This window comes from Leeuwenhoekiella aestuarii (assembly GCF_004104055.1).
GTDB lineage: Bacteria > Bacteroidota > Bacteroidia > Flavobacteriales > Flavobacteriaceae > Leeuwenhoekiella > Leeuwenhoekiella aestuarii.
Genome location: NZ_QOVJ01000003.1, coordinates 519,044 through 576,714, shown reverse-complemented (window position 1 = coordinate 576,714; position 57,671 = coordinate 519,044). Strand labels below are relative to the sequence as shown.

Genomic DNA, 57,671 nt, shown 5'->3' with positions numbered 1-57,671 from the left:
AATCTTGCCCTCCAAGCTGGTTTTGAGTTGACACGTATTCTATTTTGTTATGCTATAGCAAATGCTGAAGAATTGCAATTGCTTCAATCTAAACTGGATAAAAATGTAGCGCAAATTGCGATTACAGAAGAAGTCTATAAAAAAATAGCGTACCGATCAGGAACAGAAGGAATTGTCGCTTCCGCGAAAGCGAAACAAAATCAACTAACTGATTTACTATTACCCAAAAATCCATTAATTCTTATTGCGGAAGCACCTGAGAAACCGGGGAATATAGGAGCACTGTTGCGAACTGCAGATGCGGCAGGAGTTGATGCTTTTATTCTTGCCAACCCGCGTACAGATCTTTATAATCCAAATATTATACGGTCTAGTGTAGGTGGTGTTTTTACTATGCAAATTGCCACTGGTGAAACCGAAGAAGTCTTGACCTTCTTAAAAGAAAAAAACATCAGTATTTATGCGGCTATCTTACAAGAAGCTATTTCTTATGAGAAGCAAGATTTTACCGGCTCCACAGCAATAGTCATGGGAACAGAAGCAGACGGACTCTCAGAAGAATGGCGCAAACAATCAACGCAAAATATCATCATTCCGATGCAAGGAAAAATTGACTCCATGAACGTTTCGGTTGCTGCATCAATATTGATTTTTGAAGCCCGTAGACAACGTGGTTTTAAAGAATAAAACACCATACTATGACCCCAACACTCGTTTTTTATATCATCATTGGCTTTATCGGCATCAGTTTTATAATAGATCAAATTCTAGACGCTTTAAATGCAAAACATTTTGATGATCCTATTCCTCAGGAATTGGCTGATGTTTATGATGAAGAAAGCTATCGCAAATCACAAGACTATAAGAAAGTAAATGCAAAATTCTCAACACTGACCTCGAGTTTTATGCTTGTAGTAACTTTAGCTTTTTTCTTAGCTGATGGCTTTGCATTTTTAGATAATTTAGCGCGATCCGTAAGTTCAAACGAGATCATGGTTGGTCTTATTTTTTTTGGGATCATCATGATTGGTTCTGATATTCTTACAACCCCCTTTAGCTATTACAAAACTTTTGTTATTGAAGAACGCTTCAGTTTTAACAAGTCAACTCCCACCCTCTTTTTTGTAGATAAGCTAAAAGGTTGGTTGATGACCATTATTGTCGGCGGTGGTTTACTCGCTTTGGTAATCTGGTTTTATCAGTATAGCGGGGATTTTTTCTGGCTATATGCCTGGATCGTTTTTGCTGTTTTTGCGGTAGTTGTGAACATGTTCTATGCAAAACTTATCGTGCCGCTTTTCAATAAGCAACAACCTCTCGAAGAAGGCTCCCTTCGCGAAAAAATTGAGAATTACGCTGCTGCTGTAGGTTTTAAACTGAATAATATTTTTGTGATTGACGGCTCTAAACGCAGCACAAAAGCAAATGCTTATTTTTCAGGGTTTGGTACAGAAAAAAGAATCACACTTTACGACACTTTAATTAACGATCTAGAGGAAGAAGAAATTGTTGCGGTATTGGCACATGAAGTAGGTCATTACCAAAAGAACCACATTATCATCAACTTAGTCACTTCAATTTTACTTACCGGTTTTACACTTTGGTTATTAGGTATTTTTATAAGTATGCCCATATTTTCTGAAGCATTAGGCGTAACCCAGCCTAGTTTCCACATCGGGTTGATTGCCTTTGGAATACTATACACACCAATCTCTGGAGTTACAGGATTTTTAATGAGCTTACTATCGCGTAAATTTGAATATCAAGCAGATAATTATGCTAAAGACACGTATGCAGGCGAACCTCTAATACGTTCACTTAAAAAACTTTCTCGCAATAGCCTTAGCAATTTAACTCCGCATACGCTCTACGTAAAATTGCATTATTCTCACCCAACCTTATTGCAGCGCTATCGTAATCTAAAAGGGCTTCGTTGAGAGTTAAGTTGATTTTAGATCTTTATTTTTTTTCAAAATCTATTTCTAAACAGAAGCTGCATTTACATTTGCTTTTTTAGGATATAGTTGTACTTTTAAATTATGACTACGGTTGATATAGAAAAAGAAAATAAAGAGCTTACAAGGCGCTATAAAGAATTGTTACGCATAAGTTACCGCACGCTTTCTGATGATGATAAAAAAATGATCAGAAAAGCTTTTGAGGTGGCTGTAGATGCGCATAAAGATCAGCGTCGTAAATCTGGTGAAGCCTATGTTTTTCACCCACTAGCTGTAGCACGTATTGTTGCCAGTGAGATTGGTATGGATGCGACTTCTATTGCCGCCGCCCTCTTGCACGATGTTGTAGAAGACACCTCGTATACGCTTGAAGATCTGGAAGAATTATTTGGACCAACCGTAGCGCGTATTGTTGACGGTCTTACTAAAATCTCTAATTTAAAGAAGCATCGGGATGTTTCTTTACAGGCAGAAAATTTTAGAAAAATGTTGCTTACCATAAACGATGACGTTAGGGTAATCATCATTAAGATTGCAGACCGTTTGCATAATATGCAAACGATGGATTCTATGCGGCCAGATAAGCAAGTAAAGATCGCTAGTGAAACGCTCTATATCTATGCGCCCCTTGCGCACCGTATAGGTCTTTATAACATTAAAACAGAGCTTGAAGATCTTGGTCTAAAGTACACCGAACCTGAAGTGTTTAAAGACATTTCGCGTAAGATGAAAGAGACTAAAGAGCAGCAAGATCAATATATTGAAGAGTTTACAAAAGCTGTTGAACAATCGCTGGACAAAGAGATTCTGGATTATGAAATAAAAGGCAGACCTAAATCTATTTACAGCATACGCCGAAAAATGCTCAAACAGAATATTCCGTTTGACGAGGTGTATGACAAATTTGCAATTAGGATTATTTACAAGGCTGCTCCTGAAAGCGAGAAATTTTTAGCCTGGAAAATTTACTCCATAGTTACAGACCATTTTAGACCCAACCCTACAAGACTGCGTGACTGGATTTCCTCTCCTAAATCTACAGGATACGAAGCCTTGCACATTACAGTTATGGGACTCAGAGGACGTTGGGTTGAAGTTCAAATTCGTTCTGACCGAATGAATGAGATTGCCGAGAAAGGTTATGCGGCGCATTATAAATACAAACAAGGTTCATCTAACGAGACAGAAGAAGATCAAACTTTAGATCAATGGCTGAACCGTTTACAAGAAGCTTTAGAAAATAATGAGACCAATGCGGTAGATTTTGTTGAGCAGTTTAAACTGAATCTTTACAATAAAGAGATTTTTGTCTTTACACCTCAAGGAGAATTAAAATCACTTCCTAAAGCTGCAACACCTTTAGATTTTGCATTCAGTATTCATACTGAAGTTGGTATGCACACTCGCGGAGCACGTGTTAACGGGAAACTAGTGCCTTTGAGTCATGAACTTAAAAGTGGTGATCAGGTAGAGATCATTACTTCAGAACACGCTAAACCCAATAATAACTGGTTAGATTATGCCACAACAGCGCGTGCGCGTTCTAAAATTAAATCTTCATTAAAAGACGAGAAGAAAACTATTGCAGAAGACGGGAAGATTATCCTTACACGAAAATTGCGCTCTCAAAAGATCAGTCTTGATGAGAATGTGATTAACGAAATGGTTATCTATTTTAAATTAAAAACCAGTCTGGATTTATTTTACCGCGTTGGGATAGGTACAATAGATAACAAGATGATAAAAGAATATGCCACTTCTCGTAGCAATGCTTTTGTTACCTTTTTTAAAAATAAAATACGCAAAGCTCCCGTAGCGGAGCATGTAAATAAAGATGAGATTACCGAAAAGTATGATCTTTTGGTTTTTGGCAAAGACGAGCAAAAATTAGATTATACTTTAGCACAATGCTGTAACCCTATTCCGGGTGATAAGGTTTTTGGGTTCACAACAGTTTCAGAAGGCATAAAAGTACATAAACAGAACTGCCCCAATTCAATCTCCTTACAAAGCAATTACGCTTACAGAATTATTCCTGCTAAATGGATAGATTCATCAGCACAGGAATTTAAAGCAGACTTAGAATTAACCGGCATCGATACCCTTGGGCTTGTTAATCATGTTACCCGCGAGATTTCAGAACATATGCACGTAAATATGCGCAATCTGAATTTCACAACAAACGATGGTGTTTTTAAAGGAAATATTACCGTCATTGTTCAAAACAAAGAGCATTTACGCAGGCTTATAGAAAACTTAAAAAAAATAAACGGTATCGACAAAGTCATACGCCTGTAAATACGTAACTTTGCACCCTCTATTATGGTACCTAAAGCAACAATAAATAAAGATCAAGAAGTCGTAAAGAACGTCTTCACTAAGTTTCTAGAAGAGAACGGTCATCGTAAAACTCCTGAGCGCTATGCGATTTTGCAGGAGATTTATAATTACAAAGACCACTTTGATATAGAGACTTTATACATCAGCATGAAGAATAAAAAATATCGGGTTAGTAGAGCTACGCTTTACAATACGATAGAACTTCTACTGGCGTGTGGCCTTGTACGCAAACACCAGTTTGGGCAAAATCAATCTCAATATGAGAAGTCTTATTTTGACAAACAGCACGATCACGTAATTTTAACTGATACCGGTGAGGTTATAGAATTTTGCGATCCACGAATTCAATCTATTAAAAAGACCATTGAAGAGGTTTTTAATATAGAGATCAACAAACACTCCCTTTATTTTTACGGTACCCGCAAAGAGAATTCAACAAAAAACACAACCGAAGACAATAACTCATAAATGGCAGTAGATTTACTTCTAGGTCTCCAGTGGGGAGACGAGGGTAAGGGCAAAATCGTAGATGTTCTTACTAAAGACTATGATATTATAGCCCGTTTTCAAGGTGGGCCTAACGCGGGTCACACGCTTGAATTTGATGGTATTAAACACGTATTACATACAATTCCTTCAGGTATTTTTCACGAAAACGCGATCAACTTAGTTGGTAACGGTGTTGTGATTGATCCGGTTATCTTTAAAAAGGAATTAGATAATCTTGCCCAGTTTAAGCTAAACATCAGAGAAAAATTACTTATTTCTCGTAAAGCACATTTAATTTTACCTACACACCGTCTTCTTGATGCAGCTTCTGAAGCTTCAAAAGGAAAGGCAAAAATCGGTTCTACCTTAAAAGGAATCGGTCCTACTTATATGGACAAAACCGGTCGTAACGGGATTCGTGTAGGAGACCTTGAACTTGCAGACTGGAAAGATCGCTATGCTTCTCTTAGAGATAAGCATATTGATATGATTGATTTCTACGATGCCAAAATCGAGTTTGATCTTAAAGAATTAGAATCTGAATTTTTTAAAGCTGTTGAAGTTTTAAAATCATTGACTTTTATTGATTCTGAAGAATATTTATATCAGGCACAACAAGCCGGAAAATCAATCTTAGCAGAAGGTGCACAAGGATCTCTTCTTGATATTGATTTTGGTACATATCCTTTTGTAACTTCTTCAAATACTACTGCTGCCGGTGCTTGTACTGGTCTGGGAGTTGCTCCTAATCAAATAGGAGATGTATTTGGTATTTTTAAAGCGTATACAACACGTGTGGGTTCTGGCCCATTCCCTACAGAGCTTTTTGATGAAATTGGTGAAACTATGGGACGCGTTGGTAACGAGTTTGGAGCCACTACAGGTAGGCCGCGGCGTTGCGGTTGGTTAGACCTTGTAGCTCTTAAATATGCAGTACGTGTAAACGGTGTCACTCAATTAATGATGATGAAAGGTGATGTTTTAAGCGGTTTTGACACTCTTAAGATCTGTACGCAATACAAATACAAGGGTGAAGTTATAGATCACTTACCATACAATATTGAGCCTGAAAACGTAGAGCCAATTTATTCAGAAATGAAAGGCTGGGAAGAAGATCTTACTAAAATGAAAGGTGATGACCAATTACCTAAAGAGCTCAACGCTTACATTGAATTTTTAGAAAAAGAATTGAATGTGCCTATTAAAATTGTTTCTGTTGGTCCAGACCGCACACAAACAATCCATAGATAGTCTGAAATTTTTATTGAAATATTTAAAACCCGAAGCAAAATGCTGCGGGTTTTTTTATGCTTTATTTCTGAATAAATTATCATTCCTTAAGCTCTTAACGCGTACATTTATAAAGCTTAACAACAATTAACTATGAAACTTTTTCAGTGCTCAAACTGCAACAATCCTGTCTATTTTGAAAACACTTCTTGTGAAAAATGTGGTAATGGATTAGGCTATCTTCATGAAGATGAAAAAATCATTTCGTTCCCAATAAATAGCCTTCCGGTTGCTAACCCCGTAAATAAAGGACAAGCTCTGCTGTATTGTGCTAATTATGAGCTAGACGCCTGCAATTGGTTGGTTATAGCAGAAGGTGAAAACACGTATTGTGAAGCTTGCAGCACCAATCATATGATTCCAGATTTGAGTTATCCTGAAAATAAACTCGACTGGCAAAAAATTGAAGCAGCAAAGCGCCGGTTATTTTATAGTTTACACAAGTTGAAACTTCCGATAAAATTCATCATAGACGATGCTCCTTTTAACCTCTCCTTCGATTTTTTAGCTTCAGACCCTAATGATCCTAACAGTGTTAAGACTGGTCATAATAACGGACTCATAACCTTAAACATTCAGGAAGCAAATGCTGCTCACAGAGAATACATTAAAGAACAACTTTCTGAACGCTATCGTACTTTGTTAGGCCATTTCAGACATGAAGTTGGTCACTTTTATTGGGATGTTTTGATAAAAAATAATCCGCAGAACTTGAAAGAATTCAGAGCGCTTTTCGGTGACGACCGAGAAGATTATGGTGAAGCGTTACAAAAACATTATAAAAACGGAGCCCCAGATAATTGGCGAGATAATTACATCAGCAGTTATGCCACCATGCACGCCTGGGAAGATTGGGCAGAAACCTGGGCACATTACTTACATTTAATGGACGTGCTTGAGACTTCGTTTAATTTCGGTCTTACACTAGACCCTGAAATTTCAAAAGTTCCCAACCTGAGGGTTGCTTGTGATTTTGATCCATATGATGGTGCAGATATGCGTAAGATCATTAAGCACTACTTACCACTCACCTACTCGATCAATTCGCTAAACAGAAGTATGGGCCACGCAGATGCTTATCCCTTTATTTTGTCAGAACCCGTGATCAAAAAGTTAAACTTCATTCATAAAGTTGTGCATTTATAAGTGTGAGGCTTCCTTGCAAAGCATTAATTTTAAGCTTAAAAGTGCTTAACTATGTATGAAGTAGAACTTACGGCTCGTCTTAAAAATTATGATCAAACCCGAGAGATAATTCAGAAATTGAATCCTATTTCTCAGTTTCAGTTGGACTACGATGATCGCTATTTTGATAAGAACAATAAGCTAACAGCAGAAGATCAGGAGTTTCGCTTGCGCACTAAAACCAATTTAGATTCCGGCGAATCTAAACATTATTTAACTTTTAAAGACAAACCTTTTGATAAGGTCACACGTTCTAAACCTGAATACGAAACCATCGTTTTAGATCATCACAATTCTGAGCAAATACTGTTTCACTTAGGATATACAAAAACCGCTCACTACACAAAGCACTGTGAAGTTTTCAACCTAAATTATGAGAGCGCTACTGTTGAAATTGCGCTTGTTCAATTTGATGAACTGCAAGATTCTTTTATAGAGATCGAAACTACAACTGCTAAACATTCGGAAACTGATGCACTTTTTGAAAAACTCTATCGCTTACTGGCAGACTTAGAACTCTCTGAAGATGACCTAACCGAAGATTTTTATATTGAAATGATAAAAGAAGCGCAATCGGTTTAAAAATAATAGCTTTCATTTTTGACTAAAGGGAATACTTTAACCGCTGCTTTTTCCGTTATATTTGCATCAAATTATATTATGCCTGATTTTTTAAAAAACAGCCTCTTTTTTTTAATGTTTTTTCTCACTGCAAGCTCTTTTGCACAGGAAGGGAAAGAATTAGATATCACCTCAGATATTTCGCAAATAGATGAAGTAAAATATCCGGGAGCTCTGGTGATGTATAAAAATACCAATCAGGTTTACATTCAGCATGAAGGTATAGAAATGTGGTGTGATCTGGCGTTTCATTATAAAAATGAAAATTTCGTCCGCGCCATTGGTAATGTCTGTATGAAACAAGGCGATACCATAAGTATGCGCAGTAACTATGGGGAGTACAACGGTAATACCCAATTTGCCTGGGCATCAGGAGGAGTGAATTTAAAAACACCAACCGCCACTTTAGATACAGATACGCTCTATTTTGACAGAATCAAACAACAAGCCTATTACCGCACCGGCGGAACCCTACGCGATACCGCAAGTGTAATCAACAGTAAAATAGGTAGATATTTTTTAGACCAAGACAAGTATTCGTTTATTCAGGATGTGGTGGTCACCAACCCGGAATATGTTATTGAAAGTGACCAACTCGATTTTTATTCAGAAAGTGGTGTGGCGTACCTCTATGGACCTTCAACCATTACCAGTGAAACTAGCACTGTTTATTGTGAACGGGGTTATTATGATACCCGCAATGATAATGGATATTTTGTGAAAAACTCCCGAATAGATTATGACAATCGTACTGTTTATGGAGACAGTTTGTATTTTGACCGGCCTACCAATTTTGCTTCAGCAACTAATAATATTAAGGTTCTAGATACTGCTAACAATAGTGTCATTAAAGGACATTATGCTGAAGTTTATAAGGATAAGGATTCGGTTTTTATAACCCAAAAAGCTGTTGCAATAACCGTTCAGGATAACGATTCAATTTACATTCACGGAGATCGCCTTGTTGTTACCGGAATTCCGGAAAAACGCATTGTTCGTGGTTACTACAATGTACGCCTTTTTAAAAGTGACCTAAGCGGAAAATCAGATTCTATACACATCAATCAGCAAACCGGATTGACACAAATGATTGGTAAACCTATTCTATGGAGCGGACTCAGCCAAATGACCGGTGATTCTATCCATTTAAAAAGCAATACCAAAACTGAGCAGCTCGATTCACTAAAAGTCTTTGAGAATGCGTTTATGGCACAGCAAGATACCATTCCGCTATTTGATCAGAAGGAAAAGACAGGATTCAATCAAGTAAAAGGAGATGTGCTTTACGGTACATTTCTGGACAATGCATTGCATCAAATAGATATTGTAAAAAACGCTGAGAGTATTAATTATATGCGTGGAGATGATGGTGTTTTACAAGGTATAGACAAAAGTAAATCGGCTTCAATTACCGCAATTTTAGAAGAAAATGAATTAGTTGAAATCACAAAATGGAAACAAGTTGACGGAGAGGTTTACCCGCTTTCAAAATTCCCTATCGAGTCCAGAGAGTTCCCGGGATTGAACTGGCGTGGTGATGAACGTTTGTTGACCAAAGAAGATATCTTTAAAGGAGAGGCTCCGTTTACACTCACTAAAATTGAAGGCATTCCACTACCGGAGATTGATGAAGATTTCTTTGACAATAGTATCCCTGATGAAAAACTCGATATTCCTGAAGCCTCAAAATTAAATCCTTCAGACTTTAAAAACCGGGAAGAAGATGCACCTTCGATAGGTGTCCCTGTTAATGACAAAGCAACGATTCAAGAAGGAACAGATTCCACAAAAACCAAAAAACCTCAATTAAAACAACTACCCAAGCCAAAAGTTAAAGATTCAACAACTACAAATAATGAAGGCTGATTTCCTAAAATATCAAGCACAGACGAGTCCGCATCCTTTAGCAGTTGAAGTATCTCATGCAAAAGGCTCGTATATCTATGACATTTCTGGTAAAAGGTATCTTGATTTTGTAGCAGGTGTTTCAGCTGCAAGTATAGGTCATTGCCATCCAGCAGTTGTTAATGCTATAAAAATGCAAAGCGAAAAGTATTTGCATGTGATGGTTTATGGAGAATATGCTCAAGATCCTGCTGTTCAATTAACTCGTTTATTAGCAGAAAATTTACCCGAACCCTTAGAGCAAACTTATTTAGTAAATAGCGGTACAGAAGCTATAGATGGCGCGATGAAACTGGCGAGAAGAGTTACTGGCAGAAGCGCAATTATCTCAGCCAATCAAGCTTATCACGGTAATACCTTTGGCGCATTAAGTTTAATGAACTATGAAGAGCGTGTGGCTCCTTTTAGACCCGTTGTAGGAGATATTTCGCATATAAACTTCAATAGTTTTGAAGATTTAAATAAAATTACAGAAAATACAGCCGGAGTTGTTTTAGAAACAATTCAAGGCGGAGCAGGATTTATTCAACCCGAACATGGGTGGCTTTCAGCAGTAAAAAAACGCTGTGAAGAAGTAGGTGCACTTTTAATTCTTGATGAAATTCAGCCCGGTTTTGGCCGTACAGGAACATTTTTTGGTTTTCAAAATTATCAGGTAGTTCCAGATATTGTTGTGATGGGTAAAGGTATGGGAGGCGGTATGCCTATTGGCGCTTTTACAGCTTCAAAAGCGCATATGCAACTCTTGTCAAACAACCCAAAAATGGGACACATTACAACCTTTGGAGGTCACCCTGTCATTGCGGCAGCTGCTTTAGCAACAGCAAAAACTATTATAGAAAGTGACCTCATAATGCAAGCATTAGAAAAAGAGAAATTATTTAGAAGCTTACTTAAACATAAGCTAATTACCGAAGTTCGCGGAAAAGGTCTGATGCTGGTTGCTATTACCCCTTCAGCAGAAATAACTACTGAAGCAATTTTAATGGCTCAAGAAGAAGGCTTAATTTTATTTTGGTTACTTTTTGAAACCCGCGCAATACGCATCACTCCCCCTCTAACAATCTCTGATAAAGAGATAAAAGAGGGCTGTGAGACCTTGCTTAAGGTTTTAGATAAAATTGCGACTAATATGGCATAATTGCATTTTTGGGCGTAATTGTTGATTACTTTGTTAACAACAATATAAAAAGCACAGCTGTCTGCCTGCTATCCTTTTTAAATTTATAAAGGCAGAAATTTTTTAAAAGCAACGTGTATGAAATTTAATCAAGAACACGAAGAAGATAATTTCCCGCTCACCCGTTTTGAATCTATGTTAAAGACTAATGATGTCCTTTTCTTCGATTCGGATGACTTTGAGAATATTGTTAATCATTATTTAGAGAACGGCAAGATTGCTTTAGCAAAAAAAGCCGTTAAACTGGGGCTAGACCAGCATCCTTCCTCTTCCAATTTGAAGCTTTTTAAGATTGAAATTTTAATCTTTGAGAACAAATTAGAAGAAGCAGATCGTCTTTTAGCCGAATTATATGAATTAGAGCCTCAAAACGAGGAAGTCTATATTCAAAAGGCAAACATCTACTCTAAACAAGATGACCACACTAAAGCCATTGAGCTGCTTGAAATCGCATTAGAACTTACCGATGCTGATGCAGATATCTATTCTTTGATAGGGATGGAATATTTGTTTATGGATGACTTTCAGAATGCGAAGTTCAATTTTATGAAATGTCTAGAGGTTGATGAAGATGATTATTCAGCACTATATAATGTGATTTATTGCTTCGACTTTTTAGAACAACACGAGGAAGCGATAGATTACCTCAATATGTTTTTAGATAAAAATCCGTATTGTGAAGTTGCTTGGCATCAGGTGGGTAAGCAATATTTTGATCTAAAAAAATATAAGAAAGCTTTAGCAGCTTATGATTTTGCAATCATAAGTGACGATACATTTATTGGTGCTTATTTTGAAAAAGGTAAGGTACTTGAAAAATTAGGTCGGTATAATGAAGCAATAGAAAATTACCAGATCACATTAGGTCTTGACGATCCTACCTCTTTTGCTTATTTAAGAATGGGTAAATGTTACCAGAAATTGCATTGTGATGATCTTGCCATCACCTACTTTTTAAAAACAGTAAAAGAAGATCCACTTTTAGACAAGGGCTGGATTGCGATTACTGATTATTATACTAAAAAGATGGACTATCAAAATGCGCTTTATTATATCAATAAAGCCATAAATATTGATGGAGATAATGTTTTATACTGGAAACGCTATGCTAAAATAAACAACCGCTTAAAGTTTTATGAAGAAGCAGAACGCGGGTACAGCAAAACCTTAGAGTTGGGTAATTATGAGCTAGAAACCTGGCTAACACGTTGTGACATTTTAATTAACCTTGGTGAGTTAGAATCAGCAATTACAAATTTATTTGAAGCGCTTGAATTCTACCCGGAATCTGTACAAATAGAATTTAGGTTAACTGGTTTATTCTTTACACAAGGTCAGGATGATAAAGGTCATTTTCATTTAGAAAATGCACTGCGATTAGAACCTGATTATGATATAATTTTAGAAGAGTTATTTCCTTTTGTTTACGCAAAACGCTCTGTAGTTCAAAAAATACAAAAGGCTAAAAAGAGCTAAATCAACTTCTATTTAAAATGAGTTTAAAAGAGACTGTAAAAGCAGTCTCTTTTTGTTTTCTTACGAGTTTGAACTCCCAAGATTATAGATTTGTTTCTTACATTTGAAACCTAACCAAAATCAGCCAATGTCTGAAAGAAGATCACTTGCAAATTACGCACTCGTTACTTTAAAAGGTTTAGCAATGGGAGCTGCTGATGTGGTTCCCGGAGTGTCTGGAGGAACCATCGCTTTTATCGCCGGTATTTATGAAGAACTTATTGCTACAATAGATAAATTAGACATTGCGCTATTTAAAGTCTGGAAGAAAGACGGATTCAGTACGATGATAGAATCGTACAATCTTAAGTTTCTGGGAGCTTTATTTTTAGGTATAGGTCTTAGTATTTTGTCTCTTGCAAAACTCATTACTTTTCTTTTAGACGAGCATCCGCTTTTACTTTGGGGATTTTTTTTCGGTCTTATAATCGCTAGTATCGTTTACGTAGGAGGTCAAATTAAAAGTTGGAATTTTGGCGTTATTCTCGCTGGAGTTATTGGTATTATCATTTCTTATTTTATCACAATCGCAGAACCTTTGAGTACAGGCGCAAGTTATTGGTTTATATTTTTGTCAGGTTTTGTTGCAATCATAGCTATGATACTTCCGGGAATATCAGGGTCTTTTATATTACTACTTTTAGGTTCTTACAGTATTGTTTTAGGTACCGTACGTAATTTTGTAGATGCCTTGCTAGCTTTTGATTTTTCAGCATTAAAAGATGCAGCTATTAAGTTGATGCTATTTATGTTAGGTTGTGTTTTAGGTCTTAAAGTATTCTCTAAGGTATTGACCTATCTTTTTAAGAATTACCAGAACCTAACGCTGGCACTACTTACTGGTTTTATGATAGGGGCACTCAATAAAGTTTGGCCCTGGAAAGAAGTCTTAAGCTTCCGAACCAATTCTGAAGGGCATCAGGTTCCGCTTTTAGAAAAGAGTATTTTGCCACAAAATTTTGATGGAGATCCAAAAATCATTTTAGTTATCGTTTTGGCAGTGATAGGCTTTTTGACTATTTTCCTACTTGAACGCTTCGCGAATTCTAAGCAAAAAAATGGAATCTAAACCCCGCTCCTTTTCAGATAAAATCTGGCTGGTGCTTAAAGGTCTCGCAATGGGCGCGGCCAATAAAGTACCAGGTGTGTCTGGTGGCGTGGTTGCTTATGTAGCAGGATTTTATGAAGAGTTTATATACTCACTACAAAAGGTTAATAAAAATGCATTTAAGCTGCTTATAAGTGGCAGGTTTAGAAGTTTTACCCGCTATGTGAATGGTAGGTTCTTATTCCTTTTAATTCTGGGAATGATAATTAGCTACTTTAGTGTTTCAAAACTCCTGGATATCGCTATTGTTCACTTTCCGCTTTATGTGTGGAGTGCTTTTTTTGGGATGATCATTGGCAGTATTTACTATATCGCAAAAGACTTTAGCGACTGGTCACAAAGAAATATCGTCATTCTTGCTTTAGGTATTATCAGCGGTATAGGAATAAGTCTGCTAGAACCCGCAACACAAAACGATAATCTTATTTTTGTTTTTTTCTGCGGAATAATTGGTGTTTCTGGGATGACACTTCCGGGACTATCGGGTTCGTTTATATTAATCCTCTTGGGTAATTATGTATTACTTCTTGTAGATTCGGTAAATGCGCTTTATGATACACTTTCAGATTTATTTCAGGCTGACTTCTCATTCATCAACGATCCTCATAGAATACGTTTACTTAAAGTCATGCTTGTTTTCACATTGGGATCGGTTACTGGTCTAGTAACCTTATCTAATTTTTTAGGCTATCTGCTTAAACGCTATAAAAACCAAACCAATGCTGCAATTATAGGTTTTATAACCGGTTCACTGGGTGTGGTCTGGCCATGGAAAACACCTGTATTTGAGCGTAATAGTTTAGGCGAAATTAACTACGACCGGGTAGGTGATCCTATACTCACCAATTACGACCGGTTCTGGCCAGAAAGTTTTTCCACAGAAAACAGTTTAGCCACTGTATTTATTGTTTTAGGGATTTTAAGCGTGGTTGCTTTAGGCAAATACGGGAAAAAAACCCGTGCATAATTGCTTTGTAAGTCGCACTTTTACTTCTTAATTAAATGTTTAACTGAACTAAACCACTTTTTCAACACTTCCCTAAATTATGATTAAGCTAGGACTGATAGGAAAAAATATAGAATACTCATTTTCTCGAAAATATTTTACCGAAAAGTTTAAGAACGAATCAATTGAAGGCTCTTATGTAAACTTTGACTGCGCGAACAAAAAAGATGTCGCAAAATTACTGAAAGAACAAAATGATTGTTTAGGTTTTAATGTCACCATCCCCTACAAACAAGATGTTATGCCGCTTTTAGATGAACTCAACAAACATGCGAGTTCTATAGGAGCAATTAATACGATAAAACGCTTACCTAGCGGCAAGTTGAAGGGTTTCAATACAGATTACATCGGTTTTAGAAAATCGTTAAAGCCTTTTTTAGCACGTCAAACACATACAAATGCACTTATTTTAGGTACAGGTGGAGCATCTAAAGCAATTGCTTATGCTTTAGAATTAGAAGATATTTCTTTCAAATTCGTTTCTCGCAATCCTAAAAAAGGTCAACTATCCTATGATGAGATTAATGGAGCTGTTTTAGCAAAACATACTTTAGTAATAAACACTACACCTTTAGGCACCTTCCCTAATGTAACTGACTGCCCTAAAATACCTTACCGCTTACTCACACGCGGTCACCTACTCTATGATCTGGTCTACAACCCCGAAGAAACTCAATTTTTAAAGAACGGAAAACTTCACGGAGCGACAATTTCTAACGGATATGAAATGCTAAAACTACAGGCCGAGGCCGCCTGGACTATCTGGAACTAAAACGCCTTATTTCTTACAGCTCTTGTTAATTGCTCAGTTAATAGTATCTTTAACTACTTAATAACGCACCATAACATTGAAAGAAATGTCCGAAGAAAATAAAGCATCTAAAATTGATAATAAACCAGAAGAAACTGTAGAAAACCCTCAACTAAAGGAAACCAAAAAAACTGCAGAAAGTACTCCGGTTAGTCAGGATCAGGAAGAAGTACAAGAAAATGAACTCACAACAGAATCTATTGACGTAATTCAAAATGCAAAGACAGATGATAGTGATGATGATGACTTTATTGAAGAAGATACAGATGAAGAAGATGATGCTGACCCAGCTGATCTAGATGCTGCTTTAAATGAAGATAGCGAAGATGAGAGCACTGCAGAGCGCCATAGCATTCCTAAGAAAGAATATGAAACGCTGAGCAAAGAAGATCTTATCAAAGAGCTCAAAAATCTTTTAAGCAATCATAAAGTACAGGCGATCAAAGAACATGTTACTGAAATACGTGCTGCATTTATCGCCAAGTTTGAAGAAGAACAGGAAGAAGCTAAAGAAAAATTCTTAGAAGATGGAGGTAATATTATCGACTTTAGATATTACAGTCCTTTAAAGAAAGAATTCAATTCGCTTTATTTTGAATACCGAGACAAACGCAACCATTACTACCAGAATCTCAGAAAAGATCTCAATGCAAATCTCGAAACTCGTAATGCACTTATTGAAGAATTAAAAGAACTTAAGAACGAGTTAGGTGGTGAAGAAAGCATCAATGCAACTTTTGACAAGTTTAAAGATATTCAAGATCGCTGGCGCAATTCAGGTAATATTCCACGAGATCGCTATAATTTAGTATGGAATAATTATCACCATCACATTGAGAATTTCTACGATTTCTTGCATCTGAACCGGGAATTTAGAGACAAAGATTTTAAAGAAAATCTTGATAAAAAACTGAAACTCATCGAGCAGGCAGAAGAGCTTGCTCAGGAATCTGATGTGAACAGAGCTTTTAAAGAGTTGCAAATGCTTCACAAGATCTGGAAAGAAGAAGTAGGTCCCGTATCACGAGAATATCGTGAAGAGATCTGGGAGAAGTTCAGCGCTGCAACACACAACATTCATGAATCACGTCAAGAATATTTCAAAAATATAGATAAGGTTTACGAGCAAAATCTTGAAGAAAAAGAAAAAGTGATTGCAGCTATAGAGAAAATTGCTGCAAACCCTGCTACTTCTCACAATGGCTGGCAAAAGCAAATGAAAGAAGTAAATGCATTACGCGAGAACTTCTTTAAAATAGGAAAAGTGCCACGCAAAGCAAACGAGCCTACATGGAAAAGCTTTAAGCAGGCTACTCGTGAATTCAATCACAATAAAAATGGTTTTTATAAAAACCAGAAAAAAGAACAATACGAGAATCTTCAGAAAAAGATGGAACTCGTACAGATCGCTGAAGACAATAAAGACAATGAAGACGTAAAAGTCACTATTGATCTTATGAAGCGTATTCAGTCTGATTGGAAGAAAATTGGTCACGTTCCTCGCAAAGACAGCGATAAGGTCTGGAAACGCTTTAAGAAAGCTTGTAATCATTTCTTTGACCGTCTTCACGCTGAGAAAAAAGAAGTTCTTGAAGAAGAAAAAGGTAATCTTGAAGAAAAGGTAGCGCTCCTAGATAAAGTAAAAACTATTGAGCTTACTGGTAAACACGAAGATGATTTAAAAACGATCAAGGAGCTTATAAAAGAATGGAAAGATACCGGTCGTGTTCCACATTCTAAAAAGAGTATTGAGCAAGATTTTAATAAGGTTTTAGACGGGTTGTTTAAAAAACTAGACCTTACCCGCAAAGAATCTGAATTGATCAAATACGACAATCGTGTGGCTGCAATGGCAGATGAAGATAACAATCAGGCTTTAAACAAAGAGCGTTACTTTATCACTAAGAAAATTGACGAGGTAAAAGCAGAAATCAATCAACTTGAAAATAACCTAGGCTTTTTTCAGCATGTACCAGATGATAACCCCATGGTTAAGGAAGTACATAAAAATATAGCCGAACACAAGAAAACTCTAGAGATCTGGAAGGCTAAATTGAAGAAATTAAAATCATTGTATTAATACTTAAACTATGCTGTGCCCACTTTGTAACAGTACGGCCGCTTATTTTAAAACATATAATGATAGATTATATAACAGATGCACCTCGTGTGCATCTGTTTTTTTAGATACACGTGACTTACCACATCCTCTCGACGAAAAGCACCGCTATGATCTTCACGAAAACACACTACAAAATATAGGGTACGTAGATTTCCTTTCTCCTTTGATTCAAGCTGTAATTGAGCAAGAAAGCATTTCTAAAATAGGTTTAGACTACGGAAGCGGTCCCAACCCGGTGCTCTCTAAAATTTTAGAAAGCAAAGGATACTCTGTATTTCAATACGACACTTTTTATTGTAAAAAGGAGGATAATTTAAATCAAAAATATGATTTCATTATCTGCTGTGAAGTCATAGAACACTTTCATAATCCTGCTGAAGAATTCAAACGTTTAAAATCACTTTTAAAAGTAAACGGAAGCATCTATTGTAAAACTGGTTTGCTTGATAAGACTATAAACTTTGAGAACTGGTCTTATAAAAACGACTTTACCCATAGCTTCTTCTACACTAAAAAAGCATTAAACTACATTAAAAACTTTTTAGACTTTTCAAATCTAATAATACACGAAGATTTATTTATTTTAAAAGCATAAAAAAAAGCGCAGCTTGCGCTGCGCTTTCTATCTAAAACTAATGTTTTATTAATTAGTCCTTATATAAGTATAAAGAAGATACACCAGATAGCACAGCACTTGAAGTTGGGGCTACATTACCTCCGTTTGAAGAAGATACATTTCCATAAACATTTATCTTACCACCACCATTAGCAAGTTCTGCAATGTATACAGCATCTGTTTCGGCGTCATAAACTACATTTACAGGGTTACCTAGTAACGTTGCGTCACCAGCAAAGCGGATTTGATCTTCAACTGCTAAAGTTCCGCCATTTTCAACAGCATCAAATTTAGAATCAAAGTTTGTGATCACGTGAAAGCCACCGTCTGTATCAAAATCTCCTCCAGAAGCTGCAGCAATATCAGTCATAATCATAGTATCACCATCGAAATCTAAACCATGTGTACGTACGATACCTTCTACAGTGATACGCTTAGTAGGTGCTACTGTTGCGTCTGTCATATTGCTAGACGTAAAATTTGTAAAGACCGCAAGATCACTGCTACTATCAACTACAGCATATAAATCATTACCTACAAATTCAATTCCCCATACTGCAAATTCAACTGTTACTGTGTTTCTTAGGGTAAATGAAGTTCCATCCTTTTCAAAAACGAAAAAGCGTCCATTATCATTTGCATTATCAGAAACTACATAAATATTACCATTAACGGTAAGATCACGAGGACTTTGCAAAGCTGCAGGACTTGAGAAATCTACAGTAAGATCAAGACTTGCATCTATCAGATCACTAATACTCAAATACGTCTGTAAAGAGGTTTGAGTTGCACCACGAGCAGCAATGGTAAAACTATCATCATCTGGAGAATAATAAATACCTTCTGCATCAGTTGCTTCTGTAGAATAAGTAGTTATTCCACCACGTAATAAATCATATTTAGTTACACTACCGTCTGTATGACTTGTAGCATAAAGATCTGCAGTGCCGTCAACAATTACAGTTGAGTCATCGTCATCATCACTACAAGATGTTAATGCAAAAAGGCCAATTGCCCCCAAATAAAGAAATTTTGAAATGTTCATAAATTGAAAATTTTAGTTTATTATTTTGTTCACTCAAATAAACGCAAATGTTCAACACATAATTTTAAACGTTTTCTTAATGAAAATCCTACAATTCTTTATTATTATGAAAATCAGATTGTTAAAATCATTTAATTCTTAATTTTAACTCAGGTTTAGTAGAAGATTAGCATATTTTAATATATTGAAAAAGCCTTTGATGTTTAATTATTTAAGAATTTTCTGGAATTTTACCTTCTACTCCTTTGAAAAAATCAATTAAAGAAGCTAAATCTGCTTCACTATTTCCTGTAGGGTAGAATAAATTACCTATACGATGCTCTTTTTTTCCGAAATCCATAGTAATGGGAAGAATAGGCACTCCTGCTTTTAGAGCTATATAATAGAACCCTGTTTTCCATTTTTCTACCTTTTTGCGTGTTCCTTCAGGAGAGAGTGCTAGACGGAATATATCATGTTCCTGAAACATTTCAGCAATTCGATCTACTTTATTCTGCTTGTTGAAACGATCTAGTGGTATGCCTCCCACTTTTCTAAAATACCAGCCAAATGGCCATTTAAAAAGTTCTTTCTTTCCTAAAAAATTAATTTGAACTCCAATAATGCTTCTAAAAAGTAAACCCATATAGAAGTCGTGCCAACTGGTATGTGGCACTGCAATTACCACCATTTTCTTTACCTCCTCAGGAAATCGGCCACGTATTGACCAGTCTAAGGATTTATAGATGATTTTTGCAATAGAACGCATCAAGACCGCCGTTGTTTTTTAATAATTAGACGAGCTTCCTCAAGATCTTGAGGAGTATCTATGCCAATTGCAGGTGAATCTGAATACACCATTTTAATACGCTTACCATATTCTAAATAGCGAATAGCTTCTATTTTTTCAGCAGCTTCAAGTCCGCGCATAGGTAATTTTGCAAAATCAAGTACTGCTTGTTTCCTAAATGCGTAAATACCTTTATGCTTATAATATGTTATATCAATATCTTGATCTCTAGGAAACGGTATTGGCGCTCTTGAAAAGTATAAGGCAAAATTTGCTTCATCAACAATCACCTTCACATTATTTGGGTTTTCAATCTCTGCTTTTACCATAATTGGAGTCATTAATGAAGCTAAATCAATAGCCTCTGCACCGTTCTCATAAAATACCTGAAGTACATTACGCATATCATCTTCGTTGGTAAATGGCTCATCCCCTTGTACATTTACAACAATATCTATGTCAAGATCTGCAACAGCTTCTGCAATGCGATCACTGCCGCAACTGTGCTCTTTTTGACTCATAATAACCTCACCACCTGCAGCTTTAACTGTATTGTAAATAAGGTCGCTATCTGTGACTACATAAACGTTATCAAATAACTGAGTTTTTAACGCAGCCTCATAAGTACGTATGATGACTGGTTTACCTTGTAAATCTTGCATTAATTTTCCGGGAAAACGAGAAGCCTCATATCGAGCCGGAATCATTGCTATAGTTTTTAACTTATGAGTCATTAGTGCTTTAATTTATGTTCTGTTTCAGTTTTCGTTTTTTGAACCATTTAATAATTCGGTAACCCAAATAGAAGACCAAAAACGCTGCAAGAATAGGAATAAAAATAGCAAGTATAGAAAGTATGGTAGAAACTATCGCTTCAAGAGTTGAAAAAATAGGATTTGCAAAACCTAGTGTTGTCGTTGATGATGCTGCTCTCACAGTTGCGGTAGATCCTGCTATAAGACCGGCAGTACCACCACCCCCTATTATTGCAAGAGACCATGACACCCAAGGCTCAAAATCACCTAAAGTGACCAAAAACAAAATCGTACCTGCAAAACTTGCTAGCGGTATAGAAATAGTATCTAATGCATTATCAAACCAAGGTATATAATATGCCAGAATTTCAAAAACTGAAGCAACCCCTAAGAGGATCAGAGTTTGCAAACTGCCTAACCACGCCCAACCTTCGGTGAGATCTAGAACTTCAAAATAGGCAGCTAAGCTCAATGCTAGTAGCGGTAAAAACACTCTAAAACCGGCTGCAGCAGCCAGACCAATTCCTAAGCAAATACTGAAAAAGATTTCCATTATTCTTAATTTTCGATAAACATATCGTCTTTAAAACCTATAAGATACAGCTTTTTACGAGCTCTTGTAATTGCAGTATATAGCCAGCGTAGATAATCTTTATCCATCCCATTAGGCAAATAGGGTTGCTCTACCATAATAGTTTCCCATTGCCCACCTTGTGATTTATGACAAGTTATGGCGTATGAGAATTTAACCTGTAGTGCATTAAAGAATTTATTGTTCTTAACCTTCATAAACTTTTTATACTTTGAAGTCTCATCTGCATAATCTTTCATTACTTCCTGATACAGCTGATTAGACTCCTCATAAGATAAAGAAGGTGTTTCAGAGGTAAGGGTATCTAATAATAAAACCGTTTCAAAAGGTGCCAGATTGGGATAGTCTGTCATTTGAATTTTCACTTCCGCAAAGCGGAAACCATACAATTCTTTAATACTGAAAATTTCAAGAATTTCTACAATATCACCATTAGCTATAAAGCCTGCCTCACTTTTTGTATCCAGCCAGAAATAATTATTTTTCACAACCATAAAATAGTCACCGGCACTCACTTCTTCTTCTTTAAAAAGAATTCTTGAGCGTATCTGCTGGTTGTAGAGATTGGCACGTTTGTTAGAGCGAACAATTATAGCAGTACCTTCATTCCCATATTCTTGATAAGAATCGCTAAGAGAATCCATAATCTCGTTACCATCTATTAACCGCACCACATCATCCTGATTACTCAGATCAAACTTGAAATCCTCATAAAGTTCATCATTCAAAAACTCTCGTATTCGGGTTGCATTTTTGAGAATACCACTGGTTTCAGCTTGTCGCATTACTTCATCCAACTCAATACTCTTAACGGTTTTATCAAACTGCAACTCCAAATTACGTTCGTCAAGGGCAGGACTAATGTCCATCTTAACAGGAGGCAACTGCGCCTGATCACCTATCAATAAAAGTTTACAATTGTTCCCGCTATATACATAAGACATTAAATCATCTAACAAAGAACCGTTTTCAAAAAGTTTAGACTCGGCTGCATTATCTGATATCATTGATGCTTCGTCAACAATAAAAATGGTATTGCGATGTTTGTTGCGCTGTAAAGTGAAAGAAACACCTCCTCCACTTTGCTTTTTAGGATAATATATTATTCTATGAATGGTATGCGCCGGTTTATCGCTGTAGTTTGAGATGACTTTTGCAGCCCTTCCTGTGGGTGCTAATTGTACGGAAGACATTTTAATTTTCCACAAGTTTTTAACAATTGTCCCTATAACAGTTGTTTTACCTGTACCTGCATAACCTTTTAAAAGGTAAATAGAATTATTTTTGGGCTCAAATAAAAAACCGCTAAGTTGCTGTAAAAGAATATCTTGTTTCTGAGTAGGGCTATGCGGAAAATCTTTAAGTAAAAGTTTATAAAATGCGTGCTGGTCCAGCTCCATAAATAATTGTTGAATGTGTAAAGATACTAATGAATTTAAGGGGATATCCTTTAACGATTAAAAAAAAATTGTAGATTTGCTTATAACCTTAATTAAAATCTAAAAACCACACATCGAATGAAAATAGTAATTCAGTTAGTACTTTGGGTTGTCATCGGAGTATTAGGATATTTGCTTTTTGACGCTGTTTACGGCGAAGTAAAATTTAATGATCTTAAAGTTGTACGTTACCAGAAAGCCGTTGATAAACTTATTGATATTCAAAAAGGTCAAATGGCATACAAGCAAATCAATGGAAAGTTTGCTAACAACTTTGACGAATTAGTTAAATTCATCGATACTGCTGAGTTTACGCTTACTGAGCGTCGCGATACCTTAGTTCTTGATGAAGAAGCTACACGTCGTTACCGAGTAGATACAAACAAAGAAATTACTATTATTGATACATTAGGATACACACCTGTACGTGATTCACTTTATCAAGGTACTGATCGTTATAAAACGATGATGAATGTTCCAGGTACAGATAAGCAATTTGAAATGGAAGCCGGTACTATTCTCAAAAGTGATATGCCTATCCCTGTATTTGAAGCAAAAGTTTCAAAAGATGTTTTATTATATGACCAGCCAAAAGACTATGTAAATAAAGAAAAGCAAGTTCTTTCTGTAGATGGTGTTAATGGTGCATATCTTTCTGTAGGTTCTATGGATAAAGTTAGTACAGCAGGAAACTGGCCACAGAGTTACGGGGACAATGACGAATAACAATCTGGTAAAACCAGAAAATCTTATAGTATCCATCCAAGTTAGCTTGGATGGATTTTCTTTTTATATAAAAGATTTTGTTTCAGATACTCTTGTAGATAGTCAAGAGCATTTTTTTGAAAACTCAAGTACTCCTCAAAAGTCTTTAGAAAGGATTCAAAATGTGTTTAGCGCTACTCCTTCGCTCAATAAAGTATTTAAAGAAGTCGTTGTGGTTTATGCAAATGAACTTTTTGCAATGGTTCCTAAAGTATTATTTAATGAGCAGAATCTCACAGATTACCTCAAATTCAATACAAAAATCTTAAAGACAGATTTTATAGTTTATGATGAGATTGAAGAATTGAACCTTATCAATGTTTATGTTCCCTATGCGAACATTAATAATTTCTTTTTTGATCATTTTGGTACGTTTACCTACTATCATAGTCAGTCAATTCTAATAAAAAATATACTTAACCAAACGCGTACTAAAGACAGTCCTGAAGTTTTTATTCAGGTTAGTCCACAGGCCATTGATTTAGTTTGTTATCAGGGTCAAAAACTTTTACTTAACAACCATTTTAAATATGAGACCCCAGAAGATTTTGTGTATTATATTCTCTTTTGTTTTGAGCAAATACAACTCAATACCGAAACAACAAAGCTTTGGTTAAATGGTACTATAACTGAAGAAGATGCCACTTACAAGCTCATTTACGAATATGTAAGAGATATCGAGTTTTATTCTTCTGAAAGTAACAGTATCCTTAAAAATTCATTTTTACAATACGATTTAAGTTTATGAGAATTATCAGCGGAAGCCTAAAAGGAAGGCGCATTACAGCACCAAAAAAATTACCGGTACGCCCTACTACAGATATGGCTAAAGAAGCGCTGTTTAATATTCTTAGAAACAGATATAGCCTAACCAGAATATACGTTCTAGACTTATTTTCTGGTACAGGTAATATAAGTTATGAGTTTGCTTCTCGTGGCGCTGAATCAGTAACTGCGGTAGATACGCACGCGGGATGTACAAAATTTATAGACCAAACTGCAACTGATTTAGAACTGAATATTACTACCATAAAATCTGATGTTTATAGCTATCTGTCTCGTGCCGGCGGTCAATATGACGTGATATTTGCTGACCCTCCTTATGATTTTGATACAGCTGAATTTCTAAAAATTGTAGATCTTGTTTTTGAAAATGATTTACTTCTTGCTGATGGATGCCTTGTAATCGAGCATAGTAAACATACAGATCTAAATGAACACGCCAACTTCACCGAAATAAGAAAATATGGCGGAAGCGCTTTTAGTTTTTTTAACGCATAATTAACTCTAATCACCTGACTTTTAGATACTTTTGCTACTCAAAACAAACCCAACTTGAATTCAATTAAAACACAAAAGCTTAGCTTTTGTATTTTGACCTTTTACCCAAATTTTGTTATTTCTGAAATAAATGAAGGCATTAGTCTGAATGCAAAACAAATCGCTGAAGCCCACGAGACTATTACAAATTTCTTCGGAGAAGGCACTTATTACGGATATATATCATTGAGGGTAAACGATTATAACGTTAACCCTACAGATTATTTAACCTGTAAATTTTATAAATACATAACCGGGATGGCCGTAGTAAGCGATCAATCATTAAAACGAGAAACCGCAAATTTTGAAAAGGCATTCTTTAAAAAACCACTTGAAGTATTTTTTACTTTAGAAGAAGCTATATATTGGATTAATAATTCGCTCAATAAAAAGTTAAATAAAAAAGCAGACCTGTAAGCCGGATTCTGTTCTTACTGCACGCAGTAATACCTTATCATTTATCTAGACAAATAATTACTTATTTGCTCAATCTGTCTACCCTCCGGCATCGCACGAGACGCACTTAATTGCCGGTATACATGACATTGCACCGCATAGAGTTTACCTGGTTTCACTACAGCATTATCTGTACATTCTTTCTGTTGCACTGGTCCTGACCGTAATATGCATTATGGCCGACGGCCGTTAGCCGCTATGCTTCCCTATAGTGTCCGGACTTTCCTCTTTTTTTAAAAACAAGTTTTAATAAAAGCGATAAGGCGGTCTGCTTGCCGCAAAAATACACTTTTATTAGTTAGTCCTGATTAAATACCATGCATTCTAAAAATGCAAAAATTGTTGATAACAAAATGGCAAAAATCAGTCGTATTAGACCTTAAATGGACTAGCTATTTTTATATTTGTTCACTCAGATAGCAAATGGTTTTCTGAAATTTTTTATTCAAAAAAACAGTGGAACAATTTATCGTATCAGCCCGTAAGTACAGACCCGCAACGTTTAAAGACGTAGTAGGTCAACAGGCTATTACCAATACGTTAGAGAATGCCATTGCAAACAATCATCTTGCGCAAGCTTTATTATTTACGGGACCTAGAGGCGTAGGCAAAACTACCTGTGCCCGTATTCTGGCTAAAAAAATAAACCAGGAAGCAGATGAGCAAGTTGATGAGAATGAAGATTATGCATTCAATATTTTTGAACTGGATGCTGCTTCAAACAATTCGGTAGACGATATACGTAACCTTATAGATCAGGTACGTATAGCTCCGCAGGTAGGTAATTATAAAGTATATATTATTGATGAAGTTCACATGCTTTCATCTGCAGCTTTTAACGCTTTTCTAAAAACTTTAGAAGAGCCACCAAAGCACGCAATCTTTATTCTTGCCACTACCGAAAAGCACAAGATTATCCCTACCATCTTATCAAGATGTCAGATTTTTGACTTTAAGCGTATTACGGTTAAAGATATTCGCGAGCATCTGGTTGATATTGCAAAACAAGAGGGTATAACTGCTGATGAAGAAGGTTTACACATCATTGCTCAGAAAGCTGACGGAGCCTTAAGAGATGCACTTTCTACCTTTGATCGTGTTGTTAGTTTTTCGGGTGACAACCTTACAAGAGCTGCAGTTACAGAAAATCTCAATGTTTTAGATTACGATACGTATTTTGAAACTACAGATCTAATTCTTGAGAATAATATTCCGCAACTTCTATTGAACTTTAATGAAATCTTATCTAGGGGTTTTGATGGTCATCATTTTATAGCCGGGTTAGCTTCACATTATAGGGATCTTATGGTTTGCAAAAATCCATCAACAATTCCATTGTTAGAAGTAGGAGATCAAACTAAAAAGAAATACCACGAGCAGGCTCAAAAAACCAGTTTCACCTTTTTAATGCAAGCGTTAGAGTCAGCGAACGAGTGTGATTTAAAATACAGAACCAGTCGCAACGCGCGATTGCTCGTAGAACTTTGTCTGATGCAAATGACCTCTATCACTTTTGATGGAGAAAAAAAAAAGGGCGTAATTTCATAATCCCTGCTTCTTATTTCAAAAAATCACAACCGGCGGATTCACAAAACAAAGTAACAACACCAGTTGCTAATGATGTTGATTCAACTAAAATAGAGACAAAACCTGAAGCTATTCAGCCTCAGAAAAAAGAAATTCAGCCTACATCTCCGGAAAAACCTACTGTTCCTCAGCCGAGAATAAAACCAGACTTATCTCAAAAAACAAATCAAGTTTCTGGACTTTCTCTAAAAGGTCTAAAGCGTAAAAAGGAAATCCTTGAAAAGAAGACTGAAAAGGAAATTGATGTAAGCCAATTGCCTCGGAAGCCATTTACAGAAATTGCTATGCAGGCAGTCTGGAAAGAATATGTCGCAAGACTTCAGAAAAAAGGGGAAAAGATTTTAGCTTCAAATTTAGAGACCGATACTCCTACCTTAAAAGGAACTGCAATTCAACTTGAGTTTCCTAATGATACGATGCGCGTAGAGCTCGAGCGTGCCCAACACAATCTTTTAGAATACCTTAAACGGAAACTTGAAAACTATGACATTACCATAGATGTTACTGTTAACGAGGCTGCAGAGAAAAAATATGCGTATACAACGCGTGAAAAATATGAGAAATTGAAGGATAAAAATCCTGATCTTGAATTATTGCGTAAAACTTTTGATCTTGATATCTAATGCTAGGACTTAAATTACCCACAGACCCGCGTTGGGTCAATATTGTAGAAATGAATATTGATGATATTCTTACTGATCATGCTTTTTGTGAGCAGAAAGCTACATCAACGGCGATTTCCTTAATTGTTTCGTTCCCAGAATATACAGAGTTAGTACAAGAAATGATTGCTTTGGTTAAAGAAGAAATCAGTCATTTTAAACTAGTTCACGATAAAATTATTGCACGCGGAAACACTTTAGGTTACGATCGCAAAGATGCTTATGTAAATCAATTATTAAAATTTTTTCCTAAAGGCGGAAGCAGAACCACTCAACTTGTTCACCGCTTGCTTTACGCAGCTCTTATCGAAGCTAGAAGCTGTGAACGATTCAGGTTATTATCACAAGAATTGAAAGACGAAGAACTGCGCCTCTTTTACCACAATCTAATGGTAAGTGAAGCCAATCACTATACAATGTTTTTAGGCTTTGCACGGAAATATGGTGATGAAAAAGAAGTCAATGAAAAATGGCAGGACCTTCTAGATTTTGAAGCTGAAATAATGAAGAACCTCAGCAAAGACCAGACGATACACGGTTAAACTGAAACGTTACTAATAGTATTTACTAAAAAAACCGACTTAAATAAGTCGGTTTTTTATTGGATATGGTTAAGCGATTAGAGCCTATAAGCAGCCATAATTGCAAAATATTGATTTTTACCTTCTAAATTATATCGATCTTCAATGATATTTCTAAAGCCCATTGAGTAACGTGCTTCAAGAAGAACACCGTCTAAGATTTGTACGCCAATTCCTGCAAGACCAGAATAATCAAAGTTCTTATAAATACCATTATTGTCTGAATTCCAAATTGCGACTCCAACTTGTGGGCCTAAATACACATTGAACTTTCCAAAGTTTTTCTTAAGCAAAAGTGGTAGTTGTAAATAGTCTAATTCTGCTCGCTCATCAAAAGGCCTGTTAGGCAAACCATCTGTACCAAAACCATAATTACCCTCCGGGCCAGTATTAGGCTTTATTCCCTGACCAGAATATAAAAGTTCAGGTTGAAAAATTAATGAATTTCCAAATGGGATTTCTGCAAAAACACCTGCTGCAAAGCCTAATCGACTACTCGAGTCCTCAAAATCATCACCGCTGAGCTTTGAGATATTAACTCCCATTTTTGCACCGTAGCGCACTCCCTGAGCAAATGTATTTAGTGTCGTTATAAGTAAAATACCTAGTAAAATTCTCTTCATAATTTGTTATAATTTCATTGAAGTTCAGTGTTGTAGCAGAAACAATATTACTACTATTTTTATTTTCAACCTAAACAGGTTGCTTTTTATCGTTGTAAAGCGATTTTACTATACCATCAGACAAACCAATCTTAGGCACATGTATATTTTTTGAACGGCTCCATTTCATCGCTGAAAGATAAATACGTGTCGCTGGGATGATTACATCAGCGCGATCTAGGTTCAGACCCAATTCAGTTACGCGTTCTTCGTAGGTATAAGACTGCAGGAATTCGTAAAAGCTTACCATATAAAAGTATGTAAGAGGTTTCCCATCTTTTTTACCACTTAACTTAAAAATCTTATTGATGTTTCCGCCTGAACCAATCAAATCAATCTTAGTATGCCCTTTAGTAACTTCTTTAATCCAACTTTCAACCTCATCCCAAGTACTGTGGCCCACCAGGCCTTCCAGCAAACGTACGGTTCCTAATTTAAACGATCTTGAGTTTACTACTTCGCCTCCACTATAAAGTGTAAACTCTGTACTACCTCCTCCTACATCAACATACAAATACGAGCGGTCTGTAGCAATTAGCGATTTTAAATCTGTATTAGCAATAATTGCAGCTTCATCTTTACCATCTATAATATTGATCTGTACGCCGGTTCTTTTCTTGATGATTTTTACAACTTCTTCTCCATTTTCTGCTTCTCGCATAGCGGAAGTTGCACACGCTTTATGGTCTACAACTTTATGAGCACGCATAAGGAGCTTAAAAGCTTCCATTGTATCTATCATACGCTCTATATTCTCTTCTGATATGCGTTTAGCTTTAAAAACGTCTGCACCTAAACGAATCGGAACCCGCACTAATGAACTCTTTCTGAAAATAGAGTCTCTACCTTCAACCTCTATAACATTGGCTACTAAAAGTCTAATTGCATTAGAACCTATATCTATGGCTCCATATTTTTTTAACTCAATCATCTTAATTCAATTTATTCAGATAGTAATCGTAGGTAGCAAATTGAGAGCGTAGCGGGGCCTCATCATTTCTACGGTAAGCGTTATCTTGTTTAGCCGATATTACACGGGCCTTTACGTTATCATTCCAGCAAATTGTATAGGTTTCTATAATCTCTTTTTTGATATCCTCGTCATAAATAGGACAAGTAACCTCTACCCTATTATCCAGATTACGCGTCATCCAGTCTGAAGAAGAAATAAACACTTTTTCCTCGCCTTCCTTTCCAAAGATCAAAACACGTGGATGCTCTAAAAATTTATCTACGATACTAATCATTTTAATATTTTCACTCATCCCTTCAACTCCGGGAATCAGACAACATACACCACGTATGATCATATCGATCTGTACTCCTGCTTGGCTAGCTTCGTACAGTTTGTCTATGATGGCGTAATTAGACATACTATTCAGCTTTAACCGAATATAGCCTCGCCCGCCATTCTTGACTTTTTTAATTTCAGCATCAATTAACTTATAAAACGTATTTTTTGCATAATGTGGTGAAATAATTAAATGCTGATAGGTATTTACGATATAGTTGGTATCAAAGAAATTAAACAGTTTGCTCAAATCTTTAAGTATTTGCTTATTCGCAGTAAACAGCGTATAATCTGTATAAATTTTTGCAGTCATTCCATTAAAATTCCCTGTACTAATAAAGCCATAACGCTTTAAGCGTGAACCTTCTTGTCGCTCAATTACACATACTTTGCTGTGCACTTTAAGCCCCGGAACACCAAAAATAAGTTTTACGCCTTCATCTTGCATTTTGTTAGCATAACGCATATTGCTTTCTTCATCAAAGCGAGCTCTTAATTCAATTTGTACAGTTACTTCTTTCCCGTTCTTCGCGGCATTGATGAGGGCGCTAGCAACATGGCTCAATTTAGCCAAGCGATAAATCGTAATTTTAATTGTTCTAACTTTGGGGTCAAGTGCAGCTTCCCGTAAAAATTTGATCACATAAGCAAAGGTGTGATACGGTGTATATTGAAGGAAATCTTTCTCCGCGACCTTTTTAAACATGCTATCGTTAAGACTGATGTCTTTTATAGGTAAAGGCTTTTGCTTTGCATACAGAAGATCAGTACGTCCCAGACTCGGGAAATCCATATAATCTTTACGATTGTGGTACCGCCCGCCTGGTATGATACTATCGTTATTTTCGATACCCAATTTTTGGAGTAAGAAGGCTAATGTATCAGTACCGATTGTCTGATCGTGAACAAATCGTACCGGCTCTGCATCTTCTCTGCCCTTGACGCTTTTTGATAGCTTTTCTATAAAGCTTTTACCTAAATCAGAGTCTAAGTCTAATTCTGCATCACGGGTAATCTTGATCATATGGGCCGATATATCATCGTACTCAAAAATGCTGAACACAGATTCTAGATTATACCGAATCAAATCATCAAGAATCATAATATAATCATTTCCATCTACCTGAGGCAAGACTACAAAGCGATCTAATTCACTAGGAATTTCGACCAATGCATAAATAGGTTTTTTAGAACCTTTCTTTTTCATCGTAATGGTCAAGTAGGCTTCTAAATCCTGAATACGCGGTAATTCTAAATCTTCATTAAGAACAATAGTTACCAATGCCGGACTTACCTTTTCAGTAAAAAAAGTCTTGATAAACTCACTATGCTCAGGGAAATGAACTTCATTTTCCTTAATCACATAAATACCTTCATCTTTTAGCTGGTGATGAATATCATCTATGATATTCATACTCTCTTCTTGCTGTTGTATAACTATACGCGTGATCTTTTCAAGAAGCTCATCTGCCGCATAAACACCCAGTGCCTTTCGGCCTTTCTTACCTGCTTCTACGATACGCTTTACAGTAGCATAACGTACCTTAAAAAACTCGTCAAGATTGTTTGAAAATATACCTACAAACCGAAGACGCTCAATCAATGGAACGCTTTCATCTGCAGATTCTTGTAAAACTCTGGCATTAAACTGTAGCCAACTAATTTCTCTATTTATATATCGAGATTCATCTGCTCCCAGTGTTGCCATATTTAATCTGTTATCCATTTATTTAAGTTGCTTGGGTTTAACGTATAGAGTCGTTTTTCCCTGGTCTACATCTTCCCAACGTTCTACATCAAAATTGATTTGAGTAAAAGCTGCTGTAGCCACATTATCTATTGCTTTATCTCCATATTGATTCACCCAATAGGTCAATGCATTGTTATGCCCAAAAACCATTAGTTTATCTACAGAATCCCCACAGGATCTTATAAAATTATCTAAGCCCATACCGTTGAAATCATACAATTCATTGCTCAATTCTAATTGTTCTTCCGGGATTCCCAAAGCCTTTAAATACAACAACGCTGTTGTTTTTGCCCGAACGGCATCACTACTTACAATGCGCTGAGGCATTGTTATTTTTTCTCTAACGAAAGCACCCATCTTAGGCGCATCTACAAGACCACGATCATTTAAAGGCCGCTCATGATCATCTAAATCAAATTCCCATGAAGACTTTGCATGACGTATAAGGTATAGTGTTTTCATGATTCAAATAATTTAAGGAGCAAGTCTATCTAACTTCCAATGTACTCCTCCGGGTGTATAACGCAATCTGTCGTGAAGTCGGTTAGGTCTGCCCTGCCAGAATTCAAATTCAACAGGTATAACTTTATAACCTCCCCAATGGTCTGGCTTTGGAATTTCGTTTTCAGAAAATTCTTTTTCTAAATCCTTCAGCCGTTTTTCAAGAAATTCTCTGTCTGGTATAACATCACTTTGAGGAGAAACCCAAGCACCTAATCTGCTTCCTTCGGGTCTTGAATTAAAATACGTTTTTGATGTCTCTTCTGAAACTTTTTCGGCTTTGCCTTTAATAATTACCTGACGTTCTAGATTGGGCCAAAAAAAAGATAAACATACATCAGGGTTGGCGGCTATTGCTTTCCCTTTTTCACTTTCATAATTGGTATAAAAAACAAAACCTTCTTTATCATAACTTTTAAGCAAAACAACCCTGCTTTTGGGAAAACCATCTAAACCTATGGTTGAAACCGTCATCGCATTTACCTCATCAACACCAGCGACTTCTTCAACTTCTTCAAACCATTTTTTAAATTGTTTAAATGGGTCTTGATCACTCTGAGTAATGGTTAATTCACTTTTTTCATATGACTTTCTATAGTCACTTAAATCTTCTGCCATATCCTAATTTTAAAGCAAGTTACATCAATGCGGTATAAAGTTAAAAAGCCCAAACATATCTTTTACGATAATTTAAAATTAAATGGAAAAAGAAAAGCTTCAACTATAAAACTATAGCTGAATTAAACAAAAAAGGTTATTAATCATTAGGAAACCAACTCATCAAAGTCAAAGACCTTACCGTCATCTGCTGTGAGTACATTTTCAAATTCGGCTTTTGCCTCATTAGCAAAAAGCGTCAGATCTGGATAGCGCGTGCTATAATGTCCCAAAATAAGATACGCAGCGTTCGCCTGTTTAGCCATCAAGCCGGCTTCTCTGGCTGTTGAATGCCCAGTAGGCAGTGCCAGCTTTGCGTGTGCTTCTAAAAAAGTAGACTCGTGATATAAGAATGTAACATCTTTTAACTGTGGTAAATTATCTGGCTTGTAAATCGTATCACTACAAAATGCATAACTAAGCGGCGGATCGGGATCAAAAGTCAGTTTCTCATTAGGTATTATCGTGCCATCGTCTAACCTAGCATCTCCTCCGGCTTTAATTTTTCGATAATAAACAACATCTATTTCATGCTTAAGACAGGCGCTCATATTCAGTTTACGTTCTCCAGACTTTTCTTTAAATAAAAAACCGTTCGTGTAAATACGATGTTTTAGAGGAATGGTTTCTACAGAAACTTTCTCATCTTCAAAAAGTACTTGCGGCTCTTTACTTTCTAATTCATGAAAATACAGTGGATAATTAGTCCAGGAATTAGACAATTTTAACTGAAGCGTGATCGCTTGCTTTATTCCTTTAGGTCCATAAACGTGTAATTCATTTTCTCTATTGAGTAGCCTGAAAGTTGAAATTAAACCAACCAAACCAAAAAAATGATCTCCGTGAAGATGCGAGATAAAAATATGCTTGATCTTTGAAAACTTAACCTTGTTGCGACGTAATTCTACCTGAGTTCCCTCACCACAGTCTATTAAAAATAAATGATTTTTAATTTGAAGAACCTGTGAAGTTGGGTTTGTAAACGTACGTGGTGTAGCTGCATAACAGCCTAAAATGGTAAGCTTCATTAAAATTAAATAACAATTTTATTCTGCTGTAAGTTACGGCTTATTCAGCTAAAAATAGAAAAAGGAAAATTTGAAGAAACACAGATAGTCGAGAATCTACAAAAAACACTAGAATCAGATTACTTTAAAACCCCAGATCCCGTTGAATCTCTTCAAGTTCAATAACGTCTTTTGCCTCACCTAAAGTAGGCACAACCATAATCTCCTCCGGAACACCGTCTATGTGCACGCCTTTATTTACAATCACAAAAGACTTCTGAGCTGCCCGTTGCTGATTAGAAATGGATAAAAAATACAAGAGCTCTTCTAGATTTAACTTCTCGTATTTTAATAAATCTATTACCAGATTTTTATCAGAATGCGCTTTAGGAATTATAAAATCTAAAAAAGAGGCAAAACTTTTAACACCATCTTCTTCATCAGCAAGAATGGTATAATTTTCTTTTTCGGTTATAATCATTGTTGTTTAATTTTTGATGCCAGAAGGTAAATGACAGCCATACGTATTGCGACTCCGTTTTCTACCTGATTTAATATTATTGACTGGCCGCTGTCTGCCACGTCACTGGTGATCTCTACTCCACGGTTAATGGGGCCCGGGTGCATTACTACAATTTCTTTATCTAAAGAATCTAGTAATTCTTTATTAAGACCGTACTGCTGCGTATATTCTCGTGTTGAAGGAAAATAGCTAATATCCATACGCTCATTTTGCACACGTAACATATTAGCCACATCACACCATTCTAATGCTTTGCGAAGATTCAGTTCTACCTCAACACCCAGAGATTCAATATACTTTGGCATTAAAGTTTTTGGTCCACAAACCTTCACTTCTGCTCCTAAAAGTTTTAGTGCAAAAATATTAGAAAGTGCAACCCTGCTGTGCAAAATATCTCCTACGATAACAACTTTTTTTCCGCCAACATCACCCAGTTTTTTTGAAATCGAGTAACTATCTAATAGCGCTTGCGTAGGATGCTCGTGCGCACCGTCACCTGCATTAACAATACTAGCCTTTATGTTTTTTGAAAGAAAAACTCCGGCGCCTGGATTGGGATGACGCATCACAACCATATCTACTTTCATAGACAAAATGTTGTTTACCGTATCTATCAACGTTTCTCCTTTTTTTACTGAAGAAGCCCCTGCCGAAAAGTTAATTACATCTGCACTGAGACGTTTTTCTGCAAGTTCAAAAGAAAGTTTGGTTCGAGTACTGTTTTCAAAAAAGAGATTGGCAATAGTAATATCTCGTAACGAAGGAACTTTTTTAATCGGCCTATTGATTATTTCCTTAAAATGATCTGCAGTTTCAAAAATGAGATCGATATCCGCTTTTGTGATATACTTAATCCCTAATAAGTGGTTTACACTTAACTCGCTCATTCTGGTACTTTATAATTATTTATTTACAAGATAGACTACATCTTCTCCCCCGTTTTCTACCCATTTCACCAATACTTTCTCATCGTTTATCGCATCTACCTGCCTCCCTCTATAATTGGGCTGAATAGGTAAGTGCCTGCTAAAACGACGATCTATAAGAGTGAAAAGTTCTACGTTTTTAGGACGTCCAAAACTCTGTACAGCAGTTAGCGCAGCATTGATGCTACGACCGGTATATAAAACGTCGTCTATAAAGACCACATTCTTATCTTCTACAACAAAATTTATCTTGGTTTTATTAGCTTCAAGTGGTTTGTCACTTCGTCTAAAATCATCTCTAAAAAAGGTAATATCAAGATACCCTAATTTAATGTCAGGGATATTATAATCGTCTTCAAGCAACTTTTTAATACGTTCTGCAACATAAATCCCTCGGGGCTGTATGCCAATCAAAACGGTATCTTTAAAATCTCTATGATTTTCAATAAGTTGACAAGCCAGACGGTTTAGAATGATGTTAATTTCTTTTGCATTAAGCAAGACTTTCTGGCTCATAGTGGGAGAAACGCTAGTTTGGTAGACAAAGGTACATATTTTTTTAAACGAAGTTTTTCAGGAAACAGGTTTTATTCTTCCTTCTTGCTTTTAAACCAGTTGAATCCAAAAGGAATCGCAAAGAATAAGAAAAAATACTTCCCCGTAATTAAACCTACGAGCGTAATCAGAGCTGCTATTATGTATACCCAATTCATCTTAGAGATTTTCATTATTTAATCCCTTTTGAAGGCTTACGCCATTTATTTTCCAACTCCAGAAAATTGAGTTCTATAGCCGGTTCTTGTTTCTCTAAAACCTTAGCCTGAAACGAACGTTGTAAAATATCTTCAATCAGATAATCTTCTTGTACATCCTCAGGGTCGTAAATTTCCTTGAGTGAAATATCAAAAAAGCTCGCCGTAGTATTTAACAGAAAAGCCTTTAGACCACTACGGTAGTTTTTAATGAGCTCAAAGGTGGTTTGCCCTGTTTGACGGTACATCAATTTAACCAGGATTTGCCCTTCGGTCCTTGTTAACTTTTTGAGCTCTTCTTTAAACTCATTTTCAACATAGCGCTGTATGATTTTAGTGTATCGTTTACGGTCTCGTTTAGACTGCATAGAATCTAAACGCTCATTGAGCTCGACCAATCGTTCTCCTGCTAACTTAGCATATGGCCATACCTTGCGGGTTTTTCTGCGCAGAATCAAATAGCGACGGCGGGCTGCATTATCGTCAAACTTCAATCTTCCCAAAACAATAACATCTTCCAGAAAAATTGCAGACCGTGCAATACTGTCACCCTCTACATAAAAATATTCTGTGTCAGTAGTATCTTTTTCCTTTTCAAGCTCTTCGGTTGTCTGAGCCCTTAGAAACAGTGAATAAAACAGCACAAAAAGGAGTGTATATTTCTTCAACTTAATTTTTAATTGATGTAACGCTAAAACTGTTCCAAAAGTACACAATCGGCAAGATTGCCTTATGGTTTTGGTATTAATATTCTTACTTTCGTACAAAAATAGAATTATGTCAAAAAGCATTTTAAATGAGAAGTCATTAGACTTTTTAGAAACATATTTAAATAATGCCGCTCCTACCGGTTATGAGTGGGAAGGTCAGAAAATCTGGATGGAATACTTAAAACCGTATGTTGATACATTTATCACAGACAACTACGGTACAGCAGTAGGTGTTATCAATCCAGATGCTAAATATAAAGTAGTGATAGAAGGTCACGCCGATGAGATTTCTTGGTATGTGAATTACATTACTGATGATGGTTTGATCTACGTTATACGCAATGGTGGTAGCGATCATCAGATTGCTCCATCTAAATTAGTAAACATTCACACCAAAAACGGGATCGTAAAAGGTGTCTTTGGGTGGCCTGCTATTCACACACGTGATAAAAGTAATGAGAAAGCACCAAGTTTAGACAATATTTTTATAGACACTGGCTGTAAGAACAAAGAAGAAGTTGAGAAATTAGGAGTTCATGTAGGTTGCGTAATTACCTACCCAGATACATTCACCGTGCTCAATGGCGATAAATTTGTGTGTCGTGCATTAGATAACCGTATGGGCGGATTTATGATTGCTGAAGTCGCACGTTTGCTTAAAGAAAATGGTAACAAGTTAGACTTTGGCCTTTATATTGTAAACTCGGTTCAAGAAGAAATAGGTCTGCGCGGGGCGGAAATGATTACGCATACTATTCAACCTAACGTTGCTATCGTTACAGACGTTACTCACGATACAACCACACCAATGATCGAAAAGAAAACGAATGGTCACGCGGCAATAGGCGAAGGACCGGTAATTTCATATGCACCGGCTATTCAACAGAAATTGCGCGATTTAATCATTGATACGGCAGAAGAAAAGAAAATTCCGTTTCAACGAGCAGCCAGCAGTCGTGCAACAGGTACAGATACAGATGCTTTTGCATACAGCAATGGCGGAGTGCCATCAGCATTAATTAGTTTGCCATTGCGTTATATGCACACAACCGTAGAAATGGTGCATCGTGATGATGTGGAAAATGTAATTAAAATGATCTACGAGAGCGTTTTAAAAATAAAAGATGGACAGAGTTTTAGTTATTTTGACTAAATTTAAGTTCTTACTAGCCATCAAAAATGAATGTCCGGAACAAAATCTTAGTTACCGGACATTTTTATTTAGAACATTATTAGTCAGTGATTTTAAGAAAAGATCAACTTCATAAATCTTAATATTTCATAATTTTCTTTCAGTTTTTTTGAACAGATATTTCACATTTCGTTAGTACACTTCAGCTCAGATTGCCATTAAATTTGAGAAATGACGATCACCGAAGCAAAACTCAAGACCATTCTCAATAGCCCTGAAGAGGCTGCTCGTGTAGCCAATTTAATCTACGTTACAGATGAGCACTTAACCATCTGCCGTAAGAAACACGGCAAAGGCTTTACTTATTGTCAAAACAACAAAACCATAAAGTCTAAAGCTCTTTTAAAACGAATCAAAAAACTGGTAATACCGCCTGCTTGGGAAGACGTTCTCATTGCAGAACCCGAAAACGGTCACTTGCAAGCGGTAGGTCGCGACGACAAAGACCGCAAAGTCTATCTCTACCACGAAACGTGGAATAAATTACGCAACGAAACTAAATTTTTGAAGCAAGCTTCTTTTGCAAATATTTTACCGGCATTGAGAAAACAAGTGGATCGGGATCTCGATGCAGAAGAAATGACAAAACGTAAAGTTTTAGCGCTAGTAATTCGCTTATTAGAAGAAACTCATATTCGAGTTGGCAATAACTTTTACGCAAAACGCAACAAGACTTATGGTCTTTCTACCTTGCGTACGCGTCATGTAAAAACTACAGAAAGCGATATAAGGTTTCAGTTTGTAGGTAAAAAAGGAAAAGAACATGATATCGCAGTTACAGATCCGCAGTTGATAGAATTGATTAATGAATGTGAAGAAATACCCGGCTGGGATTTGTTTCAGTTTTACGATAGAGATGGAATCAAAGATCATATTGATAGCGGCATGGTGAATGATTATATTCACGAATTGAGTGGCGATCTTTTTTCGGCAAAAGACTTTAGAACCTGGGCTGCATCAAAAATCTTCTTTGAAACCCTGCGTGATATAGGTTATGAAAAAGAAGAAAAACAAAACGCTAAAAATATTCTTACCGCATACGATGCAACAGCAAAAGAGTTAGGAAATACGCGAAGTGTTTGCAGAGATTACTATGTTCATCCTGTAATGCCAGAAGCTTATCAAGATGGTAGCATTGTTAAGTATTTTGATAAGGTAGACGCTATACAACTCAAGAGAGACGCTTACTTATCACAAACTGAAGAAGTCATTAAAGAAATGCTGGGCAATTATCAGATCAGTATCTAAACCAGCACCTTCAACTTCTAAAACTTCTATTTTTAACACTGTAATTAACGGGTTTAGAGATAGACACTTCCTTCAGTTTTTCACCCAATTACAGTACCTTTGCACACTTGAAAAAGAAAATGGCAGAAACACAAGAATACATTGAAGTTTATGGCGCGCGAGCCCATAACTTAAAAAATATAGACGTTAATATTCCCCGCGAGAAACTCGTGGTTATCACCGGACTTTCAGGTAGTGGTAAAAGTTCACTCGCTTTTGACACCATTTATGCTGAGGGACAACGCAGGTATATAGAAACTTTTTCGGCTTATGCCCGTCAGTTTTTGGGAGGGCTAGAGCGTCCTGATGTAGATAAAATTCAAGGGCTTTCTCCGGTAATTGCTATAGAACAAAAAACTACGAGTAAGAGTCCGCGGTCTACAGTAGGTACTATCACCGAAATTTATGACTTTTTACGTCTTTTGTATGCACGTGCTAGTGACGCATACAGTTATGAGACGGGCGAAAAAATGGTGAGTTACAGTGATGAGCAGATTAAAGATCTAATCAAAACTGAATATCTTGGAAAACGTGTAAACGTGCTCGCCCCGGTTATTCGAAGCCGTAAAGGACATTACCGCGAACTTTTTGAGCAGATAGCAAAACAAGGTTTTGTAAAAGTTCGTGTAGATGGAGAAGTACGGGATATCGAAAAAGGAATGAAAATAGACCGTTACAAAACTCACGACATTGAGATTGTAATAGACCGGCTAAAGATTGAAGATGATCAAGATATAGATAAACGCATTCTGGAAACCATCAATACCGCGATGTATCACGGCGAAGATGTGATGATGATTTTAGATCACGACACTAACGAAGCACGGTACTTCAGTCGTAGTTTGATGTGTCCAACTTCAGGAATCTCTTACCCCAATCCCGAACCTAACAATTTCTCATTCAATTCGCCAAAAGGTGCTTGCCCCAAGTGCAACGGTATCGGAGAATTACGCGTTGTGAACGTTGATAAGATCATTCCAGATCCTAAACTTTCAATAAAAGCTGGAGGACTCGCTCCCCACGGAAATCAAAAAAGCAACTGGATTTTTAAACAATTGGAGATCATCGCTCAACGCTTTGATTTTAAATTGACAGACCCTATAAAAGATATTCCTAAGGAAGCTATAGAAATGATTTTATATGGTGGTAATGAAAAATTCACCGTAGAATCTAAAACTTTAGGCGTAAGCCGAAACTACAAGATTGACTTTGAAGGTGTTGCCAACTTTATTGAAAGTACGTATCATAAAAATGATTCGGCTTCTTTAAAAAGATGGGCTAAAGAGTACATGGAAAAAGTTCAATGCCCGGAATGTGATGGGTCGCGACTGCGCAAAGAATCATTATACTTCCGCGTACGCGAAAAAAGTATTGCTGATCTGGCTCATATGGATATTTTAGAGCTGGCTGCGTGGTTTAAAGAACTACCAAAGCATTTAAGCGAAAAGCAAACCGCAATTGCAACAGAAATTTTAAAAGAGATTACTGCCAGAATCCAATTTCTGGTTGACGTAGGGCTTACCTACCTTTCTTTAAACCGAAGTTCAAAGTCACTTTCTGGAGGTGAAGCGCAGCGTATCAGATTGGCGACTCAAATAGGTTCACAACTCGTAGGCGTTTTATACATTTTAGATGAGCCCAGTATTGGTCTGCATCAGCGCGATAATGAGAAACTCATCAACTCTCTGGAATCTTTAAGGGATTTAGGAAACTCCGTTTTGGTTGTAGAACACGATAAAGATATGATAGAGCGCGCCGATTATGTTATAGATATCGGTCCGTTTGCGGGTAAACACGGAGGAGAAATCATTAGCAAAGGCACTCCAAAGCAATTGCTAAAACAACATACGCTTACCGCACAATATCTAAACGGTGAAAAAGAAATCGCTGTTCCTAAAAAGCGCCGGAAAGGTAACGGTAAAAAAATCGTGCTTAAAGGCGCTACAGGAAATAATCTTAAAAAGGTAAATGTTGAATTTCCGTTAGGAAAAATGATCGTGGTTACGGGAGTTTCGGGCAGTGGTAAATCTACATTGATCAACGAGACCCTCTACCCTATTATGAACGCCCATTATTTTAATGGTGTTAAAAAACCCGCTCCATACACAAGTATTAAAGGTCTTGACGAGTGCGATAAGGTAATAGACATCAATCAATCACCTATAGGCCGTACTCCACGTTCAAACCCGGCAACCTATACCGGTGTTTTTAGTGAAATACGCAGTTTATTTGCTAAAATCCCTGAAGCTTTGATACGCGGTTATAAACCGGGGCGTTTCAGTTTTAACGTTGCTGGCGGACGCTGTGAGACGTGTAAAGGTGGTGGTTTACGCGTGATCGAGATGAACTTTTTACCCGATGTTTATGTGGAATGTGAGACATGTCAGGGCAAGCGTTTCAATAGAGAAACATTAGAGATCAGATACAAAGGAAAAAGCATCGCCGATGTTCTTGAAATGACCATTGATGAAGCCGTACCATTTTTTGAACATATTCCTAAAATCTACAGAAAAGTAAAAACCATACAGGATGTCGGCTTAGGGTATATCTCTTTAGGTCAGCAATCTACAACACTTTCTGGCGGTGAAGCACAGCGTATCAAACTCGCTACCGAACTATCTAAACGTGATACCGGGAATACTTTTTATATTTTGGACGAGCCTACTACCGGTTTGCATTTTGAAGATGTACGTATACTGATGGATGTGCTGAACAAACTCACCGATAAAGGGAATACAATGCTTATTATTGAGCACAATATGGATGTTATTAAAATGGCAGATCATATAATCGATATAGGTTATGAAGGCGGAAAAGATGGAGGTCAACTGGTCGCAAAAGGTACTCCTGAAGAGGTAGCTAAAGATAAAAAAAGCTATACCGCAAAGTTTTTACGAAATGAACTAAATTAGGCTCCCATCTAATTTTAGACAAACTATTATATATTTATGAGAAATGAGAATAAGCCCAAAGGCTGGAATGAAATAAAGACAAACGACTCTTGGGCCATTTTTAAAATTATGGGCGAATTTGTAAGCGGTTTTGAGAAATTGAGCCGTATCGGACCTTGTGTATCTATCTTTGGTAGTGCCCGTACAAAACCCGATGAAAAATACTACAAGCTGTCTGTTGCTATTGCAGAGAAGATTGTAGAAAATGGATATGGTGTGATTACCGGCGGTGGTCCCGGTATTATGGAAGCTGGTAATAAAGGGGCGCATCTCGCCGGAGGAACTTCTGTGGGATTGAATATAGACCTTCCTTTTGAACAACACGATAACCCATATATAGATGGCGATAAAAGTATAGATTTTGATTACTTCTTTGTGCGTAAAGTAATGTTTGTAAAATACTCTCAGGGGTTTGTAGTGCTTCCGGGTGGTTTTGGAACCTTAGATGAATTATTTGAATCTATTACTCTGATTCAGACGCATAAAATTGATCGCTTCCCAATTATTCTGGTGGGTACCGAATACTGGCAAGGTCTTTTTGAATGGATAAAAAACACCCTACTTGATAAATTCAATACAATTAGTGCCGGAGATATAGATTTGCTTCATTTAGTAGATACCGAAGATGAAGTACTTGAGGTTTTAAATAATTTTTACAATGAGTATGAGTTGAGTCCTAATTTTTAGAACTTAAAAAACCAAAGCCCCACTTATTGCGTTAGGTATGGTAATTGATTCATTCTAACAAAAATTGACATCTCGGTGCAAATCTTGCTATATATCATCACAAACTTATGTACCCACCTATGAAGAAGTTATTGATTATGCTTCTTCTGGGTTTTCTAACACTTCCTCTTACGAGCGAAGCGCAAAATCGTATTGACATAACTGCAAGACTTCTTGAGGAGTCTAAAATGCTCTTAATCCAACAGGATGTTTATTTTGAGAACACTACAAATGATACATTAACAGCAATCTATTTTAACGATTGGGCGCATAGCTTTTCTTCTAAACAGTCTAAACTGGGCAAACGTTTTGCAGAAAATTACGACCGTAAATTTCACCTAGCTAAAAATGATAAAAGAGGTTCTTCAAAAATAAATTCTATTCTAGGCGATAGTTTTAGCAATCTTACTTTTAAACGCCTTAAAGAGGCTGAAGATGTAATCGAAGTCACGCTAAATAATGCGCTTTTACCGGGAGAAACTAAACATATTAAGCTCAATTATAACATTCGCATTCCCGACGCGAAATTTACGGGATATGGAGCGCTTGATAATGGTGATTTTAATTTAAAGTATTGGTTTATTGCTCCTGCAGTTTACGACGGAACATGGCATTATTACAGTAACAAAAATCTGGATGACCTGTTTATGGCTCCTACAGATTTTTCAATAGACTTTTCATATAAAAAAAATTATCGATTTGTAAATGAACTGAAACAAACAGCTGCAACGGTCAATAAGGATAACAAGTACCGAACGGTTCATTTAGAAGGTAAAGATCAAAACAACACCACTATTTATTTACGTCAGATTTCAGAATTTCAGATTACTGAAACAGACAATCTTACCGTTGTCACAAACATTACTGATGAAAAAGTAATCCCCGATCGTGAGGCAATTATTATTGATAAAATAACCGGATTTCTTACTCAAGAATTGGGTACTTATCCTTTTGAAAAATTAGTAATAAGCAACATCGATTATGCCGAAAATCCTGTTTACGGTTTAAATCAATTACCAGATTTTTTGAGTCCGTTTCCACAGGATTTCAAGTATGAGCTGAAAATTCTTAAAACAGCTATAGACAATTTTGTAGATCGTACACTGTTTATAAACCCACGTGATGATCGCTGGATTGCTGACGGAATCAAGACCTACACGATGATGAAGTATATGGATCATTATTATCCTAAACTTAAAGTCGTAGGTACACTAAACAGGTATTGGCTTGCACGTCAGTTTCACCTTTCAGAGATGGAATTCAACGAGCAGTATAATTTGCTGTATATGCATATGGCGCGTATGAATCTCGATCAGCCGCTCACCACTCCTTATGACAGCCTGATTAAGTTCAATAAAAATATTGCAAATTCTTACAAAGCAGCGAGCGGTATGAATTACCTCTCAGAATATCTGTCTAATGAGATTATAGACGAAAGCATTGATGATTTTTATGTAGCTAATAAACTTAAAATCACATCTTCTAAAACGTATGATTCTATTTTAAGAAGCAAAACCTCAAAAAACCTGGATTGGTTTTTTAAAGACTTTGTTGATTCTAGAAAACGCATAGATTACAAGTTTAACGAAGTAAAAAAAGAAGGTGACTCAATCAAAATAGAGCTTAGAAACAAGACAAAAAGCCAAATGCCTATCCCGGTTTATGGAATGAATGGCGATAAAGTGGTCTCAAAAACCTGGGTCGAAGGATTTGAAAAAGAGAAGCAAATATGTATTGCGGCAGGTAGCATAGACAGAGTTGTAATCAATGCTGAAGGATTTGTACCAGAATTCAACCGAAGAAATAACTATAAAAAGGTAAATCCATTTTTAGGAGTTAATAAACCGTTTCAATTTAAACTACTTCAGGACCTTGAAGACCCGTCTCGTAATCAGGTTTTCTTTATGCCTGTAGCAGAATACAACTTTTACGATGGTTTTAAAATAGGGGCTAAAATGTACAACAAAACGTTGTTATCAAAACCCTTTAACTACAAGATAGAACCTCAATATGGACTAAAATCAAATAAGTTAACCGGTAGTGCCGGCTTCTCATACACTCAGAATCTTGATGAAGATAACTTATTTGCGATTCGTTTCGGGATGTCTGGTTCACTCTCGTCTTATGCTCCAGATGCGATGTATAAAACCTACAGCCCATTTGTGACGTTTGCTTTTCGTACTGATGATTTCAGATCAGATAAAAGACAATATCTTACAATTAGCAACATTAACGTATACCGTGATGAATCTAATGTGATTGTAAACGATGATCCAAATTACAGCGTTTTTAATGTACGATACATAAACAGCAACCCGGGTGTTATTAATTCCTTTAGTTGGAATACAGATTTTGAATTATCTCAAAAATTCAGCAAGTTTTCTATTACTGCAAAATACCGACGGGTATTTTTAAATAACCGTCAGTTTGATCTGAGATTCTTTGGCGGAACATTTTTATATAACGATACCCGTTCACGCGGTGATTACTTCAGTTTTGCATTGGATAGACCTACAGATTACCTGTTTAGGTACAATTATTATGGACGTTCAGAAAACTCAGGACTCTTTAGCCAGCAACTTATACTTGCAGAAGGTGGTTTTAAATCTAAGTTAGACACCCCTTTTGGAAATGAATGGCTTACATCTGTAAATACCAGTACAACAATCTGGAACTTTATTCATGGTTACGCAGACATCGGTTTAATAAAAAATCAAGGAGCCCCTGCACGTTTTTTATACGATAGCGGTATTCGCACCGTTCTTGTAGAAGATTATTTTGAGATTTTCTTACCTATTTATTCTTCTAATGGTTGGGAAATAGGACAACCCAATTATGATCAAAAAATACGTTTTATTGTAACCTTAGATATTGGTACAATGCTCAGTTTATTTACGCGCAAGTGGTACTAAGAATATTAAGATTTAAAAAATAAGTTTTATTTAACTTTCTATACCAAAACCTCGATTTATCTTTATTTAATTGAATTATTTTCAACAGAATTAATTTTTATTGAAAATTTATCATTTTATTAAAAAATTATTGAATTGTATGTAAGGTGAATTTTCTGTATTTTTACCGAAACCGTTTGAAATATTATGCACACAAAATCTGAGCCTACTTCTGAACTTTCTTTTGATGATTTTAAAGCTACTGTTCTTAATGACTATAAAATTGCGGTTACAAGCCGAGAATGTAGTTTATTAGGTCGCAGAGAAGTTTTAACTGGCAAAGCAAAATTCGGGATATTTGGCGATGGGAAAGAAGTGCCACAATTAGCAATGGCTAAGGCTTTCAGGAAAGGCGATTGGCGATCGGGATATTATCGTGACCAAACGTTTATGATGGCAATTGGTCATTTTTCAATAGAAAATTTCTTCGCGGGTCTTTATGCGCATACCAGTATAGATAATGATCCTATGAGTGCCGGAAAACAAATGGGTGGGCACTTTGGCACACACAGCTTGGATGAGAACGGTGAACTCAAAAACTTATTAGAACAATACAACAGTAGTGCAGATATCTCTCCTACTGCTGGCCAGATGCCGCGCCTTTTAGGATTGGCTCAAGCCTCTAAAATATTTAGAAACGTACCTGAAGTTAAAACCGATGGTTTATCTAATAAGGGTAATGAAGTTGCTTGGGGAACTATTGGTAACGCCAGCACTTCTGAAGGTATGTTTTTTGAAACTATAAATGCTGCAGGTGTCCTGCAGGTACCTATGGTTATTAGTATTTGGGATGATGACTATGGGATTTCCGTTCACGCAAAACACCAGACAACTAAAGAAAATATTTCAGAAATTTTAAGTGGTTTTCAGCGTAACGAAGATGAAGCCGGTTATGAAATCATTAGGGTGAAAGGTTGGGATTATCCTGCCCTTATGGATGCTTTTGAAAAAGCTGGAAAAATCGCAAGAGAAAATCATGTTCCGGTAATTCTACATGTCACAGAATTGACGCAACCCCAAGGGCACTCTACCTCTGGTTCTCACGAGCGTTATAAAAGCAAAGATCGTTTGCAATGGGAACGAGAGAACGACTGTAACGTTAAAATGCGTGAGTGGATGATCAATAACCAGATCGCTACTGATGAAGAACTTCAGGAGATTGAAAAAGATATAAAAAGGCAGGTACGCGAAGGCAAGCGAAAAGCTTGGGAAGCATTTTTAAATCCCATAAAGAAAGAGAAAAAAACCGTTTTAAACCTCATCAATAAAATAAGTGCTAAGAGTGAAAACGGAAGATTTATAAACTCGATCAGTCAGAATCTGATTGATGAGAAAGATGCACTGAAGAACGATGTGATCATTGCTGCACGTAAAACGTTGCGTTATGTGGCTAAAGAAACTAGTGATGATATCACAGCACTTAAAAATTGGGTTACTGATTACATCACAAAAGAACAGCCTAATTATAGCAGTCACGTTTTTAGTGAATTTGACACTAAAGCTACTAACATTGCAGAGGTCGCTCCTGAATATAAAGACGATTCTGAAACAGTAGATGCGCGTGTGGTGTTAAGAGATAACTTTGATGCCATATTCACGAAGTACCCTAATAGTATTATTTTTGGTGAAGATGCAGGTACCATTGGTGACGTAAATCAAGGTCTTGAAGGTTTACAGGAAAAATACGGCGAACTTCGTGTTGCTGATGCTGGCATTCGTGAAACTACGATCATAGGTCAAGGTATAGGACTTGCATTACGTGGTTTACGCCCAATTGCTGAAATTCAATATCTGGATTATATCTTGTATGCCATGGCAACCTTGAGTGATGATCTCGCAACTTTACGCTACAGAACACACGGAAAACAAACAGCACCGGTAATCGTAAGAACTCGTGGTCACCGTCTAGAAGGTATCTGGCACAGTGGCTCACAAATGGGATCTCTTCTAGGTCTTTTGAGAGGAATCTACATTCTTACACCTCGCAATATGACTAAAGCCGCAGGCTTTTATAATACCCTGATGCAAAGTGATGAACCAGCGGTTATCATAGAATGTCTTAACGGGTATCGTCTTAAAGAAAAATTACCGGTAAACCTGGGAAATTTCACAACACCTATTGGTAAAGTTGAAGTTTTACGAGACGGTACAGATATCACAATTCTTTCATACGGGAGCACGCTGCGTTTAGTTCAGCAAGCAGCTCAGGAGCTTCAAGCTTCGGGGATAAATGCTGAAGTTATTGATGCACAATCTCTATTACCTTTTGACCTCAATCACGATACCGTAAAAAGTATTGCAAAAACTAATCGTATTCTAGTTGTTGATGAAGATATGCCGGGTGGAGCTTCGGCTTATTTAATGCAGCATTTGCTTGACAAACAAAAAGCATTCAAATACTTAGACAGTGCACCACAAACGCTTACCGCTAAACCGCACAGACCAGCTTATGGTACAGATGGTGATTATTTCTCAAAACCTTCAGCAGAAGATATTTTTGAAAAAGTTTACAGTATTATGCTCGAGGCAAAGCCAAAAGATTTTCCTGCAATTCGCTAAAAAACTGATCAGTTTTTATTCTAATTATAAGATAAGCAAGCCTACATCCAGGCTTGCTTATTTATTTCTACCCGATACAACGCATAGTTGATATACTGTTGCATTTTATGTGAAGTTAGTGGAAAAGAAATAGCTCCACCGGCTGTGTGAAATGTATAATTATACAATTGGCGTTTTTTGTACCAAATCGGTTGATCTACCGTAACTGCCTGTAACTTAAAAAGCTCTATAATTTCAGTTTTTTGATTCCAAACACCTTTGCGCCTAATGATAAACTCTGGTGTGATCTCTAAAGAAAGTGCCCGATACCAATAATATTGATAAGGAATGATGAGCATACCGAAAATAATAAAAAGTATACTCATAATTTCAACCATATAATTAGGCACTAAAAATGAAGCTACTACAGCTGTCAATATAAGGGGTAAACTTGCTAAAATAAGCAAGCGAATGTATAAGATAAATGCTGGCTTAAAAACCCGCCCCGGTCGCATAGGGCTGCTGAATAAAAAACGCTTAACGCGCTCTATTTGCATACGCTCTAAGCCGGGAATACAGATTTTTGTTTTGCTCAGATTATCCTGACTGCTAGCTAAAGCTATTTGTGTTTCCTGAAGATTCAGTCGTTTTTGTATCGGGTTAGTGACTACGCGCAAAAGCTGTACCCTCTTGGGTTTGAGACTGATTTTAGTATTGGTTTTAAGCCCCATTTCAAGTTCTAAACTTTCTTTAGTTTGAGTAAGATTCAAATCAAAATATTTGATGAATATCTCTATGCAAGAGATGATCATTCCAATTATAAATACGCCAATAAATACCAGAGCAGTTAGAATGAATAGCTCAATCGGCTTACTGTAGGCATCTAAATAGCCTTTTAAACCTTCTTTGTATTGATCACTTTGTACCAAATCAAAATCACCCACCTGTTGATAGATAGAACCTACAAAAATTAGAATCAGCCAGACACCTCTAAAATAATTACTGGTAAGTCCCAGTTTCAATAGCGATAGAGGCGATAATCTATAATTCCAAACTGTAGAAGAAATCTTTTTTTCTTCTTTAGGTTTATCTGAATTTGCAGCTTCTGTTTCCTGATTAGTTTCGTTTACAGCATTCATCAGCACTTGCTGCAAATCTTTTGCTTTTGATTCAGATAAAGCTTTAATATTAATCTCCTGCCCACTACTTCCGGCAGTATCTATAACCACACTATAAACACCTATTACCCGTTGTAATAGCGAGCGCTTAAAGTAAACCTGTTGAATTTTTGAAAAAGGAATGCTTATCAATTCTGTTGAAAAAACTCCTTTTTGTAAAACAAATTCACTGTTTTTATAATCGATATGAAATTTAAATCTATAGAAAGAAAGCACACTAAAACCTAGAAGCAGTAATAGGGCAGCTGCAATTCCAAATATTATCAGTGCAGTATAGTCTGTTTTAGGTCCTTTGATTATAAAATACAACAATACCGGCCCAAGCGCTCTTAAGAATTTATAAAACTGAGAGAAAAAGATAAAAAGTACTCCCGGTTTTGACTGCAGTTGTGGTTCGGAAAAAGATCTATTCATCTGCTTCGGTAAGATGATTAGCTACTTTATCTTTAAGTCTTGCCGCAAGTTCAGGCGGTAATCCGGGAATATTAATATCACTTCCTGCACCTCCTGCTGTAAAAATATTGAGGTTCGCGATCTTAAATATTTTATCTAGCGCCCCTGCAGAAGTAGAAATGTGCTGAATTCGGTTAAAGGGTATAACTGTTATTTTTTCAAAAAGAAAGCCTCTCTTATAAGCTATATCACGCTCTCGCAACGCATAGCCTAGTTTTTTCTGAAGCATAAACTGATAGAGAAAAAGCAATCCAAAGATTATTATAAATCCAGTAATCAAACCGGGAATAAGCATAGGTACATCAGTTGCTTCACGTAAAAAATACAGTCCTATCGCAATAAGAACAAAGAAAATTGCCAGAATAGCCCATACTTTATAGAGTCTCATTTTTGAAACCGTTTTATAAGTTAATTGCTGATAATCTGGTAAGGTCTCTAAGTCTACCGGGGCATTTGTAAACGTATATTCCATCTGAGTTTTTTGATAGGGTTGCTAATAAAAATACTAGAACCTATTCAATTTACCGACTATGGAATCCATTTTTTCTCAAAATTGGGCTTTCTTTTCTCTAAAAATGCATTTCTACCTTCTTTAGCTTCTTCAGTCATATACGCCAAACGTGTGGCTTCACCGGCAAAAACCTGCTGCCCCACCATACCGTCATCAGTAAGGTTCATTGCAAATTTTAGCATTTTGATAGAAGTTGGAGATTTTGCAAGAATCTCTTGGGCCCACTCATAGGCTGTAGCTTCTAATTCCTCATGTGGAATCACAGCATTTACCATTCCCATTTCATAAGCTTCCTGAGCAGAGTAGTTTCGACCTAAAAAGAAAATCTCACGCGCGCGTTTTTGTCCTACCATTTTAGCTAAATATGCAGAACCGTAACCACCGTCAAAGCTGGTTACATCAGCATCAGTTTGTTTAAAAATAGCGTGCTCTTTACTCGCCAATGTCAAATCACATACTACGTGTAAACTATGACCTCCACCTACAGCCCATCCGGGAACAACTGCAATAACTGCCTTTGGCATAAACCTAATCAAGCGCTGTACATCAAGTATATTCAAACGGTGATAGCCGTCATCTCCAACATAACCCTGATCGCCACGAGCTTTCTGATCGCCACCGCTACAAAAACTATATACTCCATCTTTTGGAGAAGGTCCTTCTGCAGATAATAAAACCACACCTACCGAAGTGTCTTCTTGTGCAATATGAAAAGCATCCAATAATTCTGCAGTTGTTTTGGGCCTAAAAGCATTACGCACTTCAGGACGGTTGAACGCGATACGCGCTACCCCATCTGCTTTTTTAAAGGTGATATCTTGGTATTCTTTTACAATTTTCCAATCAGGTTCTTGCATGGTATATTCTTTATAAATTTTCACAAAAGCGAAACAATCCTACTAAAGTTTAATCTTCTTGATTTCTGAGTTCGATGCTCTTCTCTGTAATATTAATCTGACGATCGCGATACAAAGCACCAATTGCCTTTTTGAAAAGCTTTTTGCTAATCCCAAAATACGCGTTAATATCTTCTGGCGAACTTTTATCGTGAACGGGCAAACTACCCCCATTACGCTTTAATTCTTCATAAATAAACTGCGCATTAGGCTCTACACTCTTATAACCTTCTGGCTGAAGCAATACATCTATCTTTTTATCTTCTCGCACACGCTTAATGTAACCAGGAAGTCTGTCTCCTACACGTATGTCTTCAAAAATTGTGTCTTTATGAACCAAACCTTGATAAGTCTCATTAATGATCACGTGCGCTCCATGTTCTGAAAAATGAGAAACCAAGAGATTTACTTTATCAAATTTCTGAACATCAATATCCTCATTTTTTAAATAGGTATTGAATTTTGAAGAACCTACTAAGCGATTGGTTCGCTCATCAAGATACATATAGACAAGATACCAACTGCCTTCGCGCATTTCGGTTACCTGATTAGAAAACGGAACAAATAATTCTTTGTCCAATCCCCAGTCTACAAAGGCACCTATTTTTGTTACCGAAGTACATTTTAAATAAGCAAACCCATTTTTTAAAATATACGGTTTTAGGGTAGTTGCCACAGGACGTTCTTCGTTATCCAGATATACAAAAACCTCGATCTCATCTTCAAGTTGAAAACCTTCTGGAGCATATTTACCGGGAAGCAACACCTCATTTTCATCTTCATCTCGCAAGTAAAGACCGGGGCTTACATCACGATCTATTATCATTTTATGGTATTCGCCTAGTGCCAGCATAGTTTTTATTTAAGGTGTTCAAAATTAGGAAAAATAAGAGGATCAACCTCCTAATTTGATCATTATAGCGTATAAGCAGTAAACGGGCTTGTAACAAATCTGCAAAGCATTAAAAGGAAATAGATTATGATACAGAATAACACTTAACGCGTTTAAATCTCGATTGTTCAGTAAAGCCAGCGCAACAGTAAAGCAGTAAATTACACGAGGCAAGCCTGTCTGCCGACAAGGGTAGGCTCACGAGGCATTCTTTAAAAAGAAATTTCTTTCTAGACAAGCTTCGGGATAGTATATTCTTTAGCAGGGTCAATAAAAAACCGCCTCAGTATTTGAGGCGGTTTTCAATATTTTATATATAGTAATTACTAACTGTAAACTTCTTCTTTACCAAAATGCTTAGTCAGTAAATAATATACAACTGCACGGTATTTATTACGGTTAGAAGTACCATAGTCTTCTAATACTTTCTTGATACCTTCCATCAATGCAGGACCGTCACTTAGGCCTAATTTTTTGATAAGAAAGTTATTTTTTACAGTTTCTAATTCTGATTCACTTCCTCCGGAAACTGTTGAAGAATCTTTGTTATAAATTGAAGGACCGCAACCAATGGTTACCTTGGTTAGCAAATCCATATCTGCATCAACACCTAATTTTTCTTTAAGGTCTGCTGCATATTTAGCAATCATTTCATCTCTTTTACTCATGAGGATACTTAATTTTTTAGTGGATTAAATTATTTAACTTCTTTAAAGATACATAAAATTTAAAAAAAGTTATCTGATGTAATCAAAGTAGCTCAGCAAGATACGGTCATTTTCTAGTCTCGGTGTTTTGATTTCAAGAAGACAGGGCTTGCTCTTTTCAGCATAAAAATCCCGGTGAGCCAGTTTAAGTTCTTCTTCGCTTGCTGCGGTAAAATAACGCAAGCCAAACATCTTACAAAGATGAGATGCATCGAGGTTATGGGATGTTTCAAAATATGTCTCGAAAGCCTGAGATTCTTTATCCCCCGGAAGAATTCTAAAAATCCCACCTCCACTATTATTAATCACAATTACCTTAAAATCGTTCGGTAAATAAGCATTCCAGAGTCCGTTACTGTCGTAAAAAAAACTGAGATCACCGGTGATTAGCGTTGTGGGTAACTGAGCTGCGGTTGCCGCACCTACTGCAGTAGAAGTACTTCCGTCTATACCGCTCGTCCCACGATTGCAATAAACTTTTAGTGATTTATCAATATCAAAGAGTTGTACATAGCGAACGGTTGAACTATTCCCCAGTTGCAATAAACTATCTTGCCTGATTTCTTTTAAAACCAAATCAAAAGCTTTAAAGTCACACCAAGTCATTTGATCTGTATAGGCTTTATGCATCGCATCTCGTCGTTCTCTAATTTCAAGCCATTCTGACTGATAATTACTAGCTACCGGCTGAGCCTGATCTAAAAATCTGGACCAGAAAAAATTTACCGGCATTTTAAAATGCTTATTGAGGCAGAAATACGTATCGTAAGCTTTTTTAGGATCTATATGCCAATGTTCTTGCGGTTGATAATTTCTTAAAAAGGCTTTTATTTTTTTTGAAATGACCATTCCGCCCAGAGTCACGAGAATTTCTGGTTGCAGATCTTTAAAACCGGCGTCGTCTAGAGAACCAATAATATTATCTGTTCTGGTAAAGAAATTAGGGTGATGTAGATTAGACGTTGTTTCGGTAAAAACTAAAACACTAGGATCTCCACCCAAACGGTCTAAATATTCCTGCTCTATGGTATTGGGGTGCAATACGCCTATCAACACCAGTTTCCGCTTGGCTTTATTCCATTTAGAAAGAAACGGTACTAATTGGTCATCGGTAAGTTCGATGGCTTTAGGTTGCTGATCTACCAGAATAGGATTTACCAGTTTTTCTTCAGTTGTATTGTATAAAGGCTCATAAAACGGAACATTGATATGAACTGGCCCCTGCCCTACTAATGCTTCATTTAGCGCTTTATTGATCTCTTGCTGATTGTGCATGGTGACCTCACGCTGTTTCTGAATTAGTTTTGGGTCTGTTAACGGAGTATCCGGCACATATTCAGAATATAAATTAGCCGAATATAAAATATGATTTTCAAATACATTCCGCTGACGAATGGTCTGGCCATCTCCTATATCTATGCGCTCAATAGGACGATCTGCAGAAATAACTACAAGTGGGATATCGCTGTAAAAAGCTTCTGAAATTGCAGGATAATAATTTAAAACCGCACTCCCGGAAGTACAACAAACAGCTACCGGTTTTTGTAATTGCTGTGCGAGACCTAATGCAAAAAATGCCGCAGAACGCTCGTCAACTATACTGTAAGTATGAATGTCAGGATGATGAGTAAAACCTATGGTGAGTGGAGCATTACGCGATCCCGGAGATATAACAACATGGTTGATGCCTTTTTCTAAACAAAGCAAAACAACAGACTGTGCGATGGGTATACTAGAATATTTCATTTAATCACAAAAATACAACAAAGCAAAAGCCTTAAAGAGCACTCGCAATAGTTTGTGCTTTATTTACAGTTTCTTGCCATTCAAGCTTAGGGTTTGAAGCCACAGTGATGCCGCCACCTATATAAATAAGTGCCTTAGAATCTGTATATTGCATACACCTTAAATTTACAAAAAGCTTGGTTTCGTTTTTTAAAGTCTTATAGGCCAGATTTTCAACATTACGTCGCGATCTTTTCTTTGAAGTGTCTCTAAGAATATTAAGTTCACCCAGAAAACCGGTGTAAAACGCTCTATCATAGTTTTCCTCCTGCATAATAAAGTCTTTAGCCAGATCTCGCGGTAAACCACAAACAGCCGGTGTGGGATGCAACGCTTTCAATAAAGACTTTAGATTTTGACCTTCGGTATTAAACGTTCCTGAGATCAACGTTCGCAAATGCAATAAAGTTCCGGCTTGGTGAGTTTCTCGATCACCTACATGTAAGGAGCGTAAATCAAAAGATTGCAAATTGGTAATGATCTCATCAGTGACTAACTGCTGCTCGTAAATTTCTTTATCACCCCAAGTTACGGCTACAGAACCCGTAAATTTTTGAGTTCCGGCAAGTGCCATGGTTTCAAACTTCCTTCCCCTTAACGATAACAACGTTTCAGGTGTTGCACCTAACCAGGTGCCCACTTGAGGGTGATGCCATATATAGACAAAGGCAGTCTTATAATTAAACAGAAGTCTTTTAAATATAGTGATGGGATTTACGTTTTCAATTTCCTGACTTTGCTCCCGCGAAAGCACCACTTTTTGAAGCACTGAATTTTGTATAGCCGCTAAAGCTTTTTCTACTAATTGTATATGAGCAGCTTCTGCTGCACTTTCGGTCTTAATAATCGTGCTTCTTAAAGAAGCTTTTTCTTCTATATAATCTGTGGTTACTTCAGGGATTCCTGGAATCAGAATACCAGTTTTATCCTTATCAAAAGGAGAAAAAACAAAACCGGTTTCTTCAAAAGTCTCTACTTTATGCAAAAAATCATCTTCCTGAAACAAACCATTGAGTAGGTCTGCTTCGGGTTTTCTATAAAGCACAAACGGCAAATTCTTGGCATACTGGGCATTAGCCTTGCTAAACAAGTCTTCTGTAGTCATGCTATTTTTTAGGCAAAGCTATGGTAGTTAATTTTACGAGCGAAATCAATTCTTGATTTTCATTGGTGATTCGTATTTCCCACAATTGTGTGGTGCGCCCTTTATGTAAATAGGTAGCTTTAGCATACACCAAACCTTCAGAAATACTTTTTACATGATTTGCAGAGATCTCGATTCCTCTAACAAAGACTTTTTCAACATCAAGAAACATCATACTTGCTGCACTGCCTACACTTTCTGCCAATGCAACAGAAGCGCCACCGTGTAATACACCATCAGGCTGATGCACTTTTGAGCTTACCGGCATAGATGCAGTTAAAAAGTTATCACCTATATCTATAAACTCAATATCTAAAGTTTCCATCAAGGTGTTTTTGCAAATGGCGTTGCAACGCTTCAGGGCTTGCTCTTTTTGTTCTTGATTCATTATAAGTCTTTTAAAAAAAAAATTTATTATTTAGGATAATCACCCGTGCTTGCTCCAAGCTTGTATTGACTATTGTTTATTTTGCAGTTGTAAAAAATAGTACAACCTATCTACTTCCATCAAATTCAGAATACTGTGAAAAATCTAATGCTAAATGGCCGATAAAGATACTAAACCTAAAAGATGCGAGAAGAAAAAAAGGTGAGTTATCAAACCACCAATACTTATCAAACTCTCAACGAGTTTACTAAAAAAACAAAAAATGTCTGGCTTGTTTGTCACGGTCTGGGGTATCTGAGTTCCTATTTTTTAAATCATTTTGAAAGCTTGAATGCTGCAGAGAATTATATAGTAGCACCGCAAGCTCCCAGCAAATACTATCAAGACAAGCGTTATAAATATGTAGGAGCTTCTTGGGTCACCCGCATTAATACTGAAGATGAAATAGAAAATGTTCTCAACTATCTGGATGCTGTTTATAAATCTGAATTAGAGCCGAAGCTTAACTGTCGTATAAATTTTGTGGTATTGGGCTTTTCGCAAGGAGTTTCAATAGTTACGCGTTGGCTGGCTTATAGAAAGCAAATCTGCAATACACTCGTGCTGCATTCTGGCAGCATACCTAAAAATTTAAATACTGCAGATTTTAGTAACATTAGAGACCTACAAACTTTTATCACGTACGGATTAGAAGATGAATACCTCACACCGAATAAACTGGAGCAAGAACTTGAGTTTGTTCAAAAAATATTTGGTGAAAATATTGAAAAGGTTCCTTTTGAAGGAAAACATACAGTAAGTGAAAAAGCTATTTTACAAGTAGCTGACAAATTCAAGACTTGCAGTTAATCGAATTTATTTGCCTATAAAAGACTTAAATCACTATATTATAAACGAATAACTCTTTTCTTTCAAAACGGTATTGCATTATAAAATAGGAATAAGATTTAGAATTTAGTTTGTTGTTTGTTTTTTACATTAGTTTTTAGTTGATAAAAGGAATCTGATTACTCAGATTCCTTTTTTTATTACTTTACAAACTATAAGTGTGTAGGAAAATACTTCCAAATTCTATTTAAGAATAAGTTTAAAATGTATTTCAACTGTTGTATCATTAGATTAAAAACACGAAAAACGTAATTTATAAAGTGTTTTATACAAGTTAAATAACACTAA

The 57,671-nt window shown here is 36.6% G+C and carries 50 protein-coding genes, 1 other RNA gene and 1 pseudogene (1 of these 52 cut by a window edge); 27 read left to right on the top strand and 25 right to left on the bottom strand.

Going from position 1 to position 57,671, the window contains the following annotated elements; translation table 11 throughout:
• The 15 genes from DSM03_RS11410 to DSM03_RS11340 form a co-directional block, all read left to right on the top strand.
• A protein-coding gene (locus tag DSM03_RS11410; RefSeq protein ID WP_128760643.1) for a TrmH family RNA methyltransferase crosses the window boundary here: on the top strand, nt 1-687 show its 3' portion. It extends 120 nt beyond the left edge of the window; the window shows 687 of its 807 coding nt (coding positions 121-807); its start codon lies off the left edge, out of view; its stop codon occupies nt 685-687.
• Between the two features lie 11 nt (nt 688-698).
• Nucleotides 699-1,937, top strand: coding sequence for a M48 family metallopeptidase (locus DSM03_RS11405; protein ID WP_128760642.1), 1,239 nt, complete (start codon nt 699-701; stop codon nt 1,935-1,937).
• Nucleotides 1,938-2,039: 102 nt separating this feature from the next.
• Nucleotides 2,040-4,256, top strand: a complete 2,217-nt coding sequence (locus tag DSM03_RS11400) for a RelA/SpoT family protein (RefSeq protein WP_128760641.1) — start codon at nt 2,040-2,042, stop codon at nt 4,254-4,256.
• 24 nt (nt 4,257-4,280) lie between these two features.
• Complete coding sequence (locus DSM03_RS11395; RefSeq protein ID WP_128760640.1) at nt 4,281-4,766, top strand: Fur family transcriptional regulator; 486 nt, start codon at nt 4,281-4,283, stop codon at nt 4,764-4,766.
• Nucleotides 4,767-6,038 carry an adenylosuccinate synthase gene (locus tag DSM03_RS11390; protein WP_128760639.1) on the top strand — a complete coding sequence of 424 codons (1,272 nt, stop codon included), beginning with the start codon at nt 4,767-4,769 and terminating at the stop codon, nt 6,036-6,038.
• A gap of 132 nt (nt 6,039-6,170) precedes the next feature.
• A complete protein-coding gene (locus tag DSM03_RS11385) occupies nt 6,171-7,223 on the top strand; it encodes a zinc-binding metallopeptidase family protein (RefSeq protein ID WP_128760638.1) in 1,053 nt (350 codons plus the stop codon).
• 51 nt (nt 7,224-7,274) lie between these two features.
• Nucleotides 7,275-7,844: a class IV adenylate cyclase gene (locus DSM03_RS11380; protein ID WP_128760637.1), complete on the top strand. Its 570-nt coding sequence runs from the start codon at nt 7,275-7,277 to the stop codon at nt 7,842-7,844.
• Nucleotides 7,845-7,922: 78 nt separating this feature from the next.
• Nucleotides 7,923-9,749, top strand: a complete 1,827-nt coding sequence (locus DSM03_RS11375; RefSeq protein WP_128760636.1) for an OstA-like protein — start codon at nt 7,923-7,925, stop codon at nt 9,747-9,749.
• Nucleotides 9,739-10,929: an aspartate aminotransferase family protein gene (locus DSM03_RS11370; protein WP_128760635.1), complete on the top strand. Its 1,191-nt coding sequence runs from the start codon at nt 9,739-9,741 to the stop codon at nt 10,927-10,929. Before DSM03_RS11375 ends, DSM03_RS11370 begins: the two co-directional genes overlap by 11 nt.
• 117 nt (nt 10,930-11,046) lie before the next feature.
• Nucleotides 11,047-12,444 (top strand): tetratricopeptide repeat protein, encoded by a 1,398-nt coding sequence (locus tag DSM03_RS11365; RefSeq protein WP_128760634.1) that lies wholly within the window; start codon nt 11,047-11,049, stop codon nt 12,442-12,444.
• Between the two features lie 127 nt (nt 12,445-12,571).
• Entirely contained in the window at nt 12,572-13,552 is a 981-nt protein-coding gene (locus DSM03_RS11360; protein WP_128760633.1) for a DUF368 domain-containing protein, read from the top strand.
• Nucleotides 13,542-14,558 carry a DUF368 domain-containing protein gene (locus tag DSM03_RS11355; protein ID WP_128760632.1) on the top strand — a complete coding sequence of 339 codons (1,017 nt, stop codon included), beginning with the start codon at nt 13,542-13,544 and terminating at the stop codon, nt 14,556-14,558. The genes DSM03_RS11360 and DSM03_RS11355 overlap by 11 nt, the downstream gene beginning before the upstream one ends.
• A gap of 79 nt (nt 14,559-14,637) precedes the next feature.
• The gene (locus DSM03_RS11350; protein WP_128760631.1) at nt 14,638-15,369 is read left to right on the top strand and encodes a shikimate dehydrogenase family protein; all 732 of its coding nucleotides are present in this window, start codon (nt 14,638-14,640) and stop codon (nt 15,367-15,369) included.
• Between the two features lie 85 nt (nt 15,370-15,454).
• A complete protein-coding gene (locus tag DSM03_RS11345) occupies nt 15,455-17,488 on the top strand; it encodes a DUF349 domain-containing protein (RefSeq protein ID WP_128760630.1) in 2,034 nt (677 codons plus the stop codon).
• A gap of 10 nt (nt 17,489-17,498) precedes the next feature.
• Nucleotides 17,499-18,125, top strand: coding sequence for a class I SAM-dependent methyltransferase (locus DSM03_RS11340; RefSeq protein ID WP_128760629.1), 627 nt, complete (start codon nt 17,499-17,501; stop codon nt 18,123-18,125).
• Between the two features lie 52 nt (nt 18,126-18,177).
• Here DSM03_RS11340 and DSM03_RS11335 read toward each other — a convergent pair whose 3' ends face one another.
• From DSM03_RS11335 to DSM03_RS11315, 5 genes are all read right to left on the bottom strand, one after another.
• Nucleotides 18,178-19,191, bottom strand: coding sequence for a hypothetical protein (locus DSM03_RS11335; RefSeq protein ID WP_128760628.1), 1,014 nt, complete (start codon nt 19,189-19,191; stop codon nt 18,178-18,180).
• Nucleotides 19,192-19,402: 211 nt separating this feature from the next.
• The gene (locus tag DSM03_RS11330; protein WP_128760627.1) at nt 19,403-19,939 is read right to left on the bottom strand and encodes a 1-acyl-sn-glycerol-3-phosphate acyltransferase; all 537 of its coding nucleotides are present in this window, start codon (nt 19,937-19,939) and stop codon (nt 19,403-19,405) included.
• The gene (gene kdsB / locus DSM03_RS11325; RefSeq protein WP_128760626.1) at nt 19,939-20,694 is read right to left on the bottom strand and encodes a 3-deoxy-manno-octulosonate cytidylyltransferase; all 756 of its coding nucleotides are present in this window, start codon (nt 20,692-20,694) and stop codon (nt 19,939-19,941) included. The genes DSM03_RS11330 and kdsB overlap by 1 nt, the downstream gene beginning before the upstream one ends.
• A gap of 7 nt (nt 20,695-20,701) precedes the next feature.
• A complete protein-coding gene (locus DSM03_RS11320; protein ID WP_128760625.1) occupies nt 20,702-21,268 on the bottom strand; it encodes a DUF4126 domain-containing protein in 567 nt (188 codons plus the stop codon).
• 5 nt (nt 21,269-21,273) lie between these two features.
• On the bottom strand, nt 21,274-22,707 hold the full coding sequence (locus DSM03_RS11315; RefSeq protein WP_128760624.1) for an ATP-dependent DNA helicase: 1,434 nt from the start codon (nt 22,705-22,707) through the stop codon (nt 21,274-21,276).
• Between the two features lie 117 nt (nt 22,708-22,824).
• Between DSM03_RS11315 and DSM03_RS11310 the strand changes: the two genes are divergently transcribed.
• Genes DSM03_RS11310 through DSM03_RS11300 form a run of 3 tightly spaced genes read left to right on the top strand, consistent with a single transcriptional unit; the run spans nt 22,825 to nt 24,792 of the window.
• The gene (locus DSM03_RS11310; protein WP_128760623.1) at nt 22,825-23,472 is read left to right on the top strand and encodes a hypothetical protein; all 648 of its coding nucleotides are present in this window, start codon (nt 22,825-22,827) and stop codon (nt 23,470-23,472) included.
• Entirely contained in the window at nt 23,462-24,259 is a 798-nt protein-coding gene (locus DSM03_RS11305) for a DUF3822 family protein (protein ID WP_128760622.1), read from the top strand. The genes DSM03_RS11310 and DSM03_RS11305 overlap by 11 nt, the downstream gene beginning before the upstream one ends.
• Entirely contained in the window at nt 24,256-24,792 is a 537-nt protein-coding gene (locus DSM03_RS11300) for an RsmD family RNA methyltransferase (RefSeq protein WP_128760621.1), read from the top strand. Before DSM03_RS11305 ends, DSM03_RS11300 begins: the two co-directional genes overlap by 4 nt.
• A 437-nt stretch (nt 24,793-25,229) precedes the next feature.
• On the opposite strand, the gene rnpB is transcribed toward DSM03_RS11300, so the two are convergent.
• An RNA gene (gene rnpB / locus DSM03_RS11295) (RNase P RNA component class A) lies at nt 25,230-25,562 on the bottom strand.
• Between the two features lie 181 nt (nt 25,563-25,743).
• On the opposite strand from rnpB, the pseudogene DSM03_RS19120 reads away from it, so the two are divergent.
• Together DSM03_RS19120 and DSM03_RS11280 are read left to right on the top strand one after the other, a co-directional pair.
• A pseudogene (locus tag DSM03_RS19120) lies at nt 25,744-27,497 on the top strand (DNA polymerase III subunit gamma/tau).
• Nucleotides 27,497-28,078 (top strand): MiaE family protein, encoded by a 582-nt coding sequence (locus DSM03_RS11280; RefSeq protein ID WP_128760618.1) that lies wholly within the window; start codon nt 27,497-27,499, stop codon nt 28,076-28,078. Before DSM03_RS19120 ends, DSM03_RS11280 begins: the two are co-directional and overlap by 1 nt.
• Nucleotides 28,079-28,155: 77 nt before the next feature.
• On the opposite strand, the gene DSM03_RS11275 is transcribed toward DSM03_RS11280, so the two are convergent.
• The 11 genes from DSM03_RS11275 to DSM03_RS11230 all read right to left on the bottom strand — a co-directional run bounded on the left by DSM03_RS11275 (nt 28,156) and on the right by DSM03_RS11230 (nt 36,854).
• Complete coding sequence (locus DSM03_RS11275; RefSeq protein ID WP_128760617.1) at nt 28,156-28,740, bottom strand: porin family protein; 585 nt, start codon at nt 28,738-28,740, stop codon at nt 28,156-28,158.
• A 70-nt stretch (nt 28,741-28,810) separates the two neighbouring features.
• Nucleotides 28,811-29,710, bottom strand: coding sequence for a Ppx/GppA phosphatase family protein (locus DSM03_RS11270; RefSeq protein ID WP_128760616.1), 900 nt, complete (start codon nt 29,708-29,710; stop codon nt 28,811-28,813).
• 1 nt (nt 29,711) lies between these two features.
• Nucleotides 29,712-31,796: a polyphosphate kinase 1 gene (gene ppk1 / locus DSM03_RS11265; protein WP_128760615.1), complete on the bottom strand. Its 2,085-nt coding sequence runs from the start codon at nt 31,794-31,796 to the stop codon at nt 29,712-29,714.
• Entirely contained in the window at nt 31,797-32,282 is a 486-nt protein-coding gene (locus DSM03_RS11260; protein WP_128760614.1) for a SixA phosphatase family protein, read from the bottom strand.
• A gap of 12 nt (nt 32,283-32,294) precedes the next feature.
• Nucleotides 32,295-32,939: a pyridoxamine 5'-phosphate oxidase gene (gene pdxH / locus DSM03_RS11255; protein ID WP_128760613.1), complete on the bottom strand. Its 645-nt coding sequence runs from the start codon at nt 32,937-32,939 to the stop codon at nt 32,295-32,297.
• Between the two features lie 146 nt (nt 32,940-33,085).
• Entirely contained in the window at nt 33,086-34,006 is a 921-nt protein-coding gene (locus tag DSM03_RS11250) for a ribonuclease Z (RefSeq protein ID WP_128760612.1), read from the bottom strand.
• Between the two features lie 124 nt (nt 34,007-34,130).
• A complete protein-coding gene (locus DSM03_RS11245) occupies nt 34,131-34,466 on the bottom strand; it encodes a ribonuclease Z (protein ID WP_128760611.1) in 336 nt (111 codons plus the stop codon).
• Nucleotides 34,463-35,395: an aspartate carbamoyltransferase catalytic subunit gene (locus DSM03_RS11240; protein ID WP_128760610.1), complete on the bottom strand. Its 933-nt coding sequence runs from the start codon at nt 35,393-35,395 to the stop codon at nt 34,463-34,465. Before DSM03_RS11240 ends, DSM03_RS11245 begins: the two co-directional genes overlap by 4 nt.
• Nucleotides 35,396-35,410: 15 nt before the next feature.
• Nucleotides 35,411-35,950, bottom strand: coding sequence for a bifunctional pyr operon transcriptional regulator/uracil phosphoribosyltransferase PyrR (pyrR, locus tag DSM03_RS11235; RefSeq protein WP_128760609.1), 540 nt, complete (start codon nt 35,948-35,950; stop codon nt 35,411-35,413).
• Nucleotides 35,951-36,021: 71 nt separating this feature from the next.
• Nucleotides 36,022-36,147, bottom strand: coding sequence for a hypothetical protein (locus DSM03_RS19220; protein WP_262707735.1), 126 nt, complete (start codon nt 36,145-36,147; stop codon nt 36,022-36,024).
• Between the two features lie 14 nt (nt 36,148-36,161).
• Nucleotides 36,162-36,854, bottom strand: a complete 693-nt coding sequence (locus DSM03_RS11230; RefSeq protein WP_236638771.1) for a DUF4294 domain-containing protein — start codon at nt 36,852-36,854, stop codon at nt 36,162-36,164.
• Between the two features lie 109 nt (nt 36,855-36,963).
• Here DSM03_RS11230 and DSM03_RS11225 point away from each other — a divergent pair, with 109 nt between their 5' ends.
• The 6 genes from DSM03_RS11225 (at nt 36,964) to DSM03_RS11200 (ending at nt 48,562) form a co-directional block, all read left to right on the top strand.
• On the top strand, nt 36,964-38,049 hold the full coding sequence (locus DSM03_RS11225; protein ID WP_420813137.1) for a M42 family metallopeptidase: 1,086 nt from the start codon (nt 36,964-36,966) through the stop codon (nt 38,047-38,049).
• Nucleotides 38,050-38,259: 210 nt separating this feature from the next.
• The gene (locus DSM03_RS11220) at nt 38,260-39,336 is read left to right on the top strand and encodes a DNA topoisomerase IB (RefSeq protein ID WP_128760607.1); all 1,077 of its coding nucleotides are present in this window, start codon (nt 38,260-38,262) and stop codon (nt 39,334-39,336) included.
• Nucleotides 39,337-39,455: 119 nt separating this feature from the next.
• Nucleotides 39,456-42,287: an excinuclease ABC subunit UvrA gene (uvrA, locus tag DSM03_RS11215; RefSeq protein ID WP_128760606.1), complete on the top strand. Its 2,832-nt coding sequence runs from the start codon at nt 39,456-39,458 to the stop codon at nt 42,285-42,287.
• 36 nt (nt 42,288-42,323) lie between these two features.
• On the top strand, nt 42,324-43,013 hold the full coding sequence (locus DSM03_RS11210) for an LOG family protein (protein WP_128760605.1): 690 nt from the start codon (nt 42,324-42,326) through the stop codon (nt 43,011-43,013).
• A gap of 119 nt (nt 43,014-43,132) precedes the next feature.
• Nucleotides 43,133-45,964 (top strand): gluzincin family metallopeptidase, encoded by a 2,832-nt coding sequence (locus tag DSM03_RS11205; RefSeq protein ID WP_128760604.1) that lies wholly within the window; start codon nt 43,133-43,135, stop codon nt 45,962-45,964.
• A 186-nt stretch (nt 45,965-46,150) separates the two neighbouring features.
• On the top strand, nt 46,151-48,562 hold the full coding sequence (locus tag DSM03_RS11200) for an alpha-ketoacid dehydrogenase subunit alpha/beta (protein ID WP_128760603.1): 2,412 nt from the start codon (nt 46,151-46,153) through the stop codon (nt 48,560-48,562).
• A 41-nt stretch (nt 48,563-48,603) separates the two neighbouring features.
• Here the strand turns inward: DSM03_RS11200 and DSM03_RS11195 are convergent, their stop codons facing one another.
• The 8 genes from DSM03_RS11195 to DSM03_RS11160 form a co-directional block, all read right to left on the bottom strand.
• Complete coding sequence (locus DSM03_RS11195) at nt 48,604-50,133, bottom strand: PH domain-containing protein (protein WP_128760602.1); 1,530 nt, start codon at nt 50,131-50,133, stop codon at nt 48,604-48,606.
• Entirely contained in the window at nt 50,126-50,644 is a 519-nt protein-coding gene (locus tag DSM03_RS11190) for a PH domain-containing protein (RefSeq protein ID WP_128760601.1), read from the bottom strand. Before DSM03_RS11190 ends, DSM03_RS11195 begins: the two co-directional genes overlap by 8 nt.
• A 56-nt stretch (nt 50,645-50,700) precedes the next feature.
• Nucleotides 50,701-51,540 carry a 1,4-dihydroxy-2-naphthoyl-CoA synthase gene (locus tag DSM03_RS11185; protein WP_128760600.1) on the bottom strand — a complete coding sequence of 280 codons (840 nt, stop codon included), beginning with the start codon at nt 51,538-51,540 and terminating at the stop codon, nt 50,701-50,703.
• Nucleotides 51,541-51,589: 49 nt separating this feature from the next.
• Nucleotides 51,590-52,432, bottom strand: a complete 843-nt coding sequence (locus DSM03_RS11180) for a CvfB family protein (protein WP_128760599.1) — start codon at nt 52,430-52,432, stop codon at nt 51,590-51,592.
• 365 nt (nt 52,433-52,797) lie between these two features.
• Nucleotides 52,798-53,139, bottom strand: a complete 342-nt coding sequence (locus DSM03_RS11175; RefSeq protein WP_128760598.1) for a DUF2853 family protein — start codon at nt 53,137-53,139, stop codon at nt 52,798-52,800.
• 69 nt (nt 53,140-53,208) lie between these two features.
• Complete coding sequence (gene menD, locus DSM03_RS11170) at nt 53,209-54,924, bottom strand: 2-succinyl-5-enolpyruvyl-6-hydroxy-3-cyclohexene-1-carboxylic-acid synthase (protein WP_128760597.1); 1,716 nt, start codon at nt 54,922-54,924, stop codon at nt 53,209-53,211.
• 31 nt (nt 54,925-54,955) lie between these two features.
• A complete protein-coding gene (locus DSM03_RS11165) occupies nt 54,956-56,068 on the bottom strand; it encodes a chorismate-binding protein (RefSeq protein WP_128760596.1) in 1,113 nt (370 codons plus the stop codon).
• 1 nt (nt 56,069) lies between these two features.
• Nucleotides 56,070-56,495 (bottom strand): PaaI family thioesterase, encoded by a 426-nt coding sequence (locus tag DSM03_RS11160; RefSeq protein WP_128760595.1) that lies wholly within the window; start codon nt 56,493-56,495, stop codon nt 56,070-56,072.
• 183 nt (nt 56,496-56,678) lie between these two features.
• Here DSM03_RS11160 and DSM03_RS11155 point away from each other — a divergent pair, with 183 nt between their 5' ends.
• Nucleotides 56,679-57,344 (top strand): alpha/beta hydrolase, encoded by a 666-nt coding sequence (locus tag DSM03_RS11155; protein ID WP_128760594.1) that lies wholly within the window; start codon nt 56,679-56,681, stop codon nt 57,342-57,344.
• The last annotated feature ends 327 nt before the right edge of the window (nt 57,345-57,671 follow it).

What these genes read in the sequence shown, in the direction of transcription:
- DSM03_RS11405 (WP_128760642.1), top strand. Translation starts at nt 699, where the DNA reads ATGACCCCAACACTCGTTTTTTATATCATCATTGGCTTTATCGGCATC.
- DSM03_RS11400 (WP_128760641.1), top strand. Translation starts at nt 2,040, where the DNA reads ATGACTACGGTTGATATAGAAAAAGAAAATAAAGAGCTTACAAGGCGC.
- DSM03_RS11395 (WP_128760640.1), top strand. Translation starts at nt 4,281, where the DNA reads ATGGTACCTAAAGCAACAATAAATAAAGATCAAGAAGTCGTAAAGAAC.
- DSM03_RS11390 (WP_128760639.1), top strand. Translation starts at nt 4,767, where the DNA reads ATGGCAGTAGATTTACTTCTAGGTCTCCAGTGGGGAGACGAGGGTAAG.
- DSM03_RS11385 (WP_128760638.1), top strand. Translation starts at nt 6,171, where the DNA reads ATGAAACTTTTTCAGTGCTCAAACTGCAACAATCCTGTCTATTTTGAA.
- DSM03_RS11380 (WP_128760637.1), top strand. Translation starts at nt 7,275, where the DNA reads ATGTATGAAGTAGAACTTACGGCTCGTCTTAAAAATTATGATCAAACC.
- DSM03_RS11375 (WP_128760636.1), top strand. Translation starts at nt 7,923, where the DNA reads ATGCCTGATTTTTTAAAAAACAGCCTCTTTTTTTTAATGTTTTTTCTC.
- DSM03_RS11370 (WP_128760635.1), top strand. Translation starts at nt 9,739, where the DNA reads ATGAAGGCTGATTTCCTAAAATATCAAGCACAGACGAGTCCGCATCCT.
- DSM03_RS11365 (WP_128760634.1), top strand. Translation starts at nt 11,047, where the DNA reads ATGAAATTTAATCAAGAACACGAAGAAGATAATTTCCCGCTCACCCGT.
- DSM03_RS11360 (WP_128760633.1), top strand. Translation starts at nt 12,572, where the DNA reads ATGTCTGAAAGAAGATCACTTGCAAATTACGCACTCGTTACTTTAAAA.
- DSM03_RS11355 (WP_128760632.1), top strand. Translation starts at nt 13,542, where the DNA reads ATGGAATCTAAACCCCGCTCCTTTTCAGATAAAATCTGGCTGGTGCTT.
- DSM03_RS11350 (WP_128760631.1), top strand. Translation starts at nt 14,638, where the DNA reads ATGATTAAGCTAGGACTGATAGGAAAAAATATAGAATACTCATTTTCT.
- DSM03_RS11345 (WP_128760630.1), top strand. Translation starts at nt 15,455, where the DNA reads ATGTCCGAAGAAAATAAAGCATCTAAAATTGATAATAAACCAGAAGAA.
- DSM03_RS11340 (WP_128760629.1), top strand. Translation starts at nt 17,499, where the DNA reads ATGCTGTGCCCACTTTGTAACAGTACGGCCGCTTATTTTAAAACATAT.
- DSM03_RS11335 (WP_128760628.1), bottom strand. Translation starts at nt 19,191, where the DNA reads ATGAACATTTCAAAATTTCTTTATTTGGGGGCAATTGGCCTTTTTGCA.
- DSM03_RS11330 (WP_128760627.1), bottom strand. Translation starts at nt 19,939, where the DNA reads ATGCGTTCTATTGCAAAAATCATCTATAAATCCTTAGACTGGTCAATA.
- kdsB (WP_128760626.1), bottom strand. Translation starts at nt 20,694, where the DNA reads ATGACTCATAAGTTAAAAACTATAGCAATGATTCCGGCTCGATATGAG.
- DSM03_RS11320 (WP_128760625.1), bottom strand. Translation starts at nt 21,268, where the DNA reads ATGGAAATCTTTTTCAGTATTTGCTTAGGAATTGGTCTGGCTGCTGCA.
- DSM03_RS11315 (WP_128760624.1), bottom strand. Translation starts at nt 22,707, where the DNA reads ATGGAGCTGGACCAGCACGCATTTTATAAACTTTTACTTAAAGATTTT.
- DSM03_RS11310 (WP_128760623.1), top strand. Translation starts at nt 22,825, where the DNA reads ATGAAAATAGTAATTCAGTTAGTACTTTGGGTTGTCATCGGAGTATTA.
- DSM03_RS11305 (WP_128760622.1), top strand. Translation starts at nt 23,462, where the DNA reads ATGACGAATAACAATCTGGTAAAACCAGAAAATCTTATAGTATCCATC.
- DSM03_RS11300 (WP_128760621.1), top strand. Translation starts at nt 24,256, where the DNA reads ATGAGAATTATCAGCGGAAGCCTAAAAGGAAGGCGCATTACAGCACCA.
- DSM03_RS11280 (WP_128760618.1), top strand. Translation starts at nt 27,497, where the DNA reads ATGCTAGGACTTAAATTACCCACAGACCCGCGTTGGGTCAATATTGTA.
- DSM03_RS11275 (WP_128760617.1), bottom strand. Translation starts at nt 28,740, where the DNA reads ATGAAGAGAATTTTACTAGGTATTTTACTTATAACGACACTAAATACA.
- DSM03_RS11270 (WP_128760616.1), bottom strand. Translation starts at nt 29,710, where the DNA reads ATGATTGAGTTAAAAAAATATGGAGCCATAGATATAGGTTCTAATGCA.
- ppk1 (WP_128760615.1), bottom strand. Translation starts at nt 31,796, where the DNA reads ATGGATAACAGATTAAATATGGCAACACTGGGAGCAGATGAATCTCGA.
- DSM03_RS11260 (WP_128760614.1), bottom strand. Translation starts at nt 32,282, where the DNA reads ATGAAAACACTATACCTTATACGTCATGCAAAGTCTTCATGGGAATTT.
- pdxH (WP_128760613.1), bottom strand. Translation starts at nt 32,939, where the DNA reads ATGGCAGAAGATTTAAGTGACTATAGAAAGTCATATGAAAAAAGTGAA.
- DSM03_RS11250 (WP_128760612.1), bottom strand. Translation starts at nt 34,006, where the DNA reads ATGAAGCTTACCATTTTAGGCTGTTATGCAGCTACACCACGTACGTTT.
- DSM03_RS11245 (WP_128760611.1), bottom strand. Translation starts at nt 34,466, where the DNA reads ATGATTATAACCGAAAAAGAAAATTATACCATTCTTGCTGATGAAGAA.
- DSM03_RS11240 (WP_128760610.1), bottom strand. Translation starts at nt 35,395, where the DNA reads ATGAGCGAGTTAAGTGTAAACCACTTATTAGGGATTAAGTATATCACA.
- pyrR (WP_128760609.1), bottom strand. Translation starts at nt 35,950, where the DNA reads ATGAGCCAGAAAGTCTTGCTTAATGCAAAAGAAATTAACATCATTCTA.
- DSM03_RS19220 (WP_262707735.1), bottom strand. Translation starts at nt 36,147, where the DNA reads ATGAATTGGGTATACATAATAGCAGCTCTGATTACGCTCGTAGGTTTA.
- DSM03_RS11225 (WP_420813137.1), top strand. Translation starts at nt 36,964, where the DNA reads ATGTCAAAAAGCATTTTAAATGAGAAGTCATTAGACTTTTTAGAAACA.
- DSM03_RS11220 (WP_128760607.1), top strand. Translation starts at nt 38,260, where the DNA reads ATGACGATCACCGAAGCAAAACTCAAGACCATTCTCAATAGCCCTGAA.
- uvrA (WP_128760606.1), top strand. Translation starts at nt 39,456, where the DNA reads ATGGCAGAAACACAAGAATACATTGAAGTTTATGGCGCGCGAGCCCAT.
- DSM03_RS11210 (WP_128760605.1), top strand. Translation starts at nt 42,324, where the DNA reads ATGAGAAATGAGAATAAGCCCAAAGGCTGGAATGAAATAAAGACAAAC.
- DSM03_RS11205 (WP_128760604.1), top strand. Translation starts at nt 43,133, where the DNA reads ATGAAGAAGTTATTGATTATGCTTCTTCTGGGTTTTCTAACACTTCCT.
- DSM03_RS11200 (WP_128760603.1), top strand. Translation starts at nt 46,151, where the DNA reads ATGCACACAAAATCTGAGCCTACTTCTGAACTTTCTTTTGATGATTTT.
- DSM03_RS11195 (WP_128760602.1), bottom strand. Translation starts at nt 50,133, where the DNA reads ATGAATAGATCTTTTTCCGAACCACAACTGCAGTCAAAACCGGGAGTA.
- DSM03_RS11190 (WP_128760601.1), bottom strand. Translation starts at nt 50,644, where the DNA reads ATGGAATATACGTTTACAAATGCCCCGGTAGACTTAGAGACCTTACCA.
- DSM03_RS11185 (WP_128760600.1), bottom strand. Translation starts at nt 51,540, where the DNA reads ATGCAAGAACCTGATTGGAAAATTGTAAAAGAATACCAAGATATCACC.
- DSM03_RS11180 (WP_128760599.1), bottom strand. Translation starts at nt 52,432, where the DNA reads ATGCTGGCACTAGGCGAATACCATAAAATGATAATAGATCGTGATGTA.
- DSM03_RS11175 (WP_128760598.1), bottom strand. Translation starts at nt 53,139, where the DNA reads ATGAGTAAAAGAGATGAAATGATTGCTAAATATGCAGCAGACCTTAAA.
- menD (WP_128760597.1), bottom strand. Translation starts at nt 54,924, where the DNA reads ATGAAATATTCTAGTATACCCATCGCACAGTCTGTTGTTTTGCTTTGT.
- DSM03_RS11165 (WP_128760596.1), bottom strand. Translation starts at nt 56,068, where the DNA reads ATGACTACAGAAGACTTGTTTAGCAAGGCTAATGCCCAGTATGCCAAG.
- DSM03_RS11160 (WP_128760595.1), bottom strand. Translation starts at nt 56,495, where the DNA reads ATGAATCAAGAACAAAAAGAGCAAGCCCTGAAGCGTTGCAACGCCATT.
- DSM03_RS11155 (WP_128760594.1), top strand. Translation starts at nt 56,679, where the DNA reads ATGCGAGAAGAAAAAAAGGTGAGTTATCAAACCACCAATACTTATCAA.